Origin of the sequence: Hymenobacter pini, from assembly GCF_020421205.1 — a bacterium.
Taxonomy (GTDB): Bacteria; Bacteroidota; Bacteroidia; order Cytophagales; family Hymenobacteraceae; genus Hymenobacter; species Hymenobacter pini.
Window position 1 is genome coordinate 403,701 of sequence record NZ_JAIZZH010000004.1, and the last position, 56,606, is coordinate 460,306.

52 protein-coding genes (2 of these 52 cut by a window edge) are annotated in these 56,606 nt (G+C 59.7%); 21 read left to right on the forward strand and 31 right to left on the reverse strand.

Going from position 1 to position 56,606, the window contains the following annotated elements; translation table 11 throughout:
* Positions 1–496, forward strand: partial view of a pirin family protein gene (locus LF252_RS17570; protein ID WP_226270894.1) — the 3' portion only. Its footprint begins 425 nt before the window's first position; 496 of the gene's 921 nt are visible here — the last part of the coding sequence; the start codon falls outside the window, past its left edge; its stop codon occupies positions 494–496.
* 119 nt (positions 497–615) lie between these two features.
* Positions 616–858, forward strand: coding sequence for a hypothetical protein (locus LF252_RS17575; RefSeq protein WP_226270895.1), 243 nt, complete (start codon positions 616–618; stop codon positions 856–858).
* A 146-nt stretch (positions 859–1,004) separates the two neighbouring features.
* On the opposite strand, the gene LF252_RS17580 is transcribed toward LF252_RS17575, so the two are convergent.
* Positions 1,005–3,215 carry a S9 family peptidase gene (locus tag LF252_RS17580; RefSeq protein ID WP_226270896.1) on the reverse strand — a complete coding sequence of 737 codons (2,211 nt, stop codon included), beginning with the start codon at positions 3,213–3,215 and terminating at the stop codon, positions 1,005–1,007.
* A gap of 152 nt (positions 3,216–3,367) precedes the next feature.
* Here LF252_RS17580 and LF252_RS17585 point away from each other — a divergent pair, with 152 nt between their 5' ends.
* A complete protein-coding gene (locus tag LF252_RS17585) occupies positions 3,368–4,306 on the forward strand; it encodes a hypothetical protein (RefSeq protein ID WP_226270897.1) in 939 nt (312 codons plus the stop codon).
* Between the two features lie 79 nt (positions 4,307–4,385).
* Here LF252_RS17585 and LF252_RS17590 read toward each other — a convergent pair whose 3' ends face one another.
* Positions 4,386–5,903, reverse strand: a complete 1,518-nt coding sequence (locus tag LF252_RS17590; RefSeq protein ID WP_226270898.1) for an OmpP1/FadL family transporter — start codon at positions 5,901–5,903, stop codon at positions 4,386–4,388.
* Between the two features lie 92 nt (positions 5,904–5,995).
* A complete protein-coding gene (locus tag LF252_RS17595; RefSeq protein ID WP_226270899.1) occupies positions 5,996–7,393 on the reverse strand; it encodes a YgdI/YgdR family lipoprotein in 1,398 nt (465 codons plus the stop codon).
* A 187-nt stretch (positions 7,394–7,580) separates the two neighbouring features.
* Here LF252_RS17595 and proS point away from each other — a divergent pair, with 187 nt between their 5' ends.
* A complete protein-coding gene (gene proS, locus LF252_RS17600) occupies positions 7,581–9,056 on the forward strand; it encodes a proline--tRNA ligase (RefSeq protein WP_226270900.1) in 1,476 nt (491 codons plus the stop codon).
* A 13-nt stretch (positions 9,057–9,069) separates the two neighbouring features.
* On the opposite strand, the gene LF252_RS17605 is transcribed toward proS, so the two are convergent.
* Positions 9,070–9,615, reverse strand: coding sequence for an META domain-containing protein (locus LF252_RS17605; protein ID WP_226270901.1), 546 nt, complete (start codon positions 9,613–9,615; stop codon positions 9,070–9,072).
* Between the two features lie 164 nt (positions 9,616–9,779).
* Here LF252_RS17605 and LF252_RS17610 point away from each other — a divergent pair, with 164 nt between their 5' ends.
* Positions 9,780–10,247: an NfeD family protein gene (locus tag LF252_RS17610; RefSeq protein WP_226270902.1), complete on the forward strand. Its 468-nt coding sequence runs from the start codon at positions 9,780–9,782 to the stop codon at positions 10,245–10,247.
* Between the two features lie 54 nt (positions 10,248–10,301).
* A complete protein-coding gene (gene floA / locus LF252_RS17615; protein ID WP_226270903.1) occupies positions 10,302–11,303 on the forward strand; it encodes a flotillin-like protein FloA in 1,002 nt (333 codons plus the stop codon).
* 206 nt (positions 11,304–11,509) lie between these two features.
* Here floA and LF252_RS17620 read toward each other — a convergent pair whose 3' ends face one another.
* Positions 11,510–13,555: an OmpA family protein gene (locus tag LF252_RS17620; RefSeq protein ID WP_226270904.1), complete on the reverse strand. Its 2,046-nt coding sequence runs from the start codon at positions 13,553–13,555 to the stop codon at positions 11,510–11,512.
* A gap of 441 nt (positions 13,556–13,996) precedes the next feature.
* Here LF252_RS17620 and LF252_RS17625 point away from each other — a divergent pair, with 441 nt between their 5' ends.
* Both LF252_RS17625 and chrA read left to right on the forward strand, forming a co-directional pair.
* Positions 13,997–14,974 carry an isopenicillin N synthase family dioxygenase gene (locus LF252_RS17625; RefSeq protein ID WP_226270905.1) on the forward strand — a complete coding sequence of 326 codons (978 nt, stop codon included), beginning with the start codon at positions 13,997–13,999 and terminating at the stop codon, positions 14,972–14,974.
* 134 nt (positions 14,975–15,108) lie between these two features.
* Positions 15,109–16,341, forward strand: coding sequence for a chromate efflux transporter (gene chrA / locus LF252_RS17630; protein WP_226270906.1), 1,233 nt, complete (start codon positions 15,109–15,111; stop codon positions 16,339–16,341).
* A 165-nt stretch (positions 16,342–16,506) separates the two neighbouring features.
* On the opposite strand, the gene rfbA is transcribed toward chrA, so the two are convergent.
* From rfbA to prmC, 7 genes are all read right to left on the reverse strand, one after another.
* The gene (gene rfbA, locus LF252_RS17635) at positions 16,507–17,379 is read right to left on the reverse strand and encodes a glucose-1-phosphate thymidylyltransferase RfbA (protein WP_226270907.1); all 873 of its coding nucleotides are present in this window, start codon (positions 17,377–17,379) and stop codon (positions 16,507–16,509) included.
* 104 nt (positions 17,380–17,483) lie between these two features.
* Positions 17,484–18,491 carry an SDR family oxidoreductase gene (locus LF252_RS17640; protein WP_226270908.1) on the reverse strand — a complete coding sequence of 336 codons (1,008 nt, stop codon included), beginning with the start codon at positions 18,489–18,491 and terminating at the stop codon, positions 17,484–17,486.
* A gap of 107 nt (positions 18,492–18,598) precedes the next feature.
* Positions 18,599–19,651 carry a dTDP-glucose 4,6-dehydratase gene (gene rfbB / locus LF252_RS17645; RefSeq protein WP_226270995.1) on the reverse strand — a complete coding sequence of 351 codons (1,053 nt, stop codon included), beginning with the start codon at positions 19,649–19,651 and terminating at the stop codon, positions 18,599–18,601.
* 111 nt (positions 19,652–19,762) lie between these two features.
* Complete coding sequence (gene galE, locus LF252_RS17650) at positions 19,763–20,788, reverse strand: UDP-glucose 4-epimerase GalE (RefSeq protein ID WP_226270909.1); 1,026 nt, start codon at positions 20,786–20,788, stop codon at positions 19,763–19,765.
* A 78-nt stretch (positions 20,789–20,866) separates the two neighbouring features.
* Positions 20,867–22,165 carry a nucleotide sugar dehydrogenase gene (locus LF252_RS17655; RefSeq protein ID WP_226270910.1) on the reverse strand — a complete coding sequence of 433 codons (1,299 nt, stop codon included), beginning with the start codon at positions 22,163–22,165 and terminating at the stop codon, positions 20,867–20,869.
* A 60-nt stretch (positions 22,166–22,225) separates the two neighbouring features.
* Entirely contained in the window at positions 22,226–22,822 is a 597-nt protein-coding gene (locus LF252_RS17660; RefSeq protein WP_226270911.1) for an acyltransferase, read from the reverse strand.
* 117 nt (positions 22,823–22,939) lie between these two features.
* Positions 22,940–23,803 carry a peptide chain release factor N(5)-glutamine methyltransferase gene (prmC, locus tag LF252_RS17665; RefSeq protein WP_226270912.1) on the reverse strand — a complete coding sequence of 288 codons (864 nt, stop codon included), beginning with the start codon at positions 23,801–23,803 and terminating at the stop codon, positions 22,940–22,942.
* Positions 23,804–23,892: 89 nt separating this feature from the next.
* Between prmC and ribD the strand changes: the two genes are divergently transcribed.
* The gene (ribD, locus tag LF252_RS17670; protein ID WP_226270913.1) at positions 23,893–24,930 is read left to right on the forward strand and encodes a bifunctional diaminohydroxyphosphoribosylaminopyrimidine deaminase/5-amino-6-(5-phosphoribosylamino)uracil reductase RibD; all 1,038 of its coding nucleotides are present in this window, start codon (positions 23,893–23,895) and stop codon (positions 24,928–24,930) included.
* Between the two features lie 91 nt (positions 24,931–25,021).
* Here ribD and rpmA read toward each other — a convergent pair whose 3' ends face one another.
* Together rpmA and rplU are read right to left on the reverse strand one after the other, a co-directional pair.
* Entirely contained in the window at positions 25,022–25,291 is a 270-nt protein-coding gene (rpmA, locus tag LF252_RS17675; RefSeq protein ID WP_226270914.1) for a 50S ribosomal protein L27, read from the reverse strand.
* 105 nt (positions 25,292–25,396) lie between these two features.
* Positions 25,397–25,702 (reverse strand): 50S ribosomal protein L21, encoded by a 306-nt coding sequence (gene rplU / locus LF252_RS17680; protein WP_226270915.1) that lies wholly within the window; start codon positions 25,700–25,702, stop codon positions 25,397–25,399.
* A 464-nt stretch (positions 25,703–26,166) separates the two neighbouring features.
* Here rplU and LF252_RS17685 point away from each other — a divergent pair, with 464 nt between their 5' ends.
* The 3 genes from LF252_RS17685 to LF252_RS17695 all read left to right on the forward strand — a co-directional run bounded on the left by LF252_RS17685 (position 26,167) and on the right by LF252_RS17695 (position 28,568).
* A complete protein-coding gene (locus LF252_RS17685; protein WP_226270916.1) occupies positions 26,167–27,129 on the forward strand; it encodes a ribonucleoside-diphosphate reductase small subunit in 963 nt (320 codons plus the stop codon).
* A gap of 115 nt (positions 27,130–27,244) precedes the next feature.
* A complete protein-coding gene (locus LF252_RS17690) occupies positions 27,245–27,460 on the forward strand; it encodes a hypothetical protein (RefSeq protein ID WP_226270917.1) in 216 nt (71 codons plus the stop codon).
* Between the two features lie 178 nt (positions 27,461–27,638).
* Complete coding sequence (locus LF252_RS17695; protein WP_226270918.1) at positions 27,639–28,568, forward strand: DUF6624 domain-containing protein; 930 nt, start codon at positions 27,639–27,641, stop codon at positions 28,566–28,568.
* Between the two features lie 8 nt (positions 28,569–28,576).
* Here the strand turns inward: LF252_RS17695 and LF252_RS17700 are convergent, their stop codons facing one another.
* Entirely contained in the window at positions 28,577–29,653 is a 1,077-nt protein-coding gene (locus LF252_RS17700; RefSeq protein WP_226270919.1) for a metallophosphoesterase, read from the reverse strand.
* A gap of 496 nt (positions 29,654–30,149) precedes the next feature.
* Here LF252_RS17700 and LF252_RS17705 point away from each other — a divergent pair, with 496 nt between their 5' ends.
* The 4 genes from LF252_RS17705 to LF252_RS17720 all read left to right on the forward strand — a co-directional run bounded on the left by LF252_RS17705 (position 30,150) and on the right by LF252_RS17720 (position 36,582).
* Entirely contained in the window at positions 30,150–31,859 is a 1,710-nt protein-coding gene (locus tag LF252_RS17705) for a CotH kinase family protein (protein WP_226270920.1), read from the forward strand.
* 366 nt (positions 31,860–32,225) lie between these two features.
* Positions 32,226–34,607 carry a ribonucleoside-diphosphate reductase subunit alpha gene (locus tag LF252_RS17710; RefSeq protein ID WP_226270921.1) on the forward strand — a complete coding sequence of 794 codons (2,382 nt, stop codon included), beginning with the start codon at positions 32,226–32,228 and terminating at the stop codon, positions 34,605–34,607.
* A gap of 117 nt (positions 34,608–34,724) precedes the next feature.
* Complete coding sequence (locus tag LF252_RS17715) at positions 34,725–35,186, forward strand: SUKH-3 domain-containing protein (RefSeq protein ID WP_226270922.1); 462 nt, start codon at positions 34,725–34,727, stop codon at positions 35,184–35,186.
* Between the two features lie 697 nt (positions 35,187–35,883).
* Positions 35,884–36,582 carry a hypothetical protein gene (locus LF252_RS17720; RefSeq protein ID WP_226270923.1) on the forward strand — a complete coding sequence of 233 codons (699 nt, stop codon included), beginning with the start codon at positions 35,884–35,886 and terminating at the stop codon, positions 36,580–36,582.
* Positions 36,583–36,716: 134 nt separating this feature from the next.
* On the opposite strand, the gene LF252_RS17725 is transcribed toward LF252_RS17720, so the two are convergent.
* Positions 36,717–37,157, reverse strand: coding sequence for a carboxypeptidase-like regulatory domain-containing protein (locus LF252_RS17725; protein WP_226270924.1), 441 nt, complete (start codon positions 37,155–37,157; stop codon positions 36,717–36,719).
* Positions 37,158–37,533: 376 nt separating this feature from the next.
* Here LF252_RS17725 and LF252_RS17730 point away from each other — a divergent pair, with 376 nt between their 5' ends.
* Positions 37,534–38,133, forward strand: coding sequence for a hypothetical protein (locus LF252_RS17730; protein WP_226270925.1), 600 nt, complete (start codon positions 37,534–37,536; stop codon positions 38,131–38,133).
* Positions 38,134–38,278: 145 nt separating this feature from the next.
* Positions 38,279–38,860: a glycosyl-4,4'-diaponeurosporenoate acyltransferase CrtO family protein gene (locus LF252_RS17735; RefSeq protein WP_226270926.1), complete on the forward strand. Its 582-nt coding sequence runs from the start codon at positions 38,279–38,281 to the stop codon at positions 38,858–38,860.
* A 76-nt stretch (positions 38,861–38,936) separates the two neighbouring features.
* Here LF252_RS17735 and LF252_RS17740 read toward each other — a convergent pair whose 3' ends face one another.
* The 6 genes from LF252_RS17740 to LF252_RS17765 form a co-directional block, all read right to left on the reverse strand.
* Positions 38,937–40,286, reverse strand: a complete 1,350-nt coding sequence (locus tag LF252_RS17740; RefSeq protein WP_226270927.1) for a sensor histidine kinase — start codon at positions 40,284–40,286, stop codon at positions 38,937–38,939.
* A complete protein-coding gene (locus LF252_RS17745) occupies positions 40,283–40,972 on the reverse strand; it encodes a response regulator (protein ID WP_226270928.1) in 690 nt (229 codons plus the stop codon). Before LF252_RS17745 ends, LF252_RS17740 begins: the two co-directional genes overlap by 4 nt.
* A 90-nt stretch (positions 40,973–41,062) precedes the next feature.
* Positions 41,063–41,881, reverse strand: coding sequence for a hypothetical protein (locus tag LF252_RS17750; protein WP_226270929.1), 819 nt, complete (start codon positions 41,879–41,881; stop codon positions 41,063–41,065).
* Positions 41,882–42,159: 278 nt separating this feature from the next.
* The gene (locus LF252_RS17755) at positions 42,160–43,458 is read right to left on the reverse strand and encodes an MFS transporter (protein WP_226270930.1); all 1,299 of its coding nucleotides are present in this window, start codon (positions 43,456–43,458) and stop codon (positions 42,160–42,162) included.
* Positions 43,459–43,503: 45 nt separating this feature from the next.
* Entirely contained in the window at positions 43,504–43,875 is a 372-nt protein-coding gene (locus tag LF252_RS17760; RefSeq protein ID WP_226270931.1) for a DMT family protein, read from the reverse strand.
* A 300-nt stretch (positions 43,876–44,175) separates the two neighbouring features.
* Entirely contained in the window at positions 44,176–44,463 is a 288-nt protein-coding gene (locus LF252_RS17765) for a hypothetical protein (protein ID WP_226270932.1), read from the reverse strand.
* Positions 44,464–44,636: 173 nt separating this feature from the next.
* Here LF252_RS17765 and LF252_RS17770 point away from each other — a divergent pair, with 173 nt between their 5' ends.
* Entirely contained in the window at positions 44,637–44,960 is a 324-nt protein-coding gene (locus tag LF252_RS17770; RefSeq protein ID WP_226270933.1) for a hypothetical protein, read from the forward strand.
* A 139-nt stretch (positions 44,961–45,099) separates the two neighbouring features.
* Positions 45,100–45,474 carry a hypothetical protein gene (locus LF252_RS17775; protein WP_226270934.1) on the forward strand — a complete coding sequence of 125 codons (375 nt, stop codon included), beginning with the start codon at positions 45,100–45,102 and terminating at the stop codon, positions 45,472–45,474.
* Between the two features lie 112 nt (positions 45,475–45,586).
* On the opposite strand, the gene LF252_RS17780 is transcribed toward LF252_RS17775, so the two are convergent.
* A complete protein-coding gene (locus LF252_RS17780; RefSeq protein ID WP_226270935.1) occupies positions 45,587–45,898 on the reverse strand; it encodes a hypothetical protein in 312 nt (103 codons plus the stop codon).
* A 177-nt stretch (positions 45,899–46,075) separates the two neighbouring features.
* Between LF252_RS17780 and LF252_RS17785 the strand changes: the two genes are divergently transcribed.
* Positions 46,076–47,299, forward strand: coding sequence for a TPM domain-containing protein (locus LF252_RS17785; protein WP_226270936.1), 1,224 nt, complete (start codon positions 46,076–46,078; stop codon positions 47,297–47,299).
* Positions 47,300–47,391: 92 nt separating this feature from the next.
* Here the strand turns inward: LF252_RS17785 and LF252_RS17790 are convergent, their stop codons facing one another.
* The 8 genes from LF252_RS17790 to LF252_RS17825 form a co-directional block, all read right to left on the reverse strand.
* Positions 47,392–49,035: an MFS transporter gene (locus tag LF252_RS17790; RefSeq protein WP_226270937.1), complete on the reverse strand. Its 1,644-nt coding sequence runs from the start codon at positions 49,033–49,035 to the stop codon at positions 47,392–47,394.
* 144 nt (positions 49,036–49,179) lie between these two features.
* The gene (locus tag LF252_RS17795; RefSeq protein ID WP_226270938.1) at positions 49,180–49,488 is read right to left on the reverse strand and encodes a hypothetical protein; all 309 of its coding nucleotides are present in this window, start codon (positions 49,486–49,488) and stop codon (positions 49,180–49,182) included.
* A gap of 303 nt (positions 49,489–49,791) precedes the next feature.
* Positions 49,792–50,205 (reverse strand): hypothetical protein, encoded by a 414-nt coding sequence (locus LF252_RS17800; RefSeq protein ID WP_226270939.1) that lies wholly within the window; start codon positions 50,203–50,205, stop codon positions 49,792–49,794.
* A gap of 98 nt (positions 50,206–50,303) precedes the next feature.
* Complete coding sequence (locus LF252_RS17805; RefSeq protein WP_226270940.1) at positions 50,304–50,675, reverse strand: hypothetical protein; 372 nt, start codon at positions 50,673–50,675, stop codon at positions 50,304–50,306.
* A gap of 74 nt (positions 50,676–50,749) precedes the next feature.
* Positions 50,750–52,180 carry a M56 family metallopeptidase gene (locus LF252_RS17810; protein ID WP_226270941.1) on the reverse strand — a complete coding sequence of 477 codons (1,431 nt, stop codon included), beginning with the start codon at positions 52,178–52,180 and terminating at the stop codon, positions 50,750–50,752.
* Positions 52,180–52,548 (reverse strand): BlaI/MecI/CopY family transcriptional regulator, encoded by a 369-nt coding sequence (locus tag LF252_RS17815; protein ID WP_226270942.1) that lies wholly within the window; start codon positions 52,546–52,548, stop codon positions 52,180–52,182. Before LF252_RS17815 ends, LF252_RS17810 begins: the two co-directional genes overlap by 1 nt.
* 156 nt (positions 52,549–52,704) lie before the next feature.
* A complete protein-coding gene (locus LF252_RS17820) occupies positions 52,705–54,834 on the reverse strand; it encodes a M13 family metallopeptidase (RefSeq protein WP_226270943.1) in 2,130 nt (709 codons plus the stop codon).
* Positions 54,835–55,010: 176 nt separating this feature from the next.
* Positions 55,011–56,606, reverse strand: the 3' portion of a protein-coding gene (locus LF252_RS17825; RefSeq protein WP_226270944.1) for a M13 family metallopeptidase. It continues 513 nt past the right edge of the window; only the last 1,596 of its 2,109 coding nucleotides appear in the window; its start codon lies beyond the right edge, outside the window; the stop codon is at positions 55,011–55,013.

The window sequence follows — 56,606 nt, forward strand, 5'->3', positions numbered from 1 at the left end:
TCACGAGCTGCCGGTTTTCACGGATAATGGCGTGTGGATGCGGCTGATTGCCGGCGACGCATTTGGCCTGAAAAACGACGTCAAAACCCACTCGCCGCTGTTTTACCTGCACGTGACGCTGCAGCCGGGCGCCCGGTTTGGGCTGCCCCGCGGCTACCCCGAGCGGGGCGCCTACGTGGCCAAGGGGCTGCTGGAAGTGAACGGCCGCACCTACGGGCCCGGCCAGCTGCTGGTGTTCACGCCCGGCCTCGACCCGGTACTGGTAGCGCGGGAGGCCACCACGCTAATGCTGCTGGGCGGCGAGCCGCTGGGGGAGAGGTACATCTGGTGGAACTTCGTGTCGTCGCGGAAGGAGCGCATTGAGCAAGCCAAGGCCGACTGGCAGGCCGGCCGCATTTTGCTGCCACCCAACGACAACCACGAGTTTGTGCCGCTGCCTCAGGATAAAACCCGCCCTGCCGGTACCGGTTCCCCACCCCCGCAGGCGTTGTCGTAGGAGCTTGGCCAGCCCGTCATTTCACACCGAAAACCAACCCTAATTATATTAGATATTTAAACTAAAATATTTAGCTTTACACTCTATTCTCGCTCTCTCCTTTCCGCAAATTTTGAGCTATGAAAAACACGCTGGAGTACACGGTTTGCTGCCGCCTCACGTTGGCGCATCTGGAGTGTGGGCAGGTGGTAGGCACCTCGCAACGCAAGCAGCAGGTCCGGACCACCACTGCCGAGCTAAGCGAGTTGTTTGCCGACCTCTACGAGCAATTCCGCAGCCCGCAGCTGCTCGGCTTGCAAATCACCTCCATCAGCCCGCAGCCCGCACCTGAGCTGGCTGGCCACTCGGAACTACTGCAATAGTTCGCCGGGAACAAAAAAGCCCCTCACGTGGGGGGCTTTTTTGTGATAGTATGGATACTTATCCTCCCGAGCGAAGCGAGGAATTTAGGTTAACCATCCGAAGAGTAACCCAGATTCCTCGCTTCGCTCGGAATGACAAGCAGCAGTTACAGGTTCTCCAGCACGAAATCCGTCATCTGGCGGTAGAGGTGCAGGCGGGTGTTGCCGCCGTAGATGCCGTGGTTGCGGTTGGGGTAGTACAGGGTCTGGAAGTCCTTGTTGTTCTTCACCATTGCATCCACGAAGGCAATGGAGTTCTGGAAGTGCACGTTGTCGTCGCCGGTACCGTGTACCAGCAGGAGCTTGCCCTTGAGCTTGTCGGCGTGCTGCACGGGCGAGTTGTCGTCGTAGCCCTGGGGGTTTTCCTGCGGTGTTTTCAGGAACCGCTCGGTGTACACGGTATCGTAGTAGCGCCAGTTGGTGACGGGGGCCACGGCAATGCCCATCTTGAACAGGTCGGCGTTTTTGGTGAGGGCCAGGGTGGTCATGTAGCCGCCGAAGCTCCAGCCCCAGATGCCGATGCGGCCCTTATCCACGTAGGGCAGCGTAGCCAAGTACTTGGCGCCCTCGCCCTGGTCGATGGTTTCGAGCTTGCCCAGGTTGGCGTAGGTCACTTTCTTGAAGGCCGCACCCCGGGCCCCGGTGCCGCGCCCGTCCACAATCACCACGATGTAGCCGTTTTCCGTGAGCATCTGGTGCCAGAGGTAGTTGGTGCCGCCCCAGGAGTCGGCGTTGGTTTGGGAGCCGGGGCCGCCGTACACGTGCATGAGCACGGGGTATTTTTTGGTGGCGTCGAAATTAGTGGGCTTCAGCATCTGGCCGTTCAGCTCCACGCCTTCACTAGTTTTGAAAGTAAAGAACTCGGGCGTGGCCAGGTTGTATTGGTTCAGCTTCTCGCGCAGCTTGGCGTTGTCTTCCAGCACTTTCACCAGCTTGCCATCCTGCCCGCTGCGCAGGCTCACTACGGCCGGCACCCCGGCCTCGGAGTGGTAGTTGAGGTAGTAGCGGGTATCGGGGCTGAGATTTACCACGTCAGTACCGCGGCCGGCTTCGCTGAGGCGGGTTTTGCCCTTGCCCTTCAGGTCGATACGGTACAAGTGGCGCTGCAACGGCGAGCCTTCTGTGCTGGTGAAGTACACCAGGCCCTTCTTCTCGTCGAAGCCGTTGATTTCGGTGATTTCCCAGTTGCCCTTCGTCACCTGACGCACCTGCTTGCCCTTCATATCATACAGGTAGAGGTGGCGGTAGCCATCCTTCTCGCTGCTGAACAGAAATTCCTTGCCGCCGGCCAGATAGCGCAAATCGTCGGTGATGTCCACGTAGGCCTTGTCGGTGTCGGTGAGTACCACGCTGCTCTGGCCGGTTTTGGCGTTGGCGTGCAGAATTTCCAGCTTGTTCTGCAAACGGTTCAGGCGCTGGATGCTTAGTAAATCGGGCGTCTGCGTCCAGAGGATGCGCGGGATGTACTGGTCGGTTTCGGTGCCCACGTTCATCTTGGCCGATTTACCGGCGGCCACGTCATAGGCCGAAATGCTGACGATGGAATTCTTCTCGCCGGCCTTGGGGTACTTATAGCGGTAGTCTTTGGGGTAGAGCGGGCCCCACTCCTGCATGTTATACTCGGGCACCTGACTTTCATCGAAGGTGTAGTAGGCCACGTAGCGCGAGTCGGGCGACCATTGGAAGCCCTGGGCGAAGGAAAATTCCTCCTCGTACACCCAGTCGGTACCGCCGTTGATGATTTTGTTCAAAGCGCCGTCCGTGGTTACGGCGGTTTCCTGCATGGTAGCCAGGTCGGTTACGTACAGGTTGTTGTCGCGCACGAAGGCCACGCGCTTGCCGTCGGGCGAGAAGGTGGCGTACAGCTGCTTGCCGCCGGCGCTCAGGGGCGTGAGCTGCTTGCTGGCCCGGTCGTACACGAAAAAGTACGACTTGCTGCTGCGCCGGTAAATCGGCTCGGTATCAGTGCTGAACAGAATCTTAGTTTCATCGGCGTTGAAGCTGTAACCATCCACCTGCAGCGGCTGCGTCTGGCCGGCTAGCTTCAGATCCTGGGCCGCTACCAGGGTTTGCACGGGCTGGCCGGTGGTTACGTCGTTCTGCACCAAATCACCCTTGCTCAGGGAGGAGTAGAAGCGGCCGTCCTTCATCCAGTTGAAGCCCGGCACCGAGCGGGCTGAGAAGGTGCCTTTCTGCCAGATGTCTTCGAGGGTGATATTCTGCTTTTGCTGGGCAAAAGCAACCGGCGCAAAACCGGGCAATACAACGGGGCTGGCGGTGGTCAGGAACAGGGCCAGGCCCAAAGAACGTAAGCGCATGCGAAGGGAAATGAAATGTCGGCGGGAATCCGGCGTTAAGGTAGCCAAAGCAGCCCGTAAGGTTGCACCCCGGCCGGTACGCGGCCGGTCGGGCAGCCCGGACGCAAGCAAAGCCGTGGCCCGTCTGAATCCATCCGTATCTTTACCCTGCTATGCGTTTTCGTCCCGTCTCTCTATTGCTTTTCCCGATTTGCCTGACGGCCTGCGAGCCGGCCCTGGAGCCGGGGCCGCGCGTCAATTTCGTGGGCAGCACCCGTTTCAACCCGGCCTCCCGCCGCATCACGGTGGCCGGCGACACAATAGCGGTGAAGGTATTTGCCGAAGCCGAAAGCGACGACGCCCCGCTCACGCGCCTGCTCATTAAGGCCAGGTACCAGCCCACTCAGCTATTGGTTGGATACCCATTGAATTACAAGGAAGGGGCTGATTCTATCTCTTCCTCGCTGGTGTACCTGGATACGCTGATTACCAACGCCCGCGAGTTTGCTTTCCAGAGCGTGCAGCCGGCCCGCACCACCGCCGGCAAGGAAATCTGGACCTACGACTTCACTGATGCTAAAGACAACCACGGCATCCGGAGCTTCTACCTGCGCCTGGGCCGCACCGATTCGGCTACAGCGTTCCACAGCTATACCCTCCCGCTGCAGGCTCCCGGGGCATTTGGTCGCCGCAGCTTCCTGGCCCTGCGCGAGGGTCTCACACTGCCCAGCTTTTCCCTGCGTAAGCTACCCGATAACCAGAAGCTGGTGGATTTGGTGTATGTACCCGGCTCCGCTACCGTAGCGCCCAGCCTGGCTACTACCGCCGATGCGGCCCTGAAGCTTCCCTGGACCGGCCGGCGCACCGAAATCCGTTCCACCCCGCTCACCGCGGGGGCCCTGGCCAGTTACTCCACCACTGAGGCCCTAACCAGCGTGTACAACCAGTATCAGGGCAATTCGTTTTCGACAGCTACTCGCACCGGCCCGCTCGCTAAAGGGCAAGTAATTGCGTTCAAAACGCCCGACAACCGCTACGGGCTGCTGGCCGTGGACAACATCATTACGACCGGCATACCAACTCTGGTAGTGCAGGTACGCGTGAGCAAATAGTTCTGTAAATTTCATCATAAATAAAGCCGGCCCCACAGACTGCGGGGCCGGCTTTATTATAATGGGGTCAGTGAAATTTCTAGAACAGAAAGCCGGCCGTGAGCGTAGTAGTGAAACGCTTGTTATCCACTTGCACCACGGGCGTATCAGCGCGGTTGCGGAGCGTGTAGGGCGAATATTGGCGAGAATTGGTGCTGTACACGCCGGCTGCATCCAGAAAAAAGTTCTTCTGCCGCAACCCTACGCCGCCGGTATAAAACGTACGGCTCTGGTCGGTAGCTGAATTCCGGTACGGGTTGCCGTAGTGGGCAAAACCGGCCCGCACCCGGAAGATGTCGGCCCGCAGTTCCCCGCCCACGCGCAGGTTCACGGCTTTAGTATACAGGTTGCGGATGTCGTCATTATCGTAGCTAAAGTCGGCGTTGCCCTGCACCCCGTTGTTGTTGTAGTTGCTGAGGCGGGCGCTGGCGTAATTCACGTACTCCACGTCGCCACTCACGAAGCCATACTTTCCTATCACGGCCGCTACCCCACCCGTTGCCCGGAATGGCGAGGTTACCGCGTAGTCAAACACGTTCGGGTCAAGGGAGGAGCTGGCAGAAGTGTACCGCTGACTACCAACAATCACCTGTTTGTCAAACTTTGCCTCCAGGGAGGAATTGAATGTTTCAGTAAATTGCTGATAAGTAGGAGTTTGCACCGAAGCCCCAATACGCAGTGCATCTATTGGCTTGTAGATTATCCCCACCCGGGCGTTGATGCCCGCTCCTTTCGTTTCCAGGAAGTCCCGCTGCCGCAATGAGGCGAATGAGGTTCCCGCATCATTGCTGACCGGCGTGGGGTCAGAGGCCGTGAGGATGTTTTCCGAAGTGTAGCGCGAGGTTACGATGCCGATACCGCCGCCGATGTAGAGCTTATCCAAGTAACTGGCACCGTACGCAAAATCGAATTGGGTTTGACTGCCCGTGGTGCGCACGGTTTCTGCTTGGTTGACGTTGCCCGTGTTGTTAACCGCTTTGGAAAGTCCGCGCTTTATAAGCCGCCCCTTTGTATCGTTATTTACGTCCAGGCTATCCGTGAGGTACGTGTTATAAGCCAGGTCGTCGAGGGCCGCCCTTTGGTCTTCACTAAACCGCTGAAAGATGTCCTGCTCGAATGTTGGCTGTCCCTGATACCGGAAGCTCGTGTTGTAGTCGGCGGTGCGCGTAAGCCCGATGGAGAAAGCCCCAGACCGCCACGGGTTGGAATCATCATCGGGGCGACGGTTGGCAAACACCAGCCCGATGCTGCCCAGATGCAGATTGTTACGGGAGTCGGCCGTGGTATTTCCAAAAGCCCGGCTGTTGGCATTAAGCGAGCTAAAGCCGGGTGACAAGGAGAATTCGGAGCGTTGGAACATGCCCAAGCCGGCGGGGTTCACCGTCACGGCCCCAAAGTCGCCGCCCACGGCGGCCGTAGCTCCCCCGATACCCAGCGTGCGGGCAGTACCGGAAGGCTGCGTCTGCGAAAAGCGAAGTGCGTCGGTATTGTATTGGGCAAAGGCGTGGCTGGCCGAGCCTAACAGGGCAACGGCAAGGCCATATTTCAGCATTTTCATAGGAAAGGTAGAGGAAGGGAAGCCCAGCAACACACCGGGCTTCCAAGAATATTTACAACATAACAGGGTTGCTGACTGAAGCCCCTGTCGGCTTACTGCACCCGGCCCCGACGACCACCACCGCCACCGCCGGAGTTACCGCCGCCGAAGCTGCCGCCGCTGCTGCTCCGCGACGGTTCCGAATACGAACGAGAAGGCTCGTAGGAACGGCTAGGCTGGGAGTACGACCGGGACGGCTCGGAATAGGAGCGGCTGGGCTGACTAGGCTGACTGGGCTGCGACGAAGGATCGTACAGCCGCTGCCGCCGGGGCTGGTCATCTACGCGGGGCTGATCTGGCTGCGGCTGCGAAACGCTGCCTCCGTTGCTCCAGTCGGCCCGGCGCCGACGGCCGTACTCCGTTGGCATGGGCTGGCCGGTAGTGCCATTGGAGTTGGGCGTGTCTCCGTTGCCATTGGTAGTGTTATCAAGCACCCGCCACCGCCGGTTATTCGGCACCCGCTCGGCACCACCAACTGGTATCTGCTCCGCCTGGGTCACGTTGCCTTCCCGTACCCGGCCGCCACCGGAAGGCGCGGGTATTGCCACGGCGGGCGTATTGTCGTTCAGTTCCTGCACCCGCCGACGGCCGCCACCCGGCTGGCTCACAATTCCGCTCGGTGCGGGCGTAGGGCTGGTAAAACCGTCCTGCACGCGGCCCCGGCCCCGGCCGGATACTACGCCATCGGGCGAGGTCGTCAGGCGCTGACCATCCGTGGCCCGGTCACGGCGGGGGCCATACGTTACGCGCCGGCCCGGCCGGTCGTAATAGCCACCCCAGCCATTGCCTCCGTAGTAACCACCACCGCCATAATACCCGCCGCCATACAGGCCCGAGTAGTACCCGTTCAGGTAACCGTAGTTGTAGCCGCCCCAGGGGCCGCCCCAGCCGTAGTAATCATACGGGCTGTAGCCGTAGCCATATCCGTAGCCGCCCCAGGGTCGGCCCCAGCCCCAAGGCCGGCCAAAACCAATGCTGATGTTCACACCACCATAACCCCAGGGGCTGTAGAAGGGGTCGTAGAAGCTGCTGTACCCGTAGCCCCACGGCGAGTAACCGATGACGGAGCCGCCGTACCAGTAAGGGTCAGTGTAGGCAAAATCATAGTAACCCATGCCAATGCCGCGGTACGGGCTGTGGAAGCGCCGCAGGCGGGAGGCGTAGTAATAGTCATCGTCGTAGTACTCTCCCGAGGAGTTGGCGGCCGCACTGTTGGTAGTGCCAGCATAATCGGGGTTGGCCACGTCGCCGGGGGCGGCGGTAGTTTCCTCGGAAGCAACCGGCGTGGCCGATGGCCCGGAGGAAGCTACCTGCGCCGGAACCGTTACCCGGTCCTTCGACGAGTAGTACATCCCGTCGTCCTCAGTGGTACTTAAATAGGAGGTGCTTGCACAGCCCCCCAGCGTAAGCAGGGCCAGGGCGGGCAATATGGGGGCTAATATCTTTTTCATGGCTGCTTACGCGTAAAGTTGGATCAGAAAAATGGAGGTTGAGTGAAGGCCGGCAACACGCAGTCCGTCAGGGCCCAATCCTCCGGATTTAATAACGTAATTTGGGGCCGAAACGGTGCCCTTTTCCTACGTCAAATCTTGTACCAGAAACAGGAACTTTTTCACTACTTCTACAATACCTCAAGATATGAGCAAAAGTTTGCCCAAGCGCACCGAAGATTATTCGTTGTGGTACAACGAGTTGGTAAAACGGGCCGGCCTGGCCGAAAACTCCTCGGTGCGGGGCTGCATGGTGATTAAGCCCTACGGCTACGCCATCTGGGAGAAAATGCAGCGCACCCTCGACGACATGTTCAAGCGCACGGGCCACCAGAATGCCTATTTCCCGCTGTTCGTGCCTAAAAGCCTGTTCGAAGCCGAGGAAAAAAACGCCGAAGGTTTCGCCAAGGAGTGCGCCGTAGTAACCCACTACCGCCTGCAGAATGACCCCGACAAGCCGGGCAAGTTGCGCGTGGACCCCAACGCCAAGCTGGAGGAAGAGCTGATTGTGCGCCCCACTTCGGAGGCCGTTATCTGGAACACCTACAAAGGCTGGATTCAGAGCTACCGTGACCTGCCGCTGCTCATCAACCAGTGGGCCAACGTGGTGCGCTGGGAAATGCGCACCCGCCTGTTTCTGCGCACGGCCGAGTTCCTGTGGCAGGAAGGCCACACGGCCCACGCCACCGCCGAGGAAGCCGTAGCCGAAACCCGCCAGATGCTGGAGGTGTACGCCCAGTTTGCCGAGGAGTGGCTGGCCCTGCCCGTAGTAAAAGGCGTAAAAACCGAGAACGAGCGGTTTGCCGGTGCCGTGGAAACCTACTGTATCGAGGGCCTGATGCAGGATGGCAAAGCCCTGCAGGCCGGTACTTCGCACTTCCTGGGTCAGAACTTCGCTAAGGCATTCGATGTGCAGTTCACCAACAAGCAAGGTCAGCTGGAGCACGTGTGGGGTACCAGTTGGGGCGTGAGCACCCGCCTAATGGGCGCCCTGGTAATGGCCCACTCCGACGACGAAGGCTTGGTGCTGCCGCCCAAGCTGGCGCCCATCCAGGTGGTCATTGTGCCCATCTACAAAACCGGCCAGCTCGATGAGCTCATGGAGCGCATCCGCCCCATGCAGATGGGCCTGATTGAGCGCGGCATTTCGGTGAAGATTGACGACCGGGACACTGAGCGCCCCGGTTTCAAGTTTGCCGAGTGGGAGCTGAAAGGCGTGCCCGTGCGCATTGCCGTGGGCATGCGCGACCTGGAAAACGGCACCCTGGAAGTAGCCCGCCGCGACACCAAGGAGAAGATGACCCTGCCCCTCGCCGACATCGTGAACAGCGTTGACCAGCTGCTGCAGGACATTCAGCGGAACATCTACCAGCGCGCCCTCAACTTCCGCGAAACCCACACCACCCGTGTGGAGAGCTACGAGGAGTTCAAGGATGTGCTGGAAAATAAGGGCGGCTTCGTGGTAGCCCACTACGATGGCACTTCCGAAACGGAGGAGCGCATCAAGGAGGAAACTAAGGCCACCATCCGCTGCCTGGCCCTGGCCGAGCCCGAGGAAGAAGGCATCTGCATCGTAACGGGCCGCCCCAGCAAGCGTCGCGCCCATTTTGCCAAGGCGTACTAATCTGCGCTAGCCTCTAGTACACATTTTGCTCCCCTGGTCCTGCGGTTCGCCGTGCGGGCCAGGGGAGTTTTCTATTCCTCCGCCACAGCCGCAAGCCGGGCCAGAGGCGTACCCGTGGTATCGGCCGCGTACAGGCTGAGCGTACCACCTTGAAATGGTAGCGCTGTGCTTGGTTGAGGGCCTGCAGAAACGCGCCTTCTGCCGCCAGATTAGCGCAGGCACTACGTGTGGTTACCAGCGGGCCCAGCCGCAGCCGGTTGTCGGCCGCCATGGTGTAAGGCCCCGAGAATTTATTACAGCCCGCCTGGCCTTCGGCTCGGGTACGGTTGTCGCGCAGCACCAGAAACGGTGTTTCCTGGGTAGCGGGGGCCGGTTGGCCGGCGAGTTCCCGTAATTCCCACCGCACATTGCGCAGCGGCAGAACGGCGGGCATCCGGCTGGCCGCGGCACTCGGGGCCTGACCAGCGGGCCGCTCGTTCAAATCGTAATTACAGGCGGTGGTGGCAAGCAACCCTAAGAAGGTCGCCACGCGGGTGTAAGTGGGTAGTGACAACGGCATGGCAGCGGAAGTAACGGAGTGGTGTACGTATCCGGCTTACGCAAAGCGCTGACTTTGGGACGTTCCGGCTCAGTCGTATGGTTCCTCGCGCCCTGTTGCTTTGCCAACCAATGCAATCTTATTAGCTTCTGTGTATCTTTTCCCGCAACCAACCTCATTTTGCTATGGACTGGCTTACCATTGCGCTGCTGCTGTTTTTTGGGCTGGTCTTTCTGGCGGCCGAAGTCATTTTTATTCCCGGCACTACGGTAGTGGGGCTGGTAGGCTTTGGGCTGCTGGCGGCCGGTATCTGGCTGGGTTACCGGGACCTGGGCTCAGCCACCGGGCACGTCATGCTGGTGGGCTCCATTGTAACGGTGGGGGTGCTGGTGTACTGGGGGCTCAGGCCCAAAAACCTGAACCGAGTGGCCCTTACCCAAGTCAATCATACCCGCGTGCACGATGTGCGCCATCCTGATGTGCAGCCGGGTACAGTGGGCCGCACCCTCTCGGCCCTGCGCCCGGCGGGTACCGTGCTGTTCCACGACGACCGGCGCGAGGCCACTACCCGGGGCGAGTTTGTGCCGGCCGGCTCCGAGGTGCGGGTGCTGGGCATTGAGCAAAACCGCATTGTGGTGGAGCGCGTGGCCTAGAGCTCCTGATTATTCTTTTCTGCTTCTATAGAAAACAAACAACCCATACACTGCATGAATTTTCCTCTCTTCCCACTGGCCGTTGGCGGTATTGCGCTGCTGGTGCTGCTGTACTTCTTCCCCATCAGCCTCTGGATTACCGCCATTTTCTCCGGAGTGCGCGTGAGCCTGTTCCAGTTGGCTTTTATGCGGGTTCGGAAGGTACCGCCAGCCCTCATCGTCAACTCCCTCATTACCTCCACCAAAGCCGGTCTGGAGCTGACGGCCAACGACCTGGAAACGCACTACCTGGCCGGTGGCAATGTACCCAGCGTAATCAAGGCTCTGATTTCGGCCGATAAGGCCAACATTCCGCTCAGCTTCAAGCAGGCCACAGCCATTGACCTGGCCGGGCGCGACGTATTTGAGGCCGTAACCACCTCGGTGAATCCCAAAGTCATTAACACGCCCAACGTAGCGGCCGTGGCCCAGGATGGCATTCAGCTGATTGCCAAGGCCCGCGTAACGGTGCGCGCCAACATCACCCAGCTGGTGGGCGGGGCCGGCGAGGAGACCATTCTGGCCCGCGTGGGCGAGGGTATCGTAACCAGCATCGGCTCGTCCCGCTCCCACAAGGAGGTACTCGAAAACCCCGATAAGATTTCCAAGCTGGTGCTCAGCAAGGGCCTCGATGCCGGTACCGCCTTCGAAATCCTATCCATTGACATTGCCGACGTGGATATCGGGGAGAACATCGGGGCCAAGCTCCAGACCGACCAGGCTTCCGCCGACCTGCGCGTGGCCGAAGCCCGGGCCGAGGAACGCCGGGCTATGGCTGTGGCCATGGAGCAGGAAAACCGCGCCAAAACCCAGGAAGCAAAAGCATTGGTAGTGCAGGCCGAAGCTGAAATTCCGAAAGCCATTGCCGAAGCCTTCCGCTCCGGTAACCTGGGCGTGATGGACTATTACAAAATGCGCAACGTACAGGCCGACACCGACATGCGCGACTCCATTGCTAATCCCGGCGGCCAGGGTGGCAGCGTGAAGCCCGGCCGCGAGGAAGGCCGGATGTCGTAAGAATGTACTGAAATACCTGAACGTCATTGCGAGGCGGAGCCGAAGCAATCCGTCCTTTTCAAGACTCTAATCCTTGATCTATTCAAAAGCCCCCGGCGTAAGTACATACGTCGGGGGCTTTCTGCATCTTGGGGCTGGGCGCTTTGCGAAGGAAGGTTTGACGCCGCTTGATGCGCGGAATGTCGTGCCTCCTCGCAATGACGGCCTCACTTCTTCGTAATCCGGAACTCTACGCGGCGGTTAAGCTTGCGGGTTTCTTCCTGGTCATTGCTGGCAATGGGCTTGCTACCGCCGTAGCCTTCGGTGGTGATGCGGCTGCTGGCAATACCTTTCTGCACGAGGTACTTTTTCACCTCATTCACCCGGTCCTGGCTCAGCTTCACGTTTAGTTGAGGGTCGCCCTGGTTGTCGGTGTGGCCCTCCAGCTTAATTTCCACCTGCGGGTAATCCTTCAGGATGCGCACTAGGCGCAGCAGCTCGGGGTAGGAGTTCTCGCGCAGGTAGTACTTGCTCTGGGCGAAGAAGATGTTGTTCAGCTTGATGCTCTGGCCTACTGCAAACGGCACCAAGTACAAATCTTGGTTGATTTCGGAGTATTTCTGCCGGTCCGTTACGTCCAGGTTATCCGATTCAGCCAAGTAGTCCTTGGCTTCGGCACGGTAGCCATAGTGGGCGCCCGAGGGCAATACAATGGTGTATGAACCATCGATGGGGCTGGTATCTGCTACCCCAATTTCCTCCCCGGTTAGCAGGTTTTCGTAGCGAATGGTGGCTGCCACCGGCTTTTTGCTGCTGGCGTCCAGCACCTTGCCGCGCACCAGCGTCACCACCTCCGGCCGGAATGTCGGCTTCAGGCTGATGCGGAAGATGTCTTTTGAGTTATCGATACCCTTGCGGGCTGATACCAGGTACGCATCCTCACCCGCCGCCGATACGGTGTAGTAAGCATCAAAATCGGGGGAGTTTACGCTGCTGCCCAGGTTGCGGGGGGCGCTCCAGTTGGTCCAGGTGTCGTCCAGCCGCTTGCTGTAAAACAGGTCGCTCTTGCCGTAGCCGCCGTGGCCTTCCGAGGCGAAGTACAGCGTCTTGCCATCGGAAGCCAAGAAGGGTGAAAACTCCGGCTTGTTGGAGTTGATGGTGCCACCCAGGTTGCGGGGTTTCGTCCAGGTTTTACCGTCGGCCTTCAGGAAGCTCACGTACAAATCCTGCTGCCCTTTGCCATCCTTACGGTCCACGGCCATCAGCATCACCTTGCCTGAGGTGGCCAGAAAGAAATCGACGTTTTCGGGGTCGTCGTTGTAATAGTCGTCTATTTCCACCTTTTCAGGCTTGGTCCAGCCCGTGGCAGTACGGCGGCTCAAGCTGGGCCCTTTGGGTTCCATGGAGCCATCGGGCAGGTACACGCCAATGAGCAGCAACTGCTGGCCGTTGGCTGATACCGAGGCCACGCCGTTGGGGTCGCGCGGAGTGTTGATGGGGCTGCCGATGTTCTTGGCCGGGCCCCACTGCTTTTTCTCAGCGTTGGTGAGGTTGCTATACCACACGTCCTGCACGTCCTTGGCCCCACCCACGTTTTGCGGGTGCTCCTGCCGGGCAAAGAACAGCGTGCGGCCATCCGGCGAGATAACCGGGTGCGTATCCACAAACTTGGAGTTGACGGTGGGCCCCAGGTTCACCATCGAGGAGTCAAAACTGACTCCGCTTTCCTCGTTCTTGAACTCCTTCTTCACCATCGACTCGGCCACGTCGGCCGCCCCAATGGCATCAATCTGGTTTACGCCGTTTACGGCTTTAGTATTCATGGAAACTACCACCCCAATGGTGCGGTAGGTGCCGGGCGAAAACGTGACCTGCAGCGTCCGAAACTGCTCCGGCAGGGGGCCCGGGCTGTCGTTGGTGTACACCTGGTGCTTTTGGCCACGCGTATCCACCAGCTCAATCTTCGTAACAGAGCCTGGGTTGAAGTTTTCAACCACTGTTACCTGCTTGGCAATGATGGACTTGCCAAACCGAACTTCGATGAACTCGTTGCTGCCTTCCTTCTTCGGAATCCAGGCTTCGTTATTCACCTGACCCAGCGGCGTGGCGTTGGGTTCCCCCAGTACTTTTTCCGGCGAAAATGCTTCTTTACCTTCTGCTTTTTGCGAGGATACCGCCACTACCTTCGACGCCCATACGGCGTGCTGTGCCTGCCCCACGCGGCCTATTCCCACCAGCAGCCCTAACGACAACAGTACTTTTGTAACATTCATACGTTCAAGGTCAAATCAGACGCTTCCGAGGAAACAGTTTTTTGCCTGCTAGTACCCAAGTACCCGGTCAAGACTCAAAAGACGTCGCAGCCCGCCCGGAAGTTTCGCTGCTCGGTGAAAGCCGAGGCAAAACCCACTTTCCGCGGTCCGCGGGCAATATACTCACGAATCGGGGTTACTACACAGGTTCCGATTCTGGTCTATTTGGACTGTGCCTGCATCCGCTGAGTGCAAAATCCAGCAATACCAACGAAGTACAACACTGCGCCGCTCCTGCACAGACGGAAGACGCCACCCAAAAGTTGCACTTTTGCCGGCCCCGTTCCATCTGAAACTTACCCGCTTGCCAACCGGTTAATGTACTCCACAATCCCGGCATTTATCGTACCTTGCCGGGTACGTATTGTCCCTCCCCTAAGTACACCATTTCCTCTTCACACCATGGAAGAAAAGCTGCTCGACGAAATTCCGTCGCTTGATTTGGCCGATTTCCGCTCCGGCGACCCGGAGCGCAAAGCCCGTTTCGTGCAACAACTGGGCGAAGCCTACCAGAACATCGGTTTCATTGCTCTGAAAAACCACGGCCTCTCCGACGTGCAAACGGAAAAGCTGTACGCCGATGTAAAAAACTTCTTCACCCTGCCCGACGAGGTGAAGCAGCAGTACGAGAAGCCAGAGCTGGCTGGCCAGCGCGGCTACGTGAGCAAGGGCAAGGAGCACGCCAAGGGCCGCAACACCGGCGACCTGAAGGAGTTCTACCACGTGGGCCAGGAAGTGGATGACGTGAACGACCCGATCGGGGCGGAATACCCCGATAACATCTGGCCAAAGGAGCTGGAGAGCTTCCAGGATACTGCCCTGACCACCTACAAAACGCTGGAAGCGGCTGGCAAAGACATTCTGCGGGCCATTGCTCTGTACCTGAAGCTGCCGGAGAACTATTTTGATGATAAGGTGCGCAACGGCAACAGTATCCTGCGCCCCATTCACTACTACCCCATCGAAAATCCGGATTCGGTGCCGGCCGACGCCGTGCGGGCCGCCGAGCACGGCGACATCAACCTGATTACCCTGCTGATGGGGGCTTCGGCCGACGGCCTGCAGGTGAAGCGCCGCGACGGGAAATGGATTCCCATTACCGCCCTGCCCGACCAGATTGTGGTGAACGTAGGCGACATGCTCCAGCGCCTGACCAACGGGGTGCTGAAAAGCACTATTCACCGTGTGGTAAACCCACCCCGCGAGAAGATGAACTCCTCGCGCTACAGCATTCCGTTCTTCATGCACCCCCGCTCCGAAATGAGCCTGGCAGCCCTGGAGAGCTGCGTAACGCCCGAGAATCCTAAGAAGGAAGCCGACATTACCGCTGGCGAGTTCTTAAACGAGCGACTGATTGAGCTGGGTCTGAAAAAGAAGTAAGCCCGATACCTCTTGTGAAAAGCCCCGCTTCCGGTGTTGGAAGCGGGGCTTTTTTCTGTTAGCCAACGGCCGGCTGATACGTTTGGAGTTGCCGCTAAAGTGTATCTTGCCCGGCACCTTTCTCTGCTCCGCCGTTGCCCGTTTCACAAGATGATATTCAGTTGGCTCCTCCGCCCCGGCGCGCGCCGCGGGTGAAGCGGGTGCGCAACCTCATCTTCCTGAAGGACGTGGCCGCGCTGGGCCTCAGTGCCTTCGGGGGGCCGCAGGCGCACCTGGCCATGATGCTGCGGCTGCTGGTGGATAAGCGCCGCTACCTCACGGCCGCCGAGCTGCTGGAGCTGACGGCGTTGTGCCAGATTCTGCCGGGCCCCACTTCTACCCAAACCATTACGGCCATTGGCTTTCGGTTAGGCGGGCCTAATCTGGCTTACCTCACCCTCGTTATCTGGATACTGCCGGCCGTGTGTATCATGACCTGCGCCGGCCTCACCATCAGCTACTTGGATAAGGAGCAGGTAGCCCGGCTGGTGCAGTACGTGCAGCCGGTGGCGGTAGGCTTTGTGGCTTACTCCGCCTACAAGATTGCCGAGAAGGTTATTCACACCAAAACCTCAGTAGCCCTGATGGTGGTGGCGGCCATGCTGGTGTACCGGTTTCAGGTGCCCTGGCTGATGCCCATTCTGCTGCTGGCCGGAGGGCTGCTGACTACATTCCGCTACCGGAAGATGCCGCAGCAGGAGAAACAGCCCCTGCACATTGAGTGGCCCAACTTCGTGCTGTGGCTGGGCATCTTCATCGGAGCGGCGGTGCTGGGGCAGTACACGCAGTGGCTGCCGATGCGCCTGTTCGAGAATTTTTATCGCAACGGCAGCCTCGTGTTCGGGGGTGGGCAGGTGCTGGCTCCGCTGTTCTACACTGAGTTTGTAGAGTTCAAGCATTACCTCTCGCCCGAGGAGTTTCTCTCGGGCCTGGGCATGGTGCAGGCTCTGCCGGGTCCGAATTTTTCCTTCGCCTCCTACATTGGAGCCCTGGCCATGCGCCGCGACGGGAGTGGGCTCGACGGGCAGCTGCTGGGAGCATTGGTGGGTGCGGTGGGCATCTTTATGCCGGGTACCCTGCTTATCTTTTTCCTGATACGTTTCTGGGACCAGCTCAAGCGCTACCGCGTGGTAAAGGCCTCGCTGGAAGGCATCAACGCCGTATCGGCCGGGCTGGTGTGCGCGGCCACGTTTCTGCTCTACCATCCATTGCCGGATAACCCTATCAATCTAGCTCTTATTGCTGTTACCTTTCTGCTACTACTCTGGGAGCGGGTGCCCTCCTATCTCATCGTGGGCGCGGCGCTGGTTGCGGGGCTGGTATTTTAGCTGTCATTGCGAGCGAAGCAATCCTTCCTTTTACGCAGTTCAACACCTTGGATAAGCACAAAGCCCCTGACGTCCGTGTTGGCGTCAGGGGCTTTGTGCAGGTCGTGGGGTAGAGCTTAGTAAAGGAAGGATTGCTTCGCTAAGCTCGCAATGACAGCTGATTGCTTACATCAGCAGTTGCTCAGGCAGGCGCATGAGGTAGTCGCCGTAGCCGCTTTTGCGCAGGGGCTCGGCAATCTTGCGCAGCTGATCAGCGTCAATGAAGCCCTGGCGGTAAGCCACCTCTTCAATGGAGCCCACCTTCAGACCCTGGCGCTGCTCCAGCACGCGCACAAACTCACCGGCCTGCATCAGGCTCTCAAAGGTACCCGTATCGAGCCAGGCGGTGCCGCGGCCCAGGATGCCTACTTTCAGCTTGCCGCGGCGCAGATACTCCTGGTTTACGTCGGTAATTTCGTACTCGCCGCGGGGGCTGGGCTTCAGGTCGCGGGCAATCTGCACCACGTCGTTATCGTAGAAATACAGACCGGGCACCGCATAGTTGCTCTTGGGCTGGGCCGGCTTCTCCTCAATGCTGAGGGCCTTGTTGTTGGCATCAAACTCCACTACCCCGTAGCGCTCGGGGTCGTGCACGTGGTAAGCATACACCACGCCCCCGTCGGGATTGTTATTGGATTTCAACAGCTCCTCCATGCCTTCACCGTGGAAGATGTTGTCGCCGAGCACCAAAGCTACTTTGTCGTCACCGATGAAGTCAGCACCCAGCACGAAGGCCTGGGCCAGGCCGTTGGGCACTTCCTGCACCACGTACTCGAAGCGGCAGCCCAGATTGCTACCGTCGCCAAGCAGCTTCTTGAACTGCGGCTGGTCGTGGGGTGTGGTGATGATGAGGATTTCCCGAATGCCGGCCATCATCAGGATGGACAGCGGGTAGTACACCATCGGCTTATCGTACACCGGCATCATCTGCTTGGATACGGCCAGGGTAAGAGGGTGCAACCGGGTGCCGGAGCCGCCGGCGAGAATGATGCCTTTCATAGTAGGGAGATTGTTGAATGGCTGAATGGGCGAATAGTTGAATGGATCTGGTCGGCTGTAACCAACCAGACATTCAGCCATTCGCCCGTCTACTAATTTGACAGTTAATTCCGCTCAGCAATAAACTCCTGGTTGGTTTTAAACCAGTCCAGTGTTTTCTGTAGGCCTTCCCGAATGCGAATCTGAGGTTGGTAGCCGAGCAGGTTCTGGGCCTTGCTGATATCGGCCAGGGAGTCACGGATGTCGCCGGCGCGGTCGGGGCCATATTCGGGCGTGATGTCGGAGCCGGCTTCTTCCTTCAGAATGTTGAACAGGTCGTTGAGCGAGGTGCGGTCGGCTACGGCCACGTTGTACACCTGGTTCACGGCCTCGGGGTTCTGCGTCAGGGCCGCCTTAATGTTGGCCTGCACGCAGTTTTCCACGAAGGTGAAGTCGCGGGTCTGGCCTCCGTCGCCGTTCATGCGGGGCGGGCGGTTTTCCAGCACGGCGTCAATGAACAGCGGAATTACGGCCGCGTAGGCGCCGTTGGGGTCTTGGCGCGGGCCGAAGATGTTGAAGTACCGCAGCCCGATGATTTCCATGCCGTAGGTCTTGCCAAACACGTCGGCGTACAGCTCGTTGGCGTACTTGGTCACGGCGTAAGGCGAGAGGGGCTTGCCGATGCGGTCCTCCACTTTGGGCAGGGCCTTATGGTCGCCGTAGGTGGAGCTGGAGGCCGCGTACACAAAGCGCTTCACGCCCGCTTCCTTAGCCCCCACCAACATGTTCACGAAGCCGCCCACGTTCACGTCGTTGCTCGTGATGGGGTCGTTGATGGAGCGCGGCACGGAGCCCAGGGCCGCCTGGTGCAGCACCACGTCAATGCCCTGGCAGGCGTCGATGCAGGTTTGCCGGTCCCGGATGTCGCCTTCAATGACGCGCAAGGCCGGGTTGCCTTCGAACAGGGCCACATTTTTGCGGAAGCCGTTGGAAAAGTTGTCCAGCACGCGCACCTCTTTGGCGCCGTACTTGAGCAGGTATTCCACCAGGTTCGAGCCGATGAAGCCGGCCCCGCCGGTAACGAGGAAGCTCAGGTTATCGAGCGGCTGGTCGTGAAAAGGAGTGTTATACACTGTAGTAATGTGTTAAAATGTGCGGAATGTGCGTGAATGTGAAAATGGGAATAGAGGCCGAATGCAATTCATTTTTCACATTCACGCACATTTTCACATCTATCATATTACCGATTGTACTGCTTCTGATAGTACTCTTGGTAAGCGCCGCTGGTCACGTTGTTCAGCCACTCCTGGTTCTCCAGGTACCAGTCTACCGTCTGGCTCAGGCCCTGCTCAAAGGTTACAGACGGTTTCCACCCCAACTCGTTCATGATTTTGCTGGAATCAATGGCGTAGCGCAAATCGTGGCCGGCACGGTCCGTCACAAACTTGATGAGCTTGCGGGAGGTGCCTTTCTCCTTGCCGGTTTTCTCGTCCAGCGTATCGCAGAGCAAGTGAATCAGCTCGATGTTCTGCCATTCGTTCACGCCGCCAATGTTGTAGGTTTCGCCCACTTTGCCCTTATGGAACACGGCGTCGATGGCAGTGGCATGGTCCTTCACGAACAGCCAGTCGCGCACGTTTTCGCCCTTGCCGTACACCGGAATGGCCTCGCCGTGCTGAATGCGGTGGATGGCCAGCGGAATCAGCTTCTCGGGGAAGTGGTTGGGGCCGTAGTTGTTGGAGCAGTTGCTCAGCTTCACCGGCATGTGGTAGGTGTGGTGCCAGGCCCGCACAAAGTGGTCCGACGAGGCCTTGCTGGCCGAGTAGGGTGAGCGGGGGTCGTAGGGAGTTTGCTCCGTGAACATTTCCGGCCCCATTTCCAGGGAGCCATACACCTCATCGGTACTCACGTGGTAAAACACGTTACCCTCGTAGTTGCGGGGCTTCCACAGGTTTTTGGCAGCATTCAGCAGGTGCACCGTACCCAGCACGTTGGTTTTCACAAACGCCAGCGGGTCGGTGATGGAGCGGTCCACGTGGCTTTCGGCGGCCAGGTGAATCACCGCGTCGGGCTCCTCGGTGGCAAACAGCTGGTCCACGAAAGCCTGGTCGGTGATGTCGCCTTTCACCAGGCGGTAGTTGGGCGCGTTTTCAATATCGCGCAGGTTTTCGAGGTTGCCGGCGTAGGTTAGCGCATCCAGGTTCAGAATCTGATACTCGGGGTACTTAGTTACGAACAGACGAACTACGTGCGACCCAATAAAGCCGGCCCCGCCGGTGATGATGATTTTCATCCGTTGAATTGTTGGATTGTTGGATTGCTGCATGGGCGGATTGTGGAATGGTCAATGTATCGATGGGTTGACTCTCACCTTCTCCATTCAACCATTCCCCGGCTCACCTATTCAGCCATTCAAAGTCTGTTGCCATTTCCAGGCGCTGGCCAATGACTCTTCCAGCGTAGTAGAGGTCTGGAAGCCTAATTCCTGCACTGATTTAGTCACATCGGCATAGATGGCCGGAACGTCACCGGCGCGGGGCGGGCCAATTTTGTAGTTGAGTTTCTGGCCAGTGGCCCGCTCAAACGCTTGTACTACTTCCAGCACGGTATTACCTTGCCCGGTTCCAACGTTGAAAGTTTCCACCGTTTCGCCCCGCTTATCTAGCAGGCGCTGAACGGCCACCACGTGCGCCTTGGCCAAGTCCACTACGTGCACGTAGTCCCGGATGTTAGTCCCATCCGGCGTGTCGTAGGTGTTGCCGAAGATGGTGAGTTGCTCCCGGATGCCAGCGGCCGTCTGCGTAACAAATGGCACGAGATTTTGCGGTACGCCCAAGGGCAGCTCCCCGATTTTGGCCGAGCTGTGCGCGCCAATGGGGTTAAAGTAGCGCAGCAGAATGGTGCGCAGCGTAGTACCCGGAGCCGCTGCCACGTCGCGCAGAATGTCTTCGCACATCTGCTTGGTGGCGCCATAAGGCGAATTTGCTTTTTTGGTCGGCGTCTGCTCCGTCACGGGTAGCGCGTCGGGCACACCGTACACGGTGCAGGAGGAGGAGAACACCAACGCATCCACCCCAAACTCGCGCATCACTTCCAGCAGCGTTAGCAAGGAACCCACGTTGTTCCGGTAGTATTCCAGCGGCTTCTGTACCGATTCGCCAACTGCTTTGTAAGCCGCAAAATGAATTACACCCCGAATGCTGCCTTCTTCGGCAAACACGGCGCGCAACGCCTCCGCGTCGTTGCAGTCGACCCGATGCACGGACACTTTCGTACCGGTAATGGCTTCAATGCCCTGCACCGCCGACTCGCGGGAGTTAATGAAGTTGTCGATGATGACCGGCTGAAAACCGGCCTCGTACAATTCAACTACGGCATGTGAGCCAATATAGCCGGCACCACCCGTTACCAGAATCTTTGCTCTGTCCATCGATGAGGAGTAAATGAGTGGCTGAGTGCCTGAACAAGGCAAGTTAAGGCTTCCCTGTTCAGGCACTCAGCGCTTCGATTAAAGGCTCCAGTAAGCCAAATCTTGAATTTTATTGCGGAACAACCCTTTGATGTCCACAATTACCGCCGGCTGGTTGGTGATGGATTTGAAATACTCTTCGGTCAGTTCCGTGTAGGGCTTGTGGCTTACGGCCACAATTACGGCGTCATAATCCGTGCGCGTTTCGCTTTCCGGCGTCAGGCGGAAGCCATACTCGTGGTTCAGCTCTTCCGAGTCGGCGTGCGGGTCCACAATATCTACGTTTACCGAGTAGTTCTTCAGCTCCTGAATCACGTCGGCCACTTTAGAGTTGCGGATATCCTCCACATTCTCCTTGAAGGTGGCGCCCATCACCAGCACTCGGCTCTTGGCCACGTCCTTGCCCTGCTTAATCATCGTCTGCACAGTCCGGCGTGCGATGTACGCGCCCATGTTATCGTTAGTGGTCCGGCCCGACAGAATCACCTTGGCATCGTAGCCCAGCTCTTTGGCTTTGTAGGTGAGGTAGTAGGGGTCCACGCCAATGCAGTGGCCGCCTACCAGGCCGGGCGAAAACTTCAGGAAGTTCCACTTGGTACCGGCCGCTTCCAGCACCTCGTAGGTGTTGATATTCATGCGGTCAAAAATCATCGACAGCTCGTTCATCAACGCAATGTTCACGTCGCGCTGGGTGTTTTCGATAATTTTAGCGGCCTCGGCTACTTTGATGGAGGAAGCCCGGTGTACGCCGGCTTTCACTACCAGCTCGTAGGTTTTGGCAATTTCCTCCAGCGACTCCTCGTCACAGCCGGATACTACCTTCACGATGCTGCTGAGCGTGTGCTCCTTGTCGCCGGGGTTGATGCGCTCGGGCGAGTAGCCCACTTTAAAGTCGCCGTTGGCGTAGCTCAGGCCCGACAGCTTTTCCATCACCGGAATGCAGTCTTCCTCAGTGCAGCCAGGATATACCGTGCTTTCAAATACTACGTAGTCGCCTTTCTTCAGCACCTTGCCTACCGAGCCGGAAGCGCCAAGCAGCGGCTTCAGGTCGGGCTGGGCATGCTCGTCGATGGGCGTCGGCACAGCTACAATGTAGAAAGTTGCCTCGCGTAGCACATCCAGCGAATCGGTAAACTCAATGTCGCAGCCTTCGAAGTCTTTCGCCTCCAATTCTCCGCTGGGGTCAATGTTGTTGCGCATCATTTCTACGCGCTTTGCATTGATATCGAAACCAATAACCTTGATTTTGCGGGCGAATTCGAGGGCAATGGGCAGGCCCACATAACCGAGGCCGATAACGGCCAGCTTGGCCTGTTTCTGGAGAAGTTGCTCGTACACGATAAAGGTGACTGAGTGATGGAATGACTAAGTGAAAAGCGGTTGACAGCGCGGAAGCGTTTAGCCGGGGCTCATACGGGAAATCCGGCCGTTGGTTAACTGGTACACCTCGTTACTTTCCGGGCAGGTTGCCTGGCCGTGGGCATCGAACTGCAGGCGGTGGCCGTGGGTGCTCATCCAGCCATGCTGGCGAGCCGGGTTGCCGTACACCAGGGCGTAGGCTGGCACATCGTGCGTAACCACGGAGCCCGCCCCCACAAACGCGTACTCGCCCAGCGTGATGCCGCACACCACCGTGCTATTGGCACCCAAGGTTGCGCCCCGCTCCAGGCGGGTAGTGCTATAGTGGCCCGCACCGCGCCGCGGCACGGCAGCCCGAGGATTACGCACGTTGGTGAACACCACCGAGGGCCCCAGGAATACGTCGTCGGCGCAGTGCACACCGGCGTACAGGCTCACGTTGTTCTGCACCTTCACATTGCGCCCAAGCACCACCCCGTCGGCTACAAATACGTTCTGCCCCAGGCTGCACCCTTGCCCCAGCACGGCGCCGCTACTTACGTGGCAAAAGTGCCAGATGTGGCTTCCCTCCCCAATTTGGCAACCGGCGTCGAGGACGGCCGTGGGATGCGCATAGTAGGCGGGAGTAGCGGGCATGCCGGTGAAATGAATGGAAAGATTTTCAGCCCGCAAAGGTAGGGGTTTTGGTAGTGTGTTGGGAATCTAGAGGGTTGCGGATGACAGAAGTGGCCGAATGGGGCCATTAAGAAAGTATTATGCGGGCCTAAACCACGCGGCCCGCACCATCCGAGGCTTCCCAAAAATATCCGGCAGCAGCGTTGCGCCCGCGTAGCCTAACTGCCGGAGCAGGGCCAAGGTAGCCGGCCCAAACTGCTCATTGATTTCGAAGTATAACGCTCCACCTTCAGCTAGCAGTGAGGAACCCAACTCCGCAATACGCCGATAGAAAAGCAGCGGATCATCATTTGGCACGAACAGGGCGGTATCCGGCTCATAGGCCAGAACATTGGTTCGCATCAGAGGCCGTTCGTTTTCCAGCACGTACGGCGGATTGCTCACTAGCACGTCCACGGAGCCTGTCAAGCGCGGCTCACTCCGCAAGATATCAACTTGCTGAAAATCAACGGATACCTGGTAGCGCGCAGCGTTTCGGCCGGCTACCGCCAATGCCTCTGCCGATATATCCACGGCAATAAACCGGGCACCGGGCAGCCGCTGACTAAGCGCCAGCGGAATGCAGCCCGAACCAGTGCCAATATCCAGCACCCGCAAGCTGCTGCGGTCCTGCTGCTCCCGCGCAATTAAGGCTACCAATTCCTCCGTTTCGGGCCGGGGAATCAGGGTTGCCGGAGTTACTTCCAACTCCAGTCCATCAAAATGCGCAACCCCCAATACATATTGTAAGGGCTCATGCCGCAACAGCCGGGCCTGAATTTTCGCCAGCGCAGCTGCCGGCGTTGGGGGTAGCTCCTGTTGCGCCTGCATCCGGCGCTGCAGAGGCGTCAGCTGCAGCAGGTGTTCTATTACCTGCCCGGCAATGGCTTGCGCTTCCGGAGCGTCGTAGAGTGGCTGCAGAGCGGAGGCAAGAGCGTCGGTGTGCTGGCGCAGAGTGGGCATGGGGCAAAGGTAAGCACCTGCGCTTCGTAGGCGGTGAGGGTTATTGGCTTCCGCGTATCTTCACCTTCCCTACCTCTCCCACTCCACGTATGCCTTTCTCTGATTTTGACCAGCTGATGATGCGCCGGGCCCTGGACCTGGCCCGCCTTGGCACCGGCTACACCCGGCCTAACCCATTGGTAGGCTGCGTCATCACCCACCAAAACCGCATTATTGGCGAAGGATGGCACCGGCAATATGGGGGGCCGCACGCGGAAGTACATGCCGTGGCCTCGGTAGATGACCCACAGCTGCTACCCAAAAGCCGGGTGTACGTGACGCTGGAGCCCTGTTCACACTTCGGTAAAACCCCTCCGTGCGCCGATTTGCTGATCGAAAAACAAGTAGCCTCAGTCGTTATCTGCAACCTCGACCCCAACCCCCTGGTAGCTGGCCGGGGTGTACAAAAGCTGCTGGACGCGGGTATAGCCGTGGAAACCGGTTTGCTCGAAGAAGAAGGCCGCTGGTTAAACCGCCGCTTTTTCACTTTTCAGGAGCAGCAGCGACCCTACGTGGTGCTGAAATGGGCTGAAACCGCCGACGGCTACCTGGCAGGTCCCTATTTCCAGCCCGTAGCCATCAGCGGCGACCTGGCGCGGGTAGCCGTACATCAGTGGCGCGCCGAAGAACACGCCATTCTGGTGGGCACCCGCACCGCCCTGCACGATAACCCCCGCCTGAACGTGCGGGAGTGGCCGGGCCAAAACCCCGTTCGGTTGGTTATCGACAAAAACCTCAGCCTTCCGCCCAAGCATCATCTGTTTGATGGCAGCCAGCCCACCATTGTGTACACCTATCGGGAACGGGCTAACCAGGAGGATATCGACTACGTGACGCTTTCAGAAGCCGAAGACCTGTTTCCGCAGATTCTGCGCAACCTGCAGCACCGCAATATTCAGTCGGTGCTGGTGGAAGGCGGGCCTACTGTATTGAACTCCTTGCTGAAGGACGGGCTGTGGGATGAGGCCCGGGTTATCCGCTCTGCTCGCACGCTGGGCGGGGGTGTGCCCGCACCCAAACTCGGCCTAACGGGCCTTTGCAGCCAACTCCGTTTGGGCGACGACGAGCTATTTGTTTACCAGCGGTAGCCTAAAACCAAACGCAAAAAGGGACAGTCCTTGCGAACAGTCCCTCTTGCTCAAAATTCCAGTTAATACCCGGAATTAGTGCGGTATATACCTATTCGGCAGCTTCAGCAGCCGGAACAACCGATACGAACGAACGGTCTTTGCGGCCCTTACGGAACTGCACGGTGCCGTCGATCATAGCGAACAGGGTGTGGTCTTTGCCGATACCCACGTTCTGGCCGGGGTGGTGCTTGGTACCGCGCTGACGAACAATGATGTTGCCGGCAATGATGCTTTGCCCGCCGAAGATTTTCACGCCCAGACGCTTAGCTTCTGATTCGCGGCCGTTGTTGGAGCTACCTACGCCTTTCTTGTGTGCCATGGTATTGTAATACTTAGTGCTTGGTTGTTAGTGCTTGGGCATTGTTGGGCCGAAACCGCTCAGTTGAACCAACCAAGCACGGGGCACCAACAACTGGGCACTAAACTAGCCGATGCTGTTGATTAGAACTTTGGTAAACTGCTGACGGTGGCCGTTCAGCTTCTTATAGCCCTTACGGCGCTTCTTCTTGAACACCAACACCTTGTCGCCTTTCACGTGGGCCAGGATGGTACCGGTTACGGTAACGTCCAGCTCGGGCGAGCCAATGGTGAGGGTGCCGTTATCATCGGTCAGCAGGGCTTTGCCCAGCTCCACTTTGTCGCCGACGTTGCCAGCCAAACGGTGAGCGTATACAAATTTATTGGCTTCGACCTTGGTCTGCTTCCCGGCTATGTTGACAATTGCGTACATCGGCGTCTTCGCGGTTTCTGAAAAATGGAAGGCAAAAGTAGAAGGTTGATTTTACAAATCCAAACACCTAACTCATTAAACCTCATTGCCCCCGCTAATTCCGCTGTTCTAACAGGTGTTCAACAGGCTACAGCAAGAACACGCCAGCGGGTACACGAATAACATTTTCTGTGGACAACCCTAATTATCCACAGAAAAAATGTGGATAACTCGAATTATACACACATATCTGCTCCATTTTTACTGTTTTGCGCCGACAGTAACAACGCTCAGTATACTAATGGCATACACAAAAATTAACATAGAAAAAATGTAAATGGGCGGGACTTGTTCCCAGCTCAGGGGTTTATCTTTGGGTTCAGAGCTGCTGAGGTCAGCTCCGAAACAATCTGATTTGCCTTGGAGTTGGGGGATGCCCCCTAACCGGATGGGGCGCTGTTATTTCAACTTTTACTCCTGCTGCCATGGAACCTCTGCTCACTGAGAACCCCAACCGCTTCGTACTGTTCCCCATCGAGCACAATGATGTGTGGCAATTCTACAAGAAGGCCGAGGCTTCGTTCTGGACGGCCGAGGAAATTGACCTGAGCCAAGACCAGAAGGACTGGGATGCACTCAATGACGGGGAGCGGCACTTCATCAGCCACGTGCTGGCTTTCTTCGCTGCCTCTGATGGCATTGTGAACGAAAACCTTGCCGTGAACTTCATGCAGGAGGTGCAGATGGCTGAGGCCCGCTGCTTCTATGGCTTCCAGGTAATGATGGAGAACATCCACTCGGAAACCTACTCTCTGCTGATTGATACCTACATCAAAGACCCCAAGGAAAAGGACCGCCTGTTCAACGCCCTGGAAACGGTGCCCTGCGTGAAGAAGAAGGGGGAGTGGGCTATCAAATGGATCAACTCCGATAATTTCACCGAGCGCCTGATTGCCTTTGCGGCCGTAGAAGGTATTTTCTTCTCGGGCTCGTTCTGCTCTATCTTCTGGCTGAAAAAGCGGGGTCTGATGCCCGGCCTGACCTTCTCCAACGAGCTCATCTCGCGCGACGAAGGACTGCACTGCGACTTTGCCTGCCTGCTCTACCGTGACCACCTGCAGAACAAGCTGCCGGAGAGCCGGGTGCACGAAATCATTCGGGACGCCGTGCAAATTGAGCAGGAATTTGTGACAGATGCACTGCCGGTGAATCTGATTGGCATGAATGCCCAGAGCATGAGCCAATATATTGAGTTTGTGGCCGACCGCCTGCTGGTGGAACTGGGCTACAGCAAAATTTACAACGCCTCCAACCCCTTCGATTTCATGGAAATGATTTCACTGCAGGGCAAAACCAACTTCTTCGAGAAGCGCGTGGGCGAGTACCAGAAAGCCGGCGTACTGGCCGACCGGGACCAGAACGTATTCTCACTGGACGAGGACTTTTAATCAGTTGTCTTCTTGGACAAAAGCCCCAACTCTTCCAGGAGTTGGGGCTTTTTTTGTTGGGTTACCTCCCTGGGTTGACATGTATTCCCCAACCAACGCTAACCTGATAATTTTTATGCAGCCATCCTCCCAGAAATGGCCCATGCCGGGCCAAGTAGACCCCAATATCACGCCGTGCGCTTTTTGCCGCCACCGACTACGCATCAACGGCCAGCCGGTATTTGCCTCCTGCTCCTGCAAGGCCTTTGGTCCGCCGGTTACGATAGGGGCGCTAGTAGCTGGCGGAGCGCTGGTAGCAGTTGGTATGCTGTGGCTGTGGCGGCGTAAGTAGCCTTGTCTGAGCATCCTCCTTGAACGGTGGCCTTGATGAGTGGATGCAACCTGTGGTTGCTACGCGTACTCCGCTAACCTGACGGCTGCTTTATTGCAGATTGTTAGCTTGTGGCAGCAGACTTCTATTTTGAAGAAGACCCGTTTAGCGCCATTCCACTTTTCACTATCAACCCATTATGAAAAAAGCTTATTGTATTCTGCTGCTGTTGCTGCTGAGCAGCGGCACCGTTTTGGCCCAGGGCGAGTTCAGAAAGCTCAACCAACAGGCCGCTGATGCTTATGCCGCTAAGAACTATCAGAGTTCCGGCCAGCTATATGACCAGGCTTTCAAGCAGGCCAAGGCCCAACCTAGCAGCACCGATTTGTACAATGCTGCCTGTTCCTGGGCGCTGGCGGGCAATGCCAACAAGGCCTTTCAGTACCTGGACCGCGCCACGCTGGCTGGGTGGGAAAATGTGCCGCACGTAAAGCAGGACACGGATTTGGCAGCGCTGCACACCGACAAACGGTGGCAGCCTATGCTAACCAAGCTGCAGGCCACGGTGGCCAAACGGGAAGCCAGCTACAACAAGCCGCTCAAACAACAGCTGGATTCAATTTATGCCCTGGACCAAGGAGGCCGCGTGAAGTACGACGCCATAGCGAAGCAATACGGCGAAAAATCGGAGCAGATGAGGGCGCTTTGGCAGGAGATTGAGACCAATGACCAGCGCAACCTGAAAACCATCCGGCAGCTGCTCGATACGCACGGCTGGCCCACGAAAGCGGAAGTGGGCAGCATGGGTACGCAAACGGTGTTTCTGGTGATTCAGCATTCCGACCTCCCCACCCTGGAAAAGTATCTGCCCATGGCTAAAAAAGCCGCTGACCGGGGCGACCTTGCCCAATCGGCGTACGCCCTGATGCAGGACCGGCTGCTGATGTGGCAGGGTAAGCCGCAGATATATGGCAGCCAGCTTACCACCGACCAAAAAACCGGCAAGATGGTGTTTCATCCCATTGCCGACGAAGCCCACGTGGATGAACGCCGGGCCGCCATTGGCATGGAGCCCTTGGCCAGCTACGCCAAACGCTTCGGGCTGGAATACAAACGGCCAGCCAACTAGCGCGCCCTTTACAGCAGCTGCGCCCGAACTACCTGCGAGAATGAAGCGCTGCGGAGCTGCACGTAATACAGCCCCGCCGGCAGGGCGCCCCGGTCCCAGCTAATCCGATGCCACCCGGCGGCCACGGCACCTTGTTGCAGAACGGTTACTTCCTGACCCAGCATATTCACTACGCGCAGCTTCACGGTGACCGCCGCGGGAAGGAAGTACTCCACGGACGCGCTGCCCTCTACCGGGTTGGGGCTCAGGGGATACAGCACCGCCTTGGACGTTGTTGGCCGGCGTAGGGTGTACTGGTCAATGAGCTGGCGGCTGCGCGTGAAGAACTGCAGCGTCAGGCTATCCGGCGTGGCATTGAGCAGCATGGCGCCGTAGTTGCCGGTGTAGGCAAACTGACTCTGGGGCACCCGCTGGGCGTTCACCCGGTAGTAGCTGCGCCCACCCAACCCGTTGACGATGTAGAGCAGACTATCCTGCATCAGCCGCTCATAGTGATGGTCGTGCCCAGCCAGCACTACGGAGGCACCCCACGCTTTAAAGGGCCACTGGGAGGCCGGCGTGCTGCCGTGGGCCCCGGAGGAATACGGGGCGTGGTGCAGATACACCACTTTCCAGCGGGCAGTGGAAGCGGCCAGCCTAGCCTGCAGCCATTGAGCTTGTTTAGAGGTAGCCGTTACGCCATCGGGCTCGGCGGGGTCACTGTTCAGGGCGAAGAAGTGTACGTCGCCCCGCACAAAGTCGTAGTAGCGGCCGTTGCCGGGCAGGGTGAAGTAATGTTTGTACGCCTCGCCGTTGCGGGTGTAGTAGTCGTGGTTGCCGAGCGAGGGAAAAAACCGGTTGGTAGAAGCGCTGGGCCCGTAGCGGCCCCGGTAGTTACCGATGTACTGGTGATAATACTGCCCGATGTTCTGGTCGATGGTAGTGGAGTCGCCCGAGTCGTAGTTGTTGTCGCCAAGAGTGATGATAAACTCCGGGTCCCAACTTTTTACCAGGTTGGCCACGTCCCGCTCGGGGGTACCGGAGTAGCCATAGTCGCCGATGGCGGCAAACCGCTGGGCTACCGCAGGCTGCGCTGTGCAAAGCATCAGCAGCACTACTGCCCAGCTCCAGCCAGCCGAGGCAGCGCTTAAAACAACACGAAAGCCAGAACGAACAGTATTCATCCCAGAAAAGCGGGTAACAACACCCATAAGCGAGCTTTTAGTAGTTATTTCGCCTCTTATTCTAACGCCGGAACGGGCGCTGACTTGTTCTGGTGGGCTACCCAAAACCTAAGCTTGAGCTTTCTGCATACTGGTTTCTGGCCGGTTGCGTTGCTGTAGTAAATCTGTATAAACTGTAATTAGTGCCCGGTATTTTCTCGTCTTATGTCGCAATCTGCTGGCTGAATAGCCGCCCTACGCCGATATCCGGCTTTTAGCTCCCATCCTTTCCTGCTCTGCTACCCACACTAGGTAGCCTCTACCACACCGCTGTCTACACACCTGCCCGGCCCATCGGTTTTCCCGGTGCGGATACGGCACGTCATTTCTATTTCGCACCCCTCCTTTCCTACCACATTTTTTATCCTACTCCTGTTCCATGTTCGAAAACTTTACCCGCCATTTATGCCTGGCCATTGGCCTGTTGCCAGCAGTAGTGCACTCCGCCGCCGCCAACGACACCCTCACGGTGGCCCGCCGCTTCTACCACGTTGACGCCAAGAGCCGGCTTATCCTGGTTAATCAGCCGCTCCCCAGCCTCACTGCTGCTGGCACGGCCCCGGTTACCCACGTGGCCCTTGACCGGGTATATCAGTTGCTGACGCCGGCCGCGGGCCTGCAAACGTCTGCTTCGTACCCGGTAGAGGCCGATGGCGTGCGGTATACCGTGTTTTTCACGCAGGTGCCGGTGGCAACCATTACTACCCACGACTCCATTGTGGATACACCGAGCGTATTCGGGCGCTTTACCCTCACCAAGCCCGACGGCAGCACAGTGCAGTCAAATATGGGGGTGGAGTACCGGGGAGCCTTTTCGCAGACCTACCCAAAAAAATCGTTTGAGCTGAGCTTCTGGGCCGATACTACCGGCCGGGAGTCGGCGGACGTGACCCTGCTGGGCATGCGCAACGACAACAAGTACAACCTGCAGGCCCTTTACAACGAGCCTCTGCGCATGCAAAGCAAAGTGTCGAATGAGCTGTGGCAGGAAGTGCACCAGATTTACTACAAAATTCAGGAGCCCGAAGCCAAAAACGGCATTGCTTCTGACTACGTGGAGGTGTTCGTGAACGGCAGCTACCAGGGCATTTATATGCTCACGGAGCGCATTGACCGCAAGCAGCTCAAGCTCAAGAAATACAATAACGGCATCACGGGAGAGCTGTACAAGGGTAGCAGCTGGGACGGCGCTACTACCTTCCGTAGCCTGCCACCCTACGACAACACCAGCGAAACGTGGGGTGGCTTCGAGTACAAACACCCGGAAGAGCAGGTAGACTGGAGCCGCCTGTACGGCTTCGTGGACTTCGTGGAAAACAGCTCTGACAAGGACTTTTTCGGCACGTACCAGCAGAAGTTTCACGTGGGCAATGCCGTTGACTACTTCATTTTCCTGAACCTGATCCGGGCCGATGACAACACGGGCAAGAACCTCTACATTGCCAAATACAAGCAGGGCGAACCCTACTATTATGTGCCCTGGGACCTGGACGGCGTGTTTGGCAACTACTGGAACGGCTCCAACAGCGGCTACATGAGCGACATTCTCAGCAACGGGTTCTACGACCGGCTGTTGAAAGACTACTCCACTACCGGTTTCCGGGCTAAGGTGGTGAGCCGGTGGCGCGAGCTGCGCAAATCCGTTATTACGGACACGCACATCCTGCAGAAATTTCAGACTAATAGCACATACTTGCTGGCCAACAACGTGTACACCCGCGAGCAAATGGCCTGGCCCGATTTCACGTATGACCCCGGCCAGCTCACCTACGCGGCCGACTGGCTGCGGAACCGGCTCGAGTTTCTGGACAATACGTTCAACCAGAGCTTCGCCCCCATTACCGCCACGCATGCTCCCGTTGCCGCGCGGCTGCAGCTGTATCCTAACCCCACTACCGATGTGCTGACGGTAGAAACTGACGGACTAGCCGAGCTGGACATCCGGGACCTGAACGGACGCACGGTACTGCACGCTGCGCTGCCCGCCCGCAGCAACCAAGTAGATGTGCGTCAGCTGGCGAAGGGCGTGTACGTGGCCACGGTGAAAACCGGCGCCTCAGTAGCTACCCGGAAGCTGGTAGTGAATTAGGCCCTGACTTCCGCTTTTTACCAAACCGCCGCTGGCTCCCAGGCCGGTGGCGGTTTTTGGTTACATGCGGGCCCGCTCTTCACCGACAATACCATTTCTGCTGCACTTCAGCAACCTAATTTCTAACTGTTTTAGCGAACTATATAGCGGGCCTTGAATTAGAAAAAACGGCCTGATTAGCACTCTTTTAGGCTTATGTGGAAAACTTCTAAGGAATAGGTTTGTCCTGAGTTTCCAGAGCGGATATATTCGGAACCGTTGACCTAGCCTACGGGCCGGGCGGCACCCGAAATCAGCCTGAATTCTTTGGCCGGCCCGCGCTGGCTATTCCCATACCTCACCTCCCCACATCAACCTGCTACGCCTATGCTGGTAATTAAACGCGACGGCCGCCGCGAGTCCGTGAAATTCGATAAAGTAACGGCCCGCATCGAGAAGCTCTGCTACGGGCTCAACATGCTTTTCGTGTCGCCGATTGAGGTGGCCAAGAAGGTTATCGACGGCATTTACGACGGCGTAACCACTATTGAGCTGGACAACCTGGCCGCCGAAACGGCCGCCTCGCTCACCACCAAACACCCCGACTACGCTATCCTGGCCGCCCGCATTGCGGTGAGTAACCTGCACAAGGTCACCAGCAAGTCGTTCAGCAGCACCATGAAGCGGCTGCACACCTACGAGGACCCCAAAACCGGCGAAAACGCCTCGCTGATTGCTCAGGACGTGTGGGAAATCGTGCACGCCAACGCCGCTACGCTGGACTCGGCCATTATTTATGACCGGGACTACAACTACGACTACTTCGGCTTCAAAACCATGGAGCGGAGCTACCTGCTGCGCCTGGATGGTCGGGTGGTGGAGCGCCCCCAGCACATGCTGATGCGCGTGGCCGTGGGTATTCACAAGGAAGACATTGAGTCGGCCATTGAAACCTACAACCTGCTGAGTGAGCGGTGGTTCACGCACGCCACGCCCACGCTGTTCAACGCCGGTACGCCCAAGCCCCAGATGTCGTCGTGCTTCCTGCTGACGATGAAGGATGACAGCATCGAGGGCATCTACGACACCTTGAAGAACTGCGCCCTGATTTCGCAATCGGCTGGCGGCATTGGCCTGGCCGTGCACAACGTGCGCGCCACGGGCTCCTACATCAAAGGCACCAACGGCACTTCCAACGGCCTGGTGCCCATGCTGAAGGTGTTCAACGACACGGCCCGCTACGTGGACCAGGGCGGCGGCAAGCGCAAGGGCGCTTTTGCCATGTACCTGGAGCCCTGGCACGCCGATATCTTCGACTTCCTCGACCTGAAAAAGAACCACGGCAAGGAGGAAATGCGCGCCCGGGACCTGTTCTACGCCCTCTGGACGCCCGACCTGTTCATGAAGCGGGTGGAAGCCAACGGCGACTGGACGCTGATGTGCCCCAACGAGTGCCCCGGCCTGGACGAGTGCTACGGCGAGGAGTTTGAGCGCCTGTACCAGAAGTACGAGCGCGAAGGCCGCGGCCGCAAAACCATCAAGGCCCAGGACCTGTGGTTTGCCATTCTGGAAAGCCAGACCGAGACGGGCACGCCCTACATGCTGTTCAAAGACGCGGCCAACAGCAAGAGCAACCAGAAAAACCTCGGTACCATCAAGTCCTCGAACCTGTGCACCGAGATTATGGAGTACACCGACAAGGACGAGGTGGCCGTGTGCAACCTGGCCTCCTTGGCGCTGCCCCGCTACGTGCGCCCCGACGAGAAGGGCAACCTCATCTTCGACCACAAGAAGCTGTACGAGGTAACCTACCACGCCACGCTGAACCTGAACAAGGTTATCGACATCAACTACTACCCGGTGCCCGAGGCCGAGAAGTCGAACTTCCGCCACCGGCCCATCGGGTTGGGCGTGCAGGGCCTAGCCGATACGTTCATTGCCCTGCGCATGCCGTTTGAAAGCGACGAAGCCACGGGCCTGAACAAGGACATCTTCGAAACCATCTACTTCGCGGCCATGACGGCCTCCAAGGACCTGGCCAAGAAGCAGGGCCCCTACGAGACGTTCAAAGGCTCGCCGCTGAGCCAGGGCCAGTTCCAGTTCGATCTGTGGGGCGTAACGCCCGAGTCGGGCCGCTGGGATTGGGAGACGCTGCGCGCCGAGGTAGTGGAGCACGGCGTGCGCAACTCGCTGCTGGTGGCTCCCATGCCGACGGCTTCTACGGCTCAGATTCTGGGCAACAACGAGTCGTTTGAGCCATACACCTCCAACATTTACGTGCGTCGCGTGCTGAGCGGCGAGTTTATGGTGGTGAACAAGCACCTGCTGAAAGACCTCGTGAAGCTGGGCCTGTGGAACGAGCAGATGAAAAACGCCATCATTGCCGCCAACGGCTCGGTGCAGGACATCCCCAGCATCCCGCAGAACATTAAGGACCTGTACAAAACGGTATGGGAAATCTCGCAGCGCCGCATTATTGATATGTCGGCCGACCGGGGCGCCTACATCTGCCAGAGCCAGAGCCTGAACCTGCACGTGCAGAACGTGAACTTTGGTAAGCTCACCAGCATGCATTTTCACAGCTGGAAGAAGGGCCTGAAAACCGGCATGTACTACCTGCGCACCAAAGCCGCCGCCGACGCCATCAAGTTCACGGTGCAGAAGCAAGCCGCCGAAACGCTGGAGCCGCTGAACGTATCGGCCCAGAACGCCGCCGACATGGCCTGCTCCCTGGACAACCCCGACGCCTGCGAGGCCTGCGGTTCGTAAGAGAGAATAAAAAACCGGTAGCTAACAACTACCGGTTTTTTATTTTAACTAACCTCCTCTAGTTTCTACCTGTGATACAATTAGAAACTAGATGAAATTAGCTTACATCTGACATACATGATTACTCTATCACAACCCACATTAGAGCAATTAATAAAAGCCGGTTGGCAGCCAAGTCGAACCATTTCAACCCTCAGTTATCAGTTAGCACTAAGGATTGAAGGATATCCTTGGTTTTCAGCTGTCGAGTACTTTTTGCAGAGGTATGGCGGGCTACGAATTGCATTCCGCTATGAGAATGGCAATACGGGCATACTTCACTTTGACGCTCGTAAGGCAGCAAAAGAAGTAGATACGGATTGGGCGCAGGATAATTACATACAGCGTATTGGCTGCAGTTCTCTTTGCATTATTGGTCAGACGCATTCAGACCATATGTCGCTGTATATGGATGAGGAGGGTAAGGTGTATGGAGGGTTCGATGATTTTCTATGTTTGATTGCTGAAAACGGTGAAGGTGCTATTGAAACCATATGTCAGAGGATGCCAACGCGAGAAATACCGAGTCTATTAGAATAGCTACAGAAATCATTCGCATTTTCGAGCCTATGTCATACCGATACGTCAGCATCCTGCTGTTTTTCTTGGCGGCTTGTCTTTCCACAAAAGCACAGACGCGTAAGCCTAAAGCCGTAGCCCCAAATACCTTGTTTCAGGGAATTTGGGCAGTTGACCCTAATGAGAATGCAGAGTTTGAAGTGCGTGGCAGCCGCTTGACGTACGTTGAATTTCCAGATACACCTGTCAGGTACAGCCTCACGCCCACTACCCTCACAATTTTTAATGAGGATGGCCCATATGTTGGTAAAATCAGAAAACTGACAAAGGATAGCTTGGTGTATGTGACTTCTGGTGGGTTTACAGTTCGGCTATACAAACGCCGCTAGGTTCTCATCTCTTCTGCACTCGCCCCCCCAATACCCCGAAACGAATGTTTCTACCCACGTAGGCCGCCTACCTGCCCGGAACCGAATGGTTTGGGCGAGGTAGGCGGCCTACCAGCTTCCAGCCGATAGTTTTGGTGCCGGTAGGTCGCCTACCGGCTTCGAAACGAGTGGTTTTCGGCCGGTAGGCCCCCTACCGGCTCCAAAACCAGTGATATTGCCGAGGTAGGCGGCCTACCGGCTTGAAAACAGTTGATGGAGAGGGAGCGGGTATAGTTCAGCTTAGGGCAGAATCAATACCTTACGGGTAGTATTCTTTAATCCCATATTCTATGCTTACTCCCACTACCGAGGGGGCCAACGCGGCCCCCCAGCAAACCACCATCCGGCGCACCAGCCAGCTCCCCGCTTCCGACGTGGCCCTGGCGGCGCTGGCCACCCAGGCGGCCGCGGCCTGGACGGCCTCCGAGCTGCCGGCGCTGCTCTGGCTTCCCAAAGCCGACTTTGCTGCCCTGGCCACCGCCTACGCCCAGGGCCGCGACGCCGCCGATGCCGCCGGCGACCAGCGCGCCCCGCAAAGCCAGCGCCTCAAGCAGCTCGATACGTTACTGGATAAAAACCTGCGCTACGTAAAAAGCTACCTCGCCGAGGCCCACGACGAAGACGAGGGCCGCAGCTACTACCCCGAGTTTGGCATTGTGCGCGAAAACAAAACCTACGGCCTACCCAAAGCCCGCGCCGAGCGGGTGAAGGCCCTGCAAAAGCTGCTCAAGGCCCTCCGCCCCCACGACCTGGACAAGAAGAAGTATGGCACCGCCTTCTGGCAGCCGCTGGCCCAGGAGTACGCCCAGCTGGTGCAGGCCAGCACCGAGTCGGCCGGGCAGCGTAGCGCGCAGGTGAGCGGCAAAGACCAGCACGAAGCCCAGGTGCGCCAGGCCCTGCGCGCCCTCATCCACCACATCAAAGCCAATTACCCCGACACCTTCGAGGCCCAACTCCGCGCCTTCGGCTTCCAGAAGGAAAGCTACTAAGTAGAGCTAGCAGCTAGTTCCCCTCCTCAGATGAGGAGGGGAACTGGCTGCTGGTACCAGATCTATTTTTTCGCAACTGCAACGGCCCGCGCTACAGGTAGCGCGGGCCGTTGCATGTCAGGGCGCGGGGCCGGTTACTTGGCATCGGCCAGGAGTAGCTGTGCCCCACGGGTTTTCTGCTGGCGCACCACTACGGCCTGGCCGGTGGAACCGGGCTGTACCTGCACGGTGTAGCGGTACTCGGTGCCAGCCGCTTGCAGCAGCAACCGGTAGCGGCCGGCGGGCAGGGCGCGGAAGTTGAAGCGGTGCCCGTAAGCGGGGCCGGCGTAGGTTTCGTGGAACAGCACCCGCCCCGTGTTCAGGCTCACGACCTGCACCCGGCCGGGCTGCCCGGTAGCATTGTCGATGCGCACCCGGATGCTTTCGGGGTCGGGGCTGCTGAGGGTGACGGGGGAAGCTTGCTGGGCCTGGGCGGGCTGGGCGGCGGCCAGGGCCAACCCTACCCCCGCCAGGGCCAGGGAGCGGGCGAACAAGCGGATGATGGCGGCAGAAGCGGTAGTGGGGAAATAGCGCATCGTGAAAAAGGAAAAAGAAGTGAAACCCGAGGATAGCCGGGGCGGGCGGCTGCCGATTTTCGGACGGTGCCGCCCCGGTTCTGGAGTAGCATTCCCAACCGCCGTGCCAATCCAGTAAACTTCTTTTTTTCAGATACTTACCCTTCTAATCCCTCTGCACGCGCCCCTGATAGTGTTCGATTCCGGGCAGTAGCGTACGGTTTTGCGGAGCAGGGGCAGTCTGGTCCGCTTCGTGACGGGTGTCGGGAGAAACAGTGGCCTTCCTTGCCGCTCAAACACCAGTTTGGGGCTTTGCCATCCGGAAAATCCGCCGCCGATAATTTAATCTGGCACAGTTTTCTATATAGCCTTTTTACACTCTCCTATCCCCTACTTTATGAACTACAACGCTACTCTCTCGCTACTACTGGGCCTGACGCTGGCTTTCACCGCAAGCTGCTCGAAAGACGACCAGGAACTGCCTGCCCCCGCGCCCGAGCCCTCTATCACGTACAGCCGCGCCATCGTGTACCAGGATAACGGCCAGCGCCGCGACACCACGTTTCAGGCGGCGCAGCTGGCGGCTTCGGCTACCCAGTCGGCCCAGAGCCTGTCGGTGGGCGTGGCTCCCGCCACTACCGCCGAGGGCATCCGCTTCACGCTGGACCGCACGAAGCTGCCCACTACCTTCACTGGTGCCTACACCCTGCAAACCCTGCGCGACCGGACCCTGGACGCGGAAACGCGCTTTTACTACGACCTGCCCGAGAGCCTGGGCGGCGGCACCGTCATCTATCCCAGCAGCATGCAGCACGTAACGGGCAGCTTCGTTATCAGCAGCTACGATGCGAAGCGGCAGCTGCTGAGCGGCACCTACACCGCCACCCTCACGGGAGCCAGTGACCCCACCGTGGCGTACAGCACGTTCCCCAAGCGCAAGTGCGACATTACTGTATCGGGCACCTTCGCCAACATTCCCGTGCGGGCCGTGCAGTAGTTTACCCTCATCGGGTTATATCCGTCAAACAAAAAGGCCTCTGCTACCTGCGGAGGCCTTTTTGTTTGCCACCGAGGGCTTTCGGCGGCTCCTTCAGCTTCGATAAAGCCGTAGTTACGTGCCCGATAGTGCGTATTTTGCTGCAATGACAACTACCCGAAACGCGGCTACTCCTTCGGCTGGTCGGCTGGCGTTTTATAATGCTGTGCCGTCGGTGCTCTGGTCGGGGCTGGGGTGGGGGCCGCTGGCGTTTTTCTGTTATCAGCACATGGCGCGGCCGTGGTTATATGGGTTGCTGGGTCTGAGTTTGCTGGCCTATGCCCTGCCTCGCACTTGGTTTCGGCGCTGGCAGCTGAGCGAGTCGCCGGCGGTGTATCGACGGGTAGGCGTGGCCTTCGTCAACCGCCTAACCCAGCACGGAGCCGCCGTTAATACCCTGATCCGGCGGCGCTACCCGGCATACCGCCGCGTGCAAAGCCGTCAGTCGGTAGCTGCCTTGGCAGGTAACAGCTATCACATGGAGCAGTTTCACGTGGCGGCGCTGCTGTTCTTCCTGTTTGCCAGTTTGTATGCCGCCGCGGGCCGTTACTGGGGCTGGGCCGGACTGTTGCTGGTGCTCAACATCGGCTACAACCTGTACCCCATCTGGCTGCAACAATACCTGCGGTTGCGTCTGACTGTGGCTAAGGGCAAGCCTGCTTTACCAAACCCCGCGCAACCGGACTAGGCGCGGAATTATTCGGGCGAACCAGCCTGTATGTTGTGGCTGTACTGAAGCCTGAAATGCTGCTTTTCAACTTTAGCTAACCCACAAGCGGGGGCAGGCGGAGGCGGGCGCGGAACCAGCCTTCAGATTCTTCAAGCAACAACGGGGCGCCGTGCAGCTCGGCCAGCTGGTTGCTGAGCCAGAGGCCCAGGCCCGCGCCGTTGCTGAGCACGTCGGCCTGGTAGTAGGCGGTGGTGAGGCGACTTAGGTCGCCGAGGGAGTGGCGGATGGGGTTGGCCACTTCCACGTAGATCCAGCCGGTGGCAGCTTCCCGGTCAACCGATACGCGCACCTCCCCACCGGGCAGGGCGTGGCGCAGGGCGTTTTCGAGGAGGTTGCCCAGCACGGTGGTGAGCTTATCGGCATCAGCCGATACGGTATAGGCCGGCACGTCGTCGGCTACGGCCAGGTGCAGGGGGCGGCCGGCGCTGCGGAACTGGGGCAGCAGCCGGTCGACGGTAGCCACGGCCAGCTCATCGAGGGGCACCGGGACGCGGTGCAACGGCAGGGCCCCGGCCCGCAGGCGGCTGCTGAGCAATAAATCATCGACGAGGCGGCTGAGGCGACGCACTTCGTCCTGTTGGGCGGCCAGCTGCTGCTGGGCGGTGGCGGGCAGCGCGGGGGTGTGCTGCACAGTGTGCAGGCCGGCGTGCAGAGTAGCCAGCGGGGTGCGCAGCTCGTGGGCGGCGGCGGCCAGAAAGTTCTCCTGCAACTGGGCACTTTCGTGAAGGCGGCGCAGCATCTGGTTGAGGGTGCGGGCCAGGTCCTGCACTTCGTCGCCGGTGGCGGGCTCGGGCAGTTGCTGCAGGCCCGGGGCCTCGTGGATGCGGCGGGCGTGGCGGGCCATGCGGCGCAACGGGCGCAGCGCCCGGTGGCCCAGCAGCGCCGCCAGCGCCGCGGCCAATGCCAGGCTACCCAGCAACGCCCAGGCCAGCCGCTGCCGCAGTTGCTGCACCGCCTCCGTGAGTGGCTCGCCGGAGTGGGCCAGCCAGAGCGTGAAGTAGCGGTCCTGGTCGTCGGGGGTGGATTGGAGGCGCACCACGCGCTGGTCCTGCCAGGTAGCGGGCTCGCCCAGCACCAACTGCGGCGGCGGCAGGGGCGCGGGAAACTCCGGGGAGCGGAACAGCTCCTGGTCGGGCTGGCCGGCGGCGTGGGCCACTAAGCGAAGCTGCTCGCCCAGGCCGGGCAGGGGCACGGTGGGCAGGGGCTCGAAGGATGTGCGGGCCAGGAGCTGCCGGGCCTGGCGCAGCAGCAGCTGGTCGTCGGTTTGGTGCAGGGTGTGGGCCAGCTGCCGGTACTGGTAGCCGCTGGCCAGCAGCGTAACGCCCCCAAACACCAGGGCAAACAGCAGCAGCAGCTGCCCCCGCAGGCCCGCCAGCAGCCTCATGCGCGCGCCCCGTCGGCCACGAGGCGGTAGCCGTGCCCCACCACGGTTTCCAGCAGCGGGGGCAGATGAGGAAACGCCCGGTCGAGCTTGCGGCGCAGCTGCGAGAGGTGCACTTCGATGACGTTGGAACCCATGTCGTAGTCTACATCCCACACCTTTTCGGCCATGCGGGTTTTGGTGACCACGCGGCCGGCGTTGCGCAGCAGCAGCTCCAGCAGGGCAAACTCCCGGTTGGTGAGGGTGAGCGGCTGCCCGCCCCGGGTTACGCGGCGCTGCACGGGGTCCAGCTCCAGGTCGGCGAGGCGCAGGGTGGTGGCCTCGGCCCCGGTGGCTTTGCGCTGCACAATGCGCAGGCGGGCCAGCAGCTCATCAAACTCAAACGGCTTGCGCAGGTAATCCACCGCCCCCGCATCGAGCCCCCGAATCACGTGGGCCGTGTCGCTGAGGGCGCTCAGGATGATGACCGGGGTGGTGAGGCCGAACTCGCGCAGGTTGCCCAGCACCTCAAACCCATTCTGGCCGGGCAGCATCAAATCCAGCAGAATCACGTCGTAGGGCGTGGTGGCGGCCAGTTCCAGGCCGACCGCGCCGTTGTCGGCTACGTCGGCCACGTGGCCGGCCTGGCGCAGGCCCTGCTGCACAAAGGCCGCCAGCCGGGCTTCGTCTTCAATCAGGAGGATTCGCATACGGAGGGTTGAGGGGAAGAAGGCCGCAAAGGCCCGGCTAACCTGCACAGTACGCACAGGTAGGCCGGGCCGGATGCCTGTTAGGAGCAGTTATTGAAGCAGGAACCGCACGCCATCCAGCGTGAGGGTTTCGGCCCGCAGGCTGCGTACGGGGCGCAGGGCTACTTCACCGGGGCGGGGCGTGTGCAGGTAGCCGGTGGCTTCTACGGTAGCCCCGGTGCGCAGCTTGGCGCTCAGCTGCTCGGCAGCGTGCGGGGGCACGCGCACAATAGTCTGGTCGTTCATGAGGAGGCCGTTCACGCGGCCCTGCCGGTCTTTGCGCAGGCTGCTCATGGTGCCTTTCACGGTGGAGGAAGCCTCGGTGGGCGGGGTGGTGGGCGGCGTGGGCGGGGTGGGCTTAATGGTTTGGCCCCCAGCCGTGAGGGACACCAGGTGGAGGGCGGCGCGGCCATTCGGGCCGGGGTGGCGGAAACCCGTTACAGTTACCCGGCTACCGGCTTTGGCGGCGGCCATGAGCTGCTGGGCCGCGTGGCGGGGCAGTCGCACGGTATCGGTGGCGGAGCCGGTGTTCAGCACGAAGCCATCCACAATTTGCTCATCATTAGTAGCCACGTACTGGGTAAGGGTGCCGCTGAAGTCGGACAGCTCCTGCACGGCTCGGGGAGCCGGCCGGCCGGGCTTGTGGCCGGGGCCAGCGGGGTGGCCGGGTCCGCCGGGAGGAGGCGGGGGCAGTTGGGGCGCGCCGGCGGGGGCACCCGACACGGACGGGGCAGGCACAGCGGCCGTGGTGGAGCCAGCGGCGCGAGCGGCTTTGCGGGCGGCGCGGGTTTGCTGAGCGTGGGCTTCGGGGGCGGCTGCGGCGGCTAGCAACAAAAGCAGGAGGGGAAGCTTAGGCAGGGAATGAGACATGGTAGCAGTTGGTTACGGCAACCGGTTTGTTCCGATTACTGACCCAAAGGTGCCAGCGCCACCTGAGGCCGGGCTGAAGCTGAAATTAATTTTTCTTCAGGTGAGGATTGGGTGGTAAGACCGGCCATTGCGCCCGGTCCGACGGCTGCGCCGTCCGACCGGTTGGCTTCGTGCTGACGCCTGCCCAGTCCGGCCGCAACGGGCACGAAGCCAACCGGTCGGACGCCTCCGGCGTCGGACCGGGGCACGCTGAAGACGACCATTACTTCCTTACCCCCCTACCCCGCCGCCGCATCAGCAGGCTTCTCCGCAGCTGGTTCCTCGGTAGCCAAGGCGGGGTTAGTTTCGGAGACGAAAAACCAGAAGAACACCAGCGCCACGGCCGCCACGGCGGCCAGGCTCAGGAAAGCGGCCTGGTAGCCAAACTGCTGCACCACGTAGCCGGCCACGGCCGTGCTCAAGGCCGCTCCGATGCCCAGGGCCGTAGTTACGGCGCCCTGCACGAAGTTGAAACGGCCGGAGCCCCGGGTCAGGTCGGCAATCATAATCACGCTGATTACCCCGAAAATGCCCCCGGCCAGCCCGTCCAGGATTTGCACGCCCACTAGGTAGTAGGCGTTGCCGCTGAGGGTGTAGAGCACACCCCGGATGGGCAGGGCGGCGAAGGCCAGCAGAAAAATGGGCTTACGGCCAGCCTCGGTGGGCCGCTTGCTTACCCAGGCCGCCACCGGAATCATCACCAACTGGGCTACAATAATACAGGCTGACATAAACAGGGCTGAGGCCTTGGGGTGGCTCAGGGCCAGCAGTTGGCCCACCAGCGGCAGCATGGCCGCATTGGCAAAGTGGAACAGCACCACCGCCCCCGCAAACCGCAGCAGGCGCGGGTTGGCCAGCACCTCCCGGAAGCCCGCCGCCGCGCCTGTGGCCTCAGCGGGAGCATCGGCATCTTCGGTCGGCTCGTCGGCGGGGCCGCAGCCCCGGGCCAGGTCGTGGTTGATGGCCCGGGGGGCAATGCGCAGGGCCGACCAGCTACCCAGCACGCACATCAGGGCCACCAGGTAAAAGATGCCCTCGTAGCGCCAGTAGTAACCGATTAGGCCGGCCAGGGCGGCGGCCAGCACGTTGCCGGCGTGGTTGAAGGCCTCGTTGCGGCCGGTTTGATGGGCGAAACGGCGGTGCCCCACCAGCCCCAGCGTAATGGCTGCCACCACCGGCGCGTACACTGTAGTAGCCGCCCCGGTAAGGGCCTGGGTGAGGTAGATTACCGGCCGAATGGTGAACGTAACGGCGGCCACGCAGCTCAGCGCCACCACCACCGAGGCCAGCACCAGCAACTCCCGCTTGCGCTTGGTAGTATCAACCAGCGTACCAGCGGGCGTCTGGAGCAGTACGGCTACCAGTCCCGGCAGGGCCATAGCAATACCGATGGGGCCCGGAGCCCAGTGCCGCACCGTAAGCAGGTAAATGGCCAGGTACGGGCCCACGCCGTCGCGCACGTCGGCCAGGAATAGATTCAGCGGGGCCAGGGCCCGTACGCTGCGCCGCTTGGCGGCGGCCGAGTCGGAAACCGGCATGAGCAGCAGAGAAAACGGCAGCCGAAGGCGCTTGCGCGGCTTGGCCTACCACTTCTTGAAGATGAAAAACACGGCCAGCACGATCAGCCCGAAGCCTACAAGGTGGTTCCAGGCCAGCTTGTCGGTTTTGAAGATGTACACGGTGATGAGCGTGAACACAATCAAGGACACGGCTTCCTGAATGGTTTTCAGCTCGAACATCGAGAACGGGCCACCGTCTTCCTTGTAGCCGATGCGGTTGGCGGGCACCTGGAAGATGTACTCGAAGAAGGCCAGCCCCCAGCTAATCATAATCACCCCGAACAGGGTGATGTTGCGGAAGGCGGGCATGGTTTTGAACTGCAAGTGCCCGTACCAGGCCAGCGTCATGAACACGTTGGAGAGGATGAGCAGACCAATAGTGGCAAATACTTTCATGAGGGGAGGAAAAGGTTGGAAAACGAAACGGCGAAGAACAAAGCCCCAGATTAAGCCCGGCTGAAGTTCGCCTGAAGATTTCTTCAGGTACACCACAGCTAGCCTAGTATTCCATGTACATACGGTATTCCGCAAGCTGAGCCGTACCAATTGCGCCCGTTCTGCTGAAAAATATTTTGGGTTTGCCAGAGCAGCAGCTCCACACTGCTACCCGCTTATTGGAAAACCAGCGGGGGGCTGTACAAAAAGAAAAAGGCTTCCGCTAGCTGCGGAAGCCTTTTTCTTGCCGACGAGCAACAACTAGTGCCGGCCATGTCCGTGCCCATGACCGTGGCCCCGACCGTGCCCGTAGCCGCGGGGGGCGTAGTACACGGGCTGGGCGGGCACCAGCATTACAGGGCGGGGCTGGTAGTAATACCGCTTGGGCGCTTTCCACTTGCGGGGATGATGGTGCTCCCGCACCACTACCACCGGCGGAGGCGGGGCCGGGCGGCCAACATTGATAATTACCTGCGCCTGGGCTGAGGGCGCGGCGAAGGCCAGGGCTACCGCCGTAAGCAATGCCGCCGGAATAAAGGAGTTAGACATACACATTGGGGTGAAGGAGTGGGGAGAAAACCGGTAGGCCGGACCAGACTTTGCTCAAAAAACACGCCAGCTTCATCTGCACCCGGTAGTTTACGGCCCAGCTCAACCTTATGGCCGTCCGGCCGCGTACAGAAGCTCAACCGTTTCATTTCACCGCTTTACCCCACACTACAATGCTACGCACCACACTCCTGGGCCTGTTGCTGACGGCCGCTGCCGCTACTACAGTTCTGGCTCAAACCACACCCACACCCACCCGCAAGCCCGCCCCGGCCCGCCCCCGTACCGCTGCCCCGGCCCCGCGGCCTCAGCCCGCCCCCACCAAACCAACCTCCGACGGCCAGGGCGAATACGTGGCCCCCGACATGACCGGCGCCCCCGACGACCGGGTAACCACCGACTACTCCAACCGCCCGCTGAAGAAGCCCGCCACCGGCACCTCCACCCTCTCGTCGCAGAAAAAAGCGGCAACTCCGGCCAAAACCACGCAGCAGTAAGCCGGACCGGGGAGGACGAGTTGACAGAAGCATAACACGCTGGTACCCTTGGCGCAATGCTGGCACCGCACCTTTGTGCCGGCCAAAGCGCCAAGCTGTCCGCAGCTTTTTCTTCGTCAACCAAACCTTCTCCCTCGTCATGAAAACAATGCTGCAAACTGCCGTTCTGTTTGGCTTGTTGCTGGGCGGCCACTTTGCTACGGCCCAGGAGCCCACCGCCCACCCCGTATGCCTCGACCAGGTGGCCGACTGCGTGTACCTGGTGCGCGTGAGCAACCCGGCGCAGGCCACCTGCCGCCTGCAAGTAGTGCGCACTGCCGATGGAGCCGTGCTGTTCGAGAAAACCGGGCAGACCATGACGTTCGGTGAGAAGCTGGACGTGAGCAGCCTGGCCGATGGCCGGTACGCGGTGGTAGTGAAGATGGGCCCCGAAACCCACCGCTTCAACCTGAACCTGCGTACTACCCAAACCCGCAGCGCCAGCCTTATCAGCCTGGCCAACCCAGTACGCTAAGCAGTAGTTTACACACACGAAAGCCCCCACGGAGCACATCCGCGGGGGCTTTCGTGTGTATGGCGAAGAGCGTTGTGTTGAGCGGTAAAAACGGCTTCTAAAAAAGCTGGCGCTAGGGACGGCGGCGAGCCGGCGTGGTGGTCCGGCGCGGCTGCGGAGCCGGCGTTACCTGCACCGAATCGACTGTTACCTGACCGGTGGGTAGCTTGGGTTGGGCCAGCACCCCGTTCGGCTGCACGTCGGTGGGAATGGGCAGCGGCTCGGCTTTGCCCTGGCCCACGCCCGAAGGCAGCGTAACACCCGGCACAGGGCTGATGCGCTCCGTGGGCTTGTGGCGGGTAGGGGTTACGGGTTGGCGGTTCTGGGCTTGGGCAGCCGTGCAGAAAACGCCACTAAGCAACAGTATGGCAAGAAAGCGGCGCATATAGTCAGGAGCAAGAAATGAGCAGGACGGTGGAGTTGGCGGGGGCGGCCCCGGTCACTCCCGATTTACGGCCGGCCCTGGGGGAATGTTCGCGCCTGCCCGGCCGGAAACGCCTGGGCACCTCGGTGCGTACTCAGCTAGGATTCAATTCTTCACCTGTACTTGTCCTCTCCTGCCATGACTCGTCTTTTCGTATTGCTGCTGCTTTTGGTTGGCAGCACCTTTTTCGCGGCGCAGGCCCAGTCGGCCGCTGATTTGCCGCCGCGTCCCACCCCGTTTCGCTTTATAAACGACCAGGCCCAGTTGCTCAGTGCTGCTGATGCAAAAACGCTGGAAAGTGGTTTGCGCCGTTACGCTGACCAGAACGGCACGCAGATAGTGGTGGTGACGGTGCCTTCCTTGGGCGGACAGTCGGCGGCGGAGTACGCCCGGGCAGTGGGCACCAACTGGGGCATCGGCCAGCGCGACAAGAACAACGGCGTTGTAGTGCTGCTGAGCAAGCAGGAGCGCGCCCTCAGCATTCAGGCCGGCTCGGGGCTGCGCAGCCGCCTCACCCCGGAGGTTACCAACCAGGTTATCAATCAAATGACCTCTCGCTTCAAGCAGGGCAACTACTTTGCGGGCCTGCGCCAGGGCCTGAACTCCCTGATGTACGCCGCCGACCCAAGCTCTGCCCCCACCCCGGCCACCGAAACGCCGGCCGCTACACCCGGCACCGATGCCTCGGCCGCTGACTACGCCACGGCTTCCGGCCCCGATGAGATGAGCACCACCGCCCCCGAGCCCGTAGCTACTGCCCCCGCAGCCCCGGTTGAGCCGGAGTCGTCGGGCTTCGGCATGGGTACCATTCTGCTGGCCGTGGTAGTTGTTGGCGGAGGGTTGTGGCTGGTATCAAAGCTGTTCCGTCGGCGCAGCAACTCGGCTCCGGGTAACGCACCCGATTTTCTGCCCAACCAACCCAACAACCCCTCGGGCAATTATGGCCGGGCGGGTTACGGCGGACAGTCTGGCCCCGATTTTCTACCAAACCGGGGCAGCAGTGGCGGCAGCGGGATGGGGAATGTGTTGCTTACCGGCGCGGCTGCCGCGGCCGGGGCTTACCTGGGCAACCGCATGGCCGACCGCAACGACGACGGCACAGCCCATCTTTCATCAGACGCCCCGCCTCGTCCCCTCGATTCGCCTGCTGCCGATAACAATGCCGCCAACAGTGGCGGGTTTCCGTTCCTGGATGGGGGCGCATCGGAAACCAGCAGCGCCCCGGATTATTTCAGCTCGGATAACTCGGGCAGTGAACCGGACTATTTTTCGTCAGACAACTCCTCCTACGACGACTCCTCATCCGGCGACACCGGTGGAGGCGGCTTCGACGATACCAGTGACAACAGTGGCTCCTGGTAGGTCTGCCGCAACTTTGTAGTTAACCGGCGGGTGGCGGAGTTGGCATCGGAAGATACTAACCCCGCCACCCGCCGGTTTTTGTATTCCATGCGTTACCGCTGGCTCTCGATGCTCTCTACGGGGGCAGGCAGCTCAATATTGATAGTGTGGGGGAAAGCCAGAAATCGACGTACCTGCGGCGGCTCGGGCCCAATGTGAAACTGCCGGACCTGCTGTTCCGTGGTTTGGTCCTCTTGAGTGAAACGTAGCTGCTGCCGCTCATACTCGCCCCAGGTGGCCACGTAGTAGAACTCAGTGATATAGCCAGGGCGACTTACATCCGTGTACACGCCGGCCCGCAGGGCTCCGTTGCGCAGCCGCAGCCGCGTAAGCGGCCCTACCGCCTCCCGAAAAGCGGGTTGCTGACTGGGCGGCACCTGATATTCTACCATCAGAATCACCGGGCCATCATCCGCCTCCACGCCCTCCGGCGCGGCCGGCCCGGGCTCCGTAGTAGCAGGGTCGAGGTTGAGGCCTTCGGCGGAGCGCATCGGGAACGGCAACGCCAGCAGCAGACTCAGCAGCATCCAGCCGGCCGCCGCCAGCAGGGCTACCAGCAGCGAGGCCCGGTCAGCCAACTCGCCCCAGGCCACACTGCCTAGCGCCAGCCCCGCCTGAAACACCAGCATATACACGCTCACCACCCGCGCCTGCACCCAGCGCGGCACGTGCAGCTGCACGGTAGTGCTGAAGCTCGTCATCACCATCAGCCACGCTACTCCCGACAGAAACATCACCGGAAACAGCCAAACCTCGGTGGGCATCAGCGCCAGCCCCAGGTTGGTACCGATAAACATGGCCGAGCCCAGCAACACCCGCTGGTTATAGCTAAGCCGCTCGCCGGCCCGGCCCATCAGGAAAGCGCCCGTAATGGCACCCGCACCCAGCCACGAGAGCAGTACACCGTAGGAGCCCGAGCTCAGGTGCAGCCGCCGCGCCGCCACCACCGACAGCAGCGCCCACATGGCACTGGCCCCGAAGGCAAACGCAAACGTGCGCACCAGCACCGCATAAATGGCCGGCGAATATTGCACGTACCGCAGCCCCGTGCGCAGGGCTCCGGCAAAGTTTTCGGCTGGGCCGCTACTGGCTTGCACTGGCCGCCGCCAGGCCCGCACTACCCACCACGTTCCCAGGAAAGACACACCATTGAGCAGGAACACGTAACCAGCCGAGTAGTGCGCAATGATAAGCCCGCCCAGCGCCGGCCCAATGGCCCGGGCAATGTTGTTGCTCACCCCGTTCAGGGTAATGGCAAAGGGCAGCGCCGGCCGGGGCACTAGCTCCACCGTTACCGTTTGCCAGATGGGCATATTCACAGCCGCCCCAATGCCTAGCAGGAACGTAAGCCCCAGCACGCTCAACGCCGATACCTCACCGACCAGGGTAAGCCCGCCCAATACCAGGGCCACCACCGCCATAAAGCCTTGGGTAGCCAGCAGCAGCTGGCGCCGGTCTATCAGGTCGCCGAGGGCGCCGGCGGGCAGGCCCAGCAAAAAGGCGGGCAGGCTGGTAGCCGTTTGCATCAAAGCCACCAGCAGGGCTGAGGTGGTAAGCGTGGTGACCAGCCATACCCCGGCCACGTTTTGCATCCAGGTGCCAATATTTGACACGACCGAGGCAATCCAGATAGCCCGGAATATCGGGTACAGAAAAGGCGTGCGCAGGGAGGCGGGGGCAGAATCGGGAGGAGCCATGCGGGGAGAGAATGTGCCTACATAACTCCCAAAGCCAGTACCGGGTTATAGTCCGGCTAGCTAAGTGCTGCGCAACGAAAAGCAGCCGCCTCCCTAACAGGAAGCGGCTGCTTTTAACTTCTTCAGCCGGGCAAATGCGCGGGCTTATTTCTTCAGCGTCCGTACGGGAGCACCTACTTTCACGCTCGGTACTCGGTTGCGCTTTTTCTTCTGCGCTTTCACGCGCAGGCGCCACCGCTTAAATACGCCCAGCTTTTTCATTTTATGGCGGCTGTTGCCCCGGTACGGCTTGTAGTTGGGGCGGCCCCGCTTGTATGATTTGCGAAATAGGGAGGTACCGCTCACCATTTCAGTGCTGGCTGGGCTGGCCGTGGCTGCCGACCGCGCCAGAACCACCTCTGGCTCCAGCAGCATTACAAAGGCCAAAAGCAACAAGAGTAGTGTTTTGAACATAAGGTAGAGTGTAGAAGTGGTGAATGGAAAGCAATAAGCAAAAACCCAACAGCCGAAACTCCAGGCATCTTACTCAAAGTGAAGGTATAGCAAATACGTATACTAAAAAAATTCATATTTTCATGAATATTTTGCACATCTAATATTAGAAATAATTAATTATATTTTTCTAATAAAAACATATGTAGGTACGTGCAATGCTTAACCAGCTTATTCACAAAGAGGCGTGTGAGTACACCAATAAAAAACCCTCTGACTTTGATGGCAGAGGGTTTTTCAATTAAGGACGTTTCGCCGGTCAACTCACATTCTGGAGCATAGCCACCGAACGGCTTCTCCTTCATCCGTAAACTGGTTGAGGGAGCAGTAGTCGCCGTGGGTGTAGGGCAGCGTGGGCAGGCTGTCGTCGCGCACGTCATCGGCCTGGTATGGCGCAATCAGAAACGCTAAGTACACGTGCCCACCCAAGTGCTGACGAAGCGTGGGGTAAAAATCGGTGGTGAGCCAGTGCACGTCCCGCGCATCTACCTGCACCCGGCGGCGGGCGTCAATCAGCCAGCGGCGGCACGTGTCGCAGGTGGTAGCGTAGCGCAACAGTTCCTGGTAACCAGCGCGCAACTCGTTGGATTGCGTGGGCCGCGTCCAGCGAGCCGTTACAATGCCCAAATCTGACCGATGGGTAAGCTGCAGAAAATCAGCAAGCGAAGTGGATGTCATGCAAACGACGCTACGTGGCACATAGGGAAAGGAGTATCCCGATACGGGCCGGCGGGCGGTTGCGTTGGTACCGTTGAGCTTGCCGGCGGCTATTCCGGCTATGGCTTGGCCGGTGGCGTTGGAGTTTCTACCGGACGGATATCGTAGCGGCGGTTGAACTCGGCCACGGATGCAGAGCCCACATTGCGCTTAGTTACCACTATCATCACCCCATCGGCGGCCTCGGCCCCAAAGATGCGGGTAGCATCGGGGCCTTTCACTATGTTCACGCTGGCAATGGTGCGGCGGTTGAGGGCGTTGATGGCCTGCTGAGTGGAAGGTTGGCCATCCAGAAAATACAAGCTGGGGCCGGTAGCCTGAGCAGGCGCAGCAGGAGCAGTTTGGGCATTGGCGGCAGGGGCAGCCAGCCCGAGCATCAGCAGCAGGCTGGTGCCGAAGGCGGTGGAGCGGAAGGAGTTCAGAAAGCGCATAGACCTGATGGCCCCGCAAAAGTGATGCCGCAAGCAGCCCAGCTGCTTGCGGCACCAACTAATTACCGGCTATTCTATTGACGATTTTTGGTCAACACCATTATCATTCCTTTGCGCCCGGCTTCCCCGTATTTCCGAATGGGACCATCCGACACGGACAAGGCTGAAACCACTCCGGCGGGCAAGGCACGCAGTTGCTCAGCGGTGGCTGGCTGGCTGTTAATCATAATCATCCGGCCGGCTATTTCCTCATCAGTTAGCCCCTTGCCGTCCACCATCTTCTGATACATTTCTCCCGTGTCGTTCTCACGTTGTTGCTTTACTGCTGGGTCTGCCAACTGAATATTGTACTTGGTCAGTAGCTCCTGCGCGGCAGGGGTGCTTAAACCGGCTTTGGTGAAGCCGAATAGAATACCATCGTCCAGCTTGCTACCATAATCACGCCGCACTGCTTCCAGGTATACACCGGTTGCGGCTTTGTTTCCTTTGAAAACATGGAGGCCGGCAATATCCTTGGAAGGCACCCCAAACACTTCCTCCTTGGTTGAGGGCTTGCCATCCAGCACAAACGTGAGTTTATCCAGATTGGGATGCGCTTTCTGATCAGCAGCGCCAATAGGCCGGGGCATTTCAGCCACATTAGGCGTGGCGCAGCTTACGGCCAAGCCGGCCAGTAAGGTGAAACCGGCGGCGTAGCGCAGCAGCTGCCGGCGGGTAGAGGGCAGAGAATTCATCATACGAATACGGTTTTTGAGAGTGATAAAGGAGAAGGGCGTAACCAGCGCCGGCCCGGCGGCCAGCGTACTCAGCCGCACCAGGCTGTATTGATACTGTTTGCGGGCCAATTGGCTTTCGTGCAGCACGGTGGCATCGGCAATGAACTCGAGGTTTTCCTGCACGGCCCGCAGCCACAGCCACGCGGCGGGGCTGGCCCAGGCCAGCGCCCGGTGCAGGTGGCCCAGCAGCACATCCAGGGTATGCGCCTGCCGCACGTGCACTTGCTCGTGCAGCAGAATAACCGGCAGCTCGGCCGGGGCATGGTGCGCCGGATTGAGGTAGATGCTGCGCCCGAACGAGAACGGGCTTACCTCCCCCGCCACCGCCCGAAACGGTACGCCATCGGCCTCCGCCGGCCGAGATTCCCGGTGCAGCCGCCACAAAGAGGCTCCCTGCACGAGCAGGAATACCAGCAACACCCCCACACCCAGGCTATAGGCCACTAGCAGGCCGGTTTCGTAGCTGGGCCCATGGGCCGTTACCGGCAACGCGGCCGGGGCATCGGCCGGCCAGGTGGGCATTACTATTGCCAGCGGTACGGCAGGCGCGGCCGCCGGGCGCAGGTGGCTTAAGTCAAGCGCCGGGTACAGGCCAGCCAGTAGCAGGGAGCCTAACAGGTAGGCCCGGTTGAGCTGGTGAAACGTAAGCCGGCGCAGAAAGCCATAGTACACGCCCAGCAGCAACAGCAAGGCTACCTGGGTTTTCAGCAGGTAAAGCAGCGCGGGCATCAGGGCCGGGATTTGCGGTTTTCAATCATGTCGATAATGTCCTGCAGCTCCTCAGGCGTGATTTTCTGCTCCTGGGCGAAAAACGACACCAGCTCTTTATAGGAGTTGCGGAAGTAGTTGCCCACGAAGGAGCCCAGGAAGCGCCGCCGGTACTCTTCGGCCGTCACGCTGGGTACAAACCGGAACGTGTTGCCCAGCTTGCGACTGCTCAGGTAGCCTTTGCGCTCCAGGTTGCGCACCGTGGAAGCCAGCGTGGTGTAGGGGGGTCGGGGTTCGGGCAATAGCTCCAGCACTTCTTTGATGAAGCCGCCGCCCAACTGCCAGAAGCCACGCATCGCCTCTTCTTCGGGTTGAGTTAATCGTTCCATTTGGTTGCGTTACTTAATACGAATATTTCGTAATTCTACGAATAAACCATACATGCTGATTATCAAAGACAAAATATCTTGTCTGTTAAGCGAATAAGGCCGGCTCGTGCAATGCACAAACCGGCCTTATATCAACTTAGGCAAGTTATTTTCCCACTACCAGATGCGGGCCCGCTCGTTCTGGGCACGCACCATCTTGCCCTGGTCTTTGCAGCCAAAGGCTTCGTAGAACTCGGGCATGTTCATCAAGGGGCCGTTGGTACGGTACTGGGCCGGCGAGTGGGGGTCGGTGAGGACCTGCTGGCGGATGTACTCGGGGCGGGCGTTGGTGCGCCACACCTGAGCCCAGGCCAAGAAGAAGCGCTGTTCGGGTGTGAAGCCGTCGTAGCGGGGACGGGGCTGGCTGCCGTAGGTTTTCTGCAGCTGCTTTTCCAGAGCCGAGTAGGCCAGGGCCAGCCCGCCGAAGTCGGCCAGGTTTTCGCCCATCGTGAGCTTGCCGTTCACAAATACTGAATCCAGGGGCTGGAAGGCCGAGTACTGAGCGCCCACCATGTCGGCGCGCTTCGTGAATTCGGCGGCGTCTTCCTTGGTCCACCAGTCGCGCAGGTTGCCCTGGGCGTCCGACTGCCGGCCCCGGTCGTCGAAGCCGTGGGTGATTTCGTGGCCGATTACCGCGCCCATGCCGCCGTAGTTCACCGCGTCGTCGGCCTTGGGGTCGAAGAATGGGGGCTGCATGATGCCGGCCGGGAACACGATTTCGTTGAGCGAAGAGTTGTAGTAGGCATTCACCGTGGGCGGGGTCATGCCCCACACCTGCCGGTCGATGGGCTTGCCGTAGCGGCTCAGGTTGTCCTTGGATTCCCACTCGCGGGCGGCCAGTACGTTTTTCAGGTACGATTCGCGGCTCATCGAGAGGGCCGAGTAGTCCTTCCACTTATCGGGGTAGCCGATTTTGACGGTGAAGGCGTTGAGTTTCTTGAGCGCCTCCTCCTTGGTGGCCGGGCTCATCCACTCCAGCGCCCGGATATGCTCGCCCATGGCTTCCTTGATGTTGGCCACCATCTGCTGGGCCTTCACCTTGGTTTCGGGCGAAAAGGCCTTGTCCACGTACAGCTGGCCGAAGGCTTCACCCAGCGCACCGTCGGTGGCGCGGAGCATGCGCTTCCAGCGGGGCTGCTGCTGCTTGGCCCCGCTCAGCACCTGCTGAAACCGGAACGACTCATCGCCGAACGACTGCGGCAGCGCCGACATCACCGACGAGGTGAGGTGCCAGCGCAGGTAGGTTTTCCAGTCGCCAAGCGGCTCCTGCTTCAGGGCCGTGCTGGCCTCCTGCAGAAACTCCGGCTGGCCCACAATCACCTCTTTGGCCGAGCTGAGGCCCAAAGCGGGCAGCATGGTGGGCAAACCCAGGTTGGGGTATTTCTGGGTGGCCTCGGCCACCGTCATCTTGTTGTAGTTGGCGTAGGGGTCGCGCAGGGCTACGCGGTCCTTGCTGGCCTGGGCGAGCCGGGTTTCGAGGCGCAGTACCGTGGCGGCGCTTTTGGCAGCGGTGGCCGGATTTTCGCCCAGCAGCTTAAAGGTGTTGGTGAGGTAGGTGGTGTAGGCCGTGCGGATGGCTTTCGAGCGGGCGTCATCCTTCAGGTAATAGTCCCGGTCGGGCAGGCTTAGGCCACCCTGGCTGAGGTAGAGGGCGTATTCGTCGCTCTTTTTGCGGTCCTGGTTCACGCCCAGCCCAAACACCGAGCGGGTTTGCAGGCGCTGGGCGCGCACCAGCTCAGTTTGCAGCCCTTTGAGGTCCTTCACGGCGTTGATGCGGTTCAGCTCCGGCTGCAGGTACTTCAGGCCGGCCCGGTCAATGGCCACCGAGTCCATGGCCGTGGCGTAGTAGTCGCCCACCTTCTGCAGGTTGGAGCCCTTGGCGGCGGTTTTGTTGGCGGCCGAGGCTTCCAGAATCTGGCGCATCACGGCCTCGTTCTGGTTTATAAGCCCATTCCAGGAGCTCCAGCGCGACTCAGCGGCCGGAATCGGGTTGTTCTTCAGCCAGGTGCCCGAAGCGTACTGGAAAAAGTCGTCGCAGGGCGACACCGACTTGTCGATATTGGCCGAGTCGAGGCCGACGCCGGGCAGCACGGGGCCAAGCTGGGCCGTAGCCGAAGCATCAGCCGGGGCCGGCGCGGCGGCGGGTGGCGTGGTGGCGGTGGTGGCGGGCGTGCTGGCCGCGCAGCCGGCCAGGGCCAGGCCGGCCGCCGTGCCCAGCGTGAGCAGGAAGGTGCGTTGTGAAGTCATTGGTGGAAAGTTGGAGGTTGTGGAAGAAATCTATTACATGCGGCCCGGTCCGACGCCGGAGGCGTCCGACTGGTTGTCGTTGCTGACGGCTCTGCCATTAGAACGGGGCAGCATCGGCGGCTGTCAGCACGAAGCCAACCGGTCGGACGCCTCCGGCGTCTGACCGGAGCAGGCGGCTACCAAATCACCGCCCGCTCGGCGTCGGGGCGCACCATTTTCTGGCCGGGCGTGCAGCCGAAGGCCTGGTAGAACTCGGGCATGTTCATGAGCGGGCCGATGGTGCGGTATTGGCCGGGCGAGTGGGGGTCGGTGAGGATTTGCTGGCGCAGGGCTTCGGGGCGGATGTTCTGGCGGCGCAGCTGGGCCCAGCTCAGGAAGAAGCGCTGCTCGGGCGTGAAGCCGTCGATGAGCGGGCGGTTGCCCTTGCCGTACTGCTTGTCGAGCTGCTTCTGCAGGGCCGCGTACACGATGGTGAGGCCGGCGAAATCGGCCAGGTTCTCGCCCATCGTGAGCTTACCGTTCACGTGCACCGAGTCGAGGGGTGAGAAGGCGTCGTACTGGCGGCCCACCACGGCGGCGCGCTTCGTGAATTCGGCCGCGTCGGCCGGCGTCCACCAGTCGCGCAGGTTGCCTTCCGAGTCGTACTGCCGGCCGGAGTCGTCGAAGCCGTGGGTCATTTCGTGGCCCATCACCCCGCCAATGGCCCCGTAGTTCACCGCGTCGTCGGCCTCGGGGTCGAAGAACGGAGGCTGCAGGTAGCCGGCCGGAAACACAATTTCGTTCATTGGCGGGCTGTAGTAGGCGTTAATGGTGGGCGGCGTCATGCTCCACTCGGTCCGGTCAATGGGCCCGCCAAACTTCTTCACGTTCTGCTGATACGCCCACTGACGGGCCGCCAACACGTTTTTCAGGTACGACTCGCGCGAAATCTGCAGCTGCGAGTAGTCCTTCCACTGGTCGGGGTAGCCGATTTTCACCCGCAGGGCGCTCAGCTTCTTGAGAGCTTCCTGCTTGGTGGCCTCGCTCATCCAGGTGTTGGTGCGGATGTGGTCGGCCATGGATTCGCGGATGTTAGCCAGCATATCCAGGGCCTTCTGCTTGGCGGCGGGCGAAAACGCCTGGTCCACGTACAGCTGCCCGAAGGCCTCGCCCAGGGTACCATCGGTGGCGGCCTGCATGCGCTTCCAGCGGGTGGGCTGCTGCTTGGCCCCGCTCTGCACCTGGGCAAACCGGAACGCCTCGTCGCTGAACGCCTTCGGCAGCGCCGAGGGCACCGACGATACCAGCTGCCAGCTCAGGTAGGTTTTCAGGTCGGCCAGCGGCTCTTCTTTCAGCACCGCGCTGACTTCCTTGAAGAAGTCGGGCTGGCCCACAATTACCTCCTGGGCCGCACCCAGGCCGTTGCGCTTCAGCAGCACAGAGGGCTGCAGGTTCGGGAACTGCTTGTCGGCCTCAGCCACCGTCATCTTGTTGTAGCTGGCGTACGGGTCGCGCAGGGAAACCCGGTCTTTGCTGGCCCGGGCCAGGCGGGTTTCCACACGCAGCACGGTGGCGGCCTTGGCGGCGGCCGTAGCTTCCGCATCACCCAGCAGCTTGAAGGTGTTGGTGAGGTAGGTAACGTAGGCCGTGCGCACGGTTTTCGAGCGGGCGTCGTCCTTGAGGTAGTAGTCCCGGTCGGGCATGCCCAGGCCGCCCTGGCTCATGTTTACGGCGTACACCGCGCTGTTTTTACGGTCGGGCGAAACGCCGGCCCGGAAGAACGCGCCGGTGCC

What these genes read in the sequence shown, in the direction of transcription:
- LF252_RS17575 (WP_226270895.1), top strand. Translation starts at nt 616, where the DNA reads ATGAAAAACACGCTGGAGTACACGGTTTGCTGCCGCCTCACGTTGGCG.
- LF252_RS17580 (WP_226270896.1), bottom strand. Translation starts at nt 3,215, where the DNA reads ATGCGCTTACGTTCTTTGGGCCTGGCCCTGTTCCTGACCACCGCCAGC.
- LF252_RS17585 (WP_226270897.1), top strand. Translation starts at nt 3,368, where the DNA reads ATGCGTTTTCGTCCCGTCTCTCTATTGCTTTTCCCGATTTGCCTGACG.
- LF252_RS17590 (WP_226270898.1), bottom strand. Translation starts at nt 5,903, where the DNA reads ATGAAAATGCTGAAATATGGCCTTGCCGTTGCCCTGTTAGGCTCGGCC.
- LF252_RS17595 (WP_226270899.1), bottom strand. Translation starts at nt 7,393, where the DNA reads ATGAAAAAGATATTAGCCCCCATATTGCCCGCCCTGGCCCTGCTTACG.
- proS (WP_226270900.1), top strand. Translation starts at nt 7,581, where the DNA reads ATGAGCAAAAGTTTGCCCAAGCGCACCGAAGATTATTCGTTGTGGTAC.
- LF252_RS17605 (WP_226270901.1), bottom strand. Translation starts at nt 9,615, where the DNA reads ATGCCGTTGTCACTACCCACTTACACCCGCGTGGCGACCTTCTTAGGG.
- LF252_RS17610 (WP_226270902.1), top strand. Translation starts at nt 9,780, where the DNA reads ATGGACTGGCTTACCATTGCGCTGCTGCTGTTTTTTGGGCTGGTCTTT.
- floA (WP_226270903.1), top strand. Translation starts at nt 10,302, where the DNA reads ATGAATTTTCCTCTCTTCCCACTGGCCGTTGGCGGTATTGCGCTGCTG.
- LF252_RS17620 (WP_226270904.1), bottom strand. Translation starts at nt 13,555, where the DNA reads ATGAATGTTACAAAAGTACTGTTGTCGTTAGGGCTGCTGGTGGGAATA.
- LF252_RS17625 (WP_226270905.1), top strand. Translation starts at nt 13,997, where the DNA reads ATGGAAGAAAAGCTGCTCGACGAAATTCCGTCGCTTGATTTGGCCGAT.
- rfbA (WP_226270907.1), bottom strand. Translation starts at nt 17,379, where the DNA reads ATGAAAGGCATCATTCTCGCCGGCGGCTCCGGCACCCGGTTGCACCCT.
- rfbB (WP_226270995.1), bottom strand. Translation starts at nt 19,651, where the DNA reads ATGAAAATCATCATCACCGGCGGGGCCGGCTTTATTGGGTCGCACGTA.
- galE (WP_226270909.1), bottom strand. Translation starts at nt 20,788, where the DNA reads ATGGACAGAGCAAAGATTCTGGTAACGGGTGGTGCCGGCTATATTGGC.
- LF252_RS17660 (WP_226270911.1), bottom strand. Translation starts at nt 22,822, where the DNA reads ATGCCCGCTACTCCCGCCTACTATGCGCATCCCACGGCCGTCCTCGAC.
- prmC (WP_226270912.1), bottom strand. Translation starts at nt 23,803, where the DNA reads ATGCCCACTCTGCGCCAGCACACCGACGCTCTTGCCTCCGCTCTGCAG.
- ribD (WP_226270913.1), top strand. Translation starts at nt 23,893, where the DNA reads ATGCCTTTCTCTGATTTTGACCAGCTGATGATGCGCCGGGCCCTGGAC.
- rpmA (WP_226270914.1), bottom strand. Translation starts at nt 25,291, where the DNA reads ATGGCACACAAGAAAGGCGTAGGTAGCTCCAACAACGGCCGCGAATCA.
- rplU (WP_226270915.1), bottom strand. Translation starts at nt 25,702, where the DNA reads ATGTACGCAATTGTCAACATAGCCGGGAAGCAGACCAAGGTCGAAGCC.
- LF252_RS17685 (WP_226270916.1), top strand. Translation starts at nt 26,167, where the DNA reads ATGGAACCTCTGCTCACTGAGAACCCCAACCGCTTCGTACTGTTCCCC.
- LF252_RS17690 (WP_226270917.1), top strand. Translation starts at nt 27,245, where the DNA reads ATGCAGCCATCCTCCCAGAAATGGCCCATGCCGGGCCAAGTAGACCCC.
- LF252_RS17695 (WP_226270918.1), top strand. Translation starts at nt 27,639, where the DNA reads ATGAAAAAAGCTTATTGTATTCTGCTGCTGTTGCTGCTGAGCAGCGGC.
- LF252_RS17700 (WP_226270919.1), bottom strand. Translation starts at nt 29,653, where the DNA reads ATGCTTTGCACAGCGCAGCCTGCGGTAGCCCAGCGGTTTGCCGCCATC.
- LF252_RS17705 (WP_226270920.1), top strand. Translation starts at nt 30,150, where the DNA reads ATGTTCGAAAACTTTACCCGCCATTTATGCCTGGCCATTGGCCTGTTG.
- LF252_RS17710 (WP_226270921.1), top strand. Translation starts at nt 32,226, where the DNA reads ATGCTGGTAATTAAACGCGACGGCCGCCGCGAGTCCGTGAAATTCGAT.
- LF252_RS17715 (WP_226270922.1), top strand. Translation starts at nt 34,725, where the DNA reads ATGATTACTCTATCACAACCCACATTAGAGCAATTAATAAAAGCCGGT.
- LF252_RS17720 (WP_226270923.1), top strand. Translation starts at nt 35,884, where the DNA reads ATGCTTACTCCCACTACCGAGGGGGCCAACGCGGCCCCCCAGCAAACC.
- LF252_RS17725 (WP_226270924.1), bottom strand. Translation starts at nt 37,157, where the DNA reads ATGCGCTATTTCCCCACTACCGCTTCTGCCGCCATCATCCGCTTGTTC.
- LF252_RS17730 (WP_226270925.1), top strand. Translation starts at nt 37,534, where the DNA reads ATGAACTACAACGCTACTCTCTCGCTACTACTGGGCCTGACGCTGGCT.
- LF252_RS17735 (WP_226270926.1), top strand. Translation starts at nt 38,279, where the DNA reads ATGACAACTACCCGAAACGCGGCTACTCCTTCGGCTGGTCGGCTGGCG.
- LF252_RS17740 (WP_226270927.1), bottom strand. Translation starts at nt 40,286, where the DNA reads ATGAGGCTGCTGGCGGGCCTGCGGGGGCAGCTGCTGCTGCTGTTTGCC.
- LF252_RS17745 (WP_226270928.1), bottom strand. Translation starts at nt 40,972, where the DNA reads ATGCGAATCCTCCTGATTGAAGACGAAGCCCGGCTGGCGGCCTTTGTG.
- LF252_RS17750 (WP_226270929.1), bottom strand. Translation starts at nt 41,881, where the DNA reads ATGTCTCATTCCCTGCCTAAGCTTCCCCTCCTGCTTTTGTTGCTAGCC.
- LF252_RS17755 (WP_226270930.1), bottom strand. Translation starts at nt 43,458, where the DNA reads ATGCCGGTTTCCGACTCGGCCGCCGCCAAGCGGCGCAGCGTACGGGCC.
- LF252_RS17760 (WP_226270931.1), bottom strand. Translation starts at nt 43,875, where the DNA reads ATGAAAGTATTTGCCACTATTGGTCTGCTCATCCTCTCCAACGTGTTC.
- LF252_RS17765 (WP_226270932.1), bottom strand. Translation starts at nt 44,463, where the DNA reads ATGTCTAACTCCTTTATTCCGGCGGCATTGCTTACGGCGGTAGCCCTG.
- LF252_RS17770 (WP_226270933.1), top strand. Translation starts at nt 44,637, where the DNA reads ATGCTACGCACCACACTCCTGGGCCTGTTGCTGACGGCCGCTGCCGCT.
- LF252_RS17775 (WP_226270934.1), top strand. Translation starts at nt 45,100, where the DNA reads ATGAAAACAATGCTGCAAACTGCCGTTCTGTTTGGCTTGTTGCTGGGC.
- LF252_RS17780 (WP_226270935.1), bottom strand. Translation starts at nt 45,898, where the DNA reads ATGCGCCGCTTTCTTGCCATACTGTTGCTTAGTGGCGTTTTCTGCACG.
- LF252_RS17785 (WP_226270936.1), top strand. Translation starts at nt 46,076, where the DNA reads ATGACTCGTCTTTTCGTATTGCTGCTGCTTTTGGTTGGCAGCACCTTT.
- LF252_RS17790 (WP_226270937.1), bottom strand. Translation starts at nt 49,035, where the DNA reads ATGGCTCCTCCCGATTCTGCCCCCGCCTCCCTGCGCACGCCTTTTCTG.
- LF252_RS17795 (WP_226270938.1), bottom strand. Translation starts at nt 49,488, where the DNA reads ATGTTCAAAACACTACTCTTGTTGCTTTTGGCCTTTGTAATGCTGCTG.
- LF252_RS17800 (WP_226270939.1), bottom strand. Translation starts at nt 50,205, where the DNA reads ATGACATCCACTTCGCTTGCTGATTTTCTGCAGCTTACCCATCGGTCA.
- LF252_RS17805 (WP_226270940.1), bottom strand. Translation starts at nt 50,675, where the DNA reads ATGCGCTTTCTGAACTCCTTCCGCTCCACCGCCTTCGGCACCAGCCTG.
- LF252_RS17810 (WP_226270941.1), bottom strand. Translation starts at nt 52,180, where the DNA reads ATGCCCGCGCTGCTTTACCTGCTGAAAACCCAGGTAGCCTTGCTGTTG.
- LF252_RS17815 (WP_226270942.1), bottom strand. Translation starts at nt 52,548, where the DNA reads ATGGAACGATTAACTCAACCCGAAGAAGAGGCGATGCGTGGCTTCTGG.
- LF252_RS17820 (WP_226270943.1), bottom strand. Translation starts at nt 54,834, where the DNA reads ATGACTTCACAACGCACCTTCCTGCTCACGCTGGGCACGGCGGCCGGC.